At 64.2% G+C, this 57671-nt stretch carries 46 protein-coding genes and 1 pseudogene (1 of these 47 running past the window's edge); 20 read left to right on the plus strand and 27 right to left on the minus strand.

The annotated features are described in order from the left end of the window. Positions 1-187, plus strand: a pseudogene (locus tag I4X03_RS21370) (transcriptional regulator); the annotation flags it as partial. 62 nt (positions 188-249) lie between these two features. Here the strand turns inward: I4X03_RS21370 and I4X03_RS21375 are convergent. From I4X03_RS21375 to I4X03_RS21400, 6 genes are read right to left on the minus strand one after another with little or no spacing between them, the layout of a single operon-like run. Beyond that, positions 250-552, minus strand: a complete 303-nt coding sequence (locus I4X03_RS21375) for a hypothetical protein (protein ID WP_223470545.1) — start codon at positions 550-552, stop codon at positions 250-252. 55 nt (positions 553-607) lie between these two features. Beyond that, positions 608-1258, minus strand: coding sequence for a ligase-associated DNA damage response endonuclease PdeM (gene pdeM, locus I4X03_RS21380; protein ID WP_223470546.1), 651 nt, complete (start codon positions 1256-1258; stop codon positions 608-610). Continuing rightward, positions 1255-3720 (minus strand): ligase-associated DNA damage response DEXH box helicase, encoded by a 2466-nt coding sequence (locus tag I4X03_RS21385; protein WP_223470548.1) that lies wholly within the window; start codon positions 3718-3720, stop codon positions 1255-1257. Before I4X03_RS21385 ends, pdeM begins: the two co-directional genes overlap by 4 nt. Further along, positions 3717-5354: an ATP-dependent DNA ligase gene (locus I4X03_RS21390; RefSeq protein ID WP_223470550.1), complete on the minus strand. Its 1638-nt coding sequence runs from the start codon at positions 5352-5354 to the stop codon at positions 3717-3719. Before I4X03_RS21390 ends, I4X03_RS21385 begins: the two co-directional genes overlap by 4 nt. Then, entirely contained in the window at positions 5347-6375 is a 1029-nt protein-coding gene (locus I4X03_RS21395) for a ligase-associated DNA damage response exonuclease (protein ID WP_223470552.1), read from the minus strand. Before I4X03_RS21395 ends, I4X03_RS21390 begins: the two co-directional genes overlap by 8 nt. A 13-nt stretch (positions 6376-6388) precedes the next feature. Next, positions 6389-8068: a RecQ family ATP-dependent DNA helicase gene (locus I4X03_RS21400; protein WP_223470555.1), complete on the minus strand. Its 1680-nt coding sequence runs from the start codon at positions 8066-8068 to the stop codon at positions 6389-6391. A gap of 230 nt (positions 8069-8298) precedes the next feature. Between I4X03_RS21400 and I4X03_RS23125 the strand changes: the two genes are divergently transcribed. Then, positions 8299-8421 carry a hypothetical protein gene (locus I4X03_RS23125; protein ID WP_267874096.1) on the plus strand — a complete coding sequence of 41 codons (123 nt, stop codon included), beginning with the start codon at positions 8299-8301 and terminating at the stop codon, positions 8419-8421. A 6-nt stretch (positions 8422-8427) separates the two neighbouring features. Here the strand turns inward: I4X03_RS23125 and I4X03_RS21405 are convergent, their stop codons facing one another. The 6 genes from I4X03_RS21405 to I4X03_RS21430 form a co-directional block, all read right to left on the minus strand. Then, positions 8428-9621 carry a hybrid sensor histidine kinase/response regulator gene (locus tag I4X03_RS21405; RefSeq protein ID WP_223470572.1) on the minus strand — a complete coding sequence of 398 codons (1194 nt, stop codon included), beginning with the start codon at positions 9619-9621 and terminating at the stop codon, positions 8428-8430. Beyond that, positions 9618-10220, minus strand: coding sequence for a chemotaxis protein CheB (locus I4X03_RS21410; protein ID WP_223470574.1), 603 nt, complete (start codon positions 10218-10220; stop codon positions 9618-9620). Before I4X03_RS21410 ends, I4X03_RS21405 begins: the two co-directional genes overlap by 4 nt. Further along, positions 10217-11041 carry a CheR family methyltransferase gene (locus I4X03_RS21415; protein WP_223470576.1) on the minus strand — a complete coding sequence of 275 codons (825 nt, stop codon included), beginning with the start codon at positions 11039-11041 and terminating at the stop codon, positions 10217-10219. Before I4X03_RS21415 ends, I4X03_RS21410 begins: the two co-directional genes overlap by 4 nt. Continuing rightward, entirely contained in the window at positions 11041-14499 is a 3459-nt protein-coding gene (locus I4X03_RS21420) for a response regulator (protein WP_223470578.1), read from the minus strand. The genes I4X03_RS21415 and I4X03_RS21420 overlap by 1 nt, the downstream gene beginning before the upstream one ends. Before the next feature lie 84 nt (positions 14500-14583). Continuing rightward, a complete protein-coding gene (uvrA, locus tag I4X03_RS21425) occupies positions 14584-17106 on the minus strand; it encodes an excinuclease ABC subunit UvrA (protein ID WP_223470581.1) in 2523 nt (840 codons plus the stop codon). Between the two features lie 204 nt (positions 17107-17310). Beyond that, on the minus strand, positions 17311-18555 hold the full coding sequence (locus I4X03_RS21430; protein ID WP_307735390.1) for an OmpA family protein: 1245 nt from the start codon (positions 18553-18555) through the stop codon (positions 17311-17313). A 338-nt stretch (positions 18556-18893) separates the two neighbouring features. Between I4X03_RS21430 and I4X03_RS21435 the strand changes: the two genes are divergently transcribed. Further along, positions 18894-19376: an MgtC/SapB family protein gene (locus I4X03_RS21435; RefSeq protein ID WP_223470888.1), complete on the plus strand. Its 483-nt coding sequence runs from the start codon at positions 18894-18896 to the stop codon at positions 19374-19376. A gap of 19 nt (positions 19377-19395) precedes the next feature. On the opposite strand, the gene I4X03_RS21440 is transcribed toward I4X03_RS21435, so the two are convergent. Beyond that, the gene (locus I4X03_RS21440; RefSeq protein WP_223470583.1) at positions 19396-20454 is read right to left on the minus strand and encodes an aldose epimerase family protein; all 1059 of its coding nucleotides are present in this window, start codon (positions 20452-20454) and stop codon (positions 19396-19398) included. 76 nt (positions 20455-20530) lie between these two features. After that, a complete protein-coding gene (locus I4X03_RS21445) occupies positions 20531-22573 on the minus strand; it encodes a TonB-dependent receptor (RefSeq protein ID WP_223470585.1) in 2043 nt (680 codons plus the stop codon). Between the two features lie 347 nt (positions 22574-22920). On the opposite strand from I4X03_RS21445, the gene I4X03_RS21450 reads away from it, so the two are divergent. From I4X03_RS21450 to I4X03_RS21480, 7 genes are all read left to right on the plus strand, one after another. Then, on the plus strand, positions 22921-24420 hold the full coding sequence (locus tag I4X03_RS21450; protein WP_223470593.1) for a DUF4331 domain-containing protein: 1500 nt from the start codon (positions 22921-22923) through the stop codon (positions 24418-24420). 12 nt (positions 24421-24432) lie between these two features. Beyond that, positions 24433-24726: a hypothetical protein gene (locus I4X03_RS21455; RefSeq protein ID WP_223470595.1), complete on the plus strand. Its 294-nt coding sequence runs from the start codon at positions 24433-24435 to the stop codon at positions 24724-24726. A gap of 65 nt (positions 24727-24791) precedes the next feature. Further along, complete coding sequence (locus I4X03_RS21460) at positions 24792-25973, plus strand: tetratricopeptide repeat protein (RefSeq protein ID WP_223470597.1); 1182 nt, start codon at positions 24792-24794, stop codon at positions 25971-25973. Continuing rightward, a complete protein-coding gene (locus tag I4X03_RS21465; RefSeq protein ID WP_307735391.1) occupies positions 25970-27103 on the plus strand; it encodes a HupE/UreJ family protein in 1134 nt (377 codons plus the stop codon). Before I4X03_RS21460 ends, I4X03_RS21465 begins: the two co-directional genes overlap by 4 nt. Positions 27104-27270: 167 nt before the next feature. Further along, positions 27271-28410: a TRAP transporter substrate-binding protein gene (locus I4X03_RS21470; protein ID WP_223470600.1), complete on the plus strand. Its 1140-nt coding sequence runs from the start codon at positions 27271-27273 to the stop codon at positions 28408-28410. A gap of 87 nt (positions 28411-28497) precedes the next feature. Beyond that, positions 28498-29097, plus strand: a complete 600-nt coding sequence (locus I4X03_RS21475) for a TRAP transporter small permease subunit (protein ID WP_223470602.1) — start codon at positions 28498-28500, stop codon at positions 29095-29097. Further along, positions 29094-31064, plus strand: coding sequence for a TRAP transporter large permease (locus tag I4X03_RS21480; protein ID WP_223470604.1), 1971 nt, complete (start codon positions 29094-29096; stop codon positions 31062-31064). The genes I4X03_RS21475 and I4X03_RS21480 overlap by 4 nt, the downstream gene beginning before the upstream one ends. A 42-nt stretch (positions 31065-31106) precedes the next feature. Here the strand turns inward: I4X03_RS21480 and I4X03_RS21485 are convergent, their stop codons facing one another. Together I4X03_RS21485 and I4X03_RS21490 are read right to left on the minus strand one after the other, a co-directional pair. Continuing rightward, positions 31107-32876 carry an ABC transporter ATP-binding protein gene (locus I4X03_RS21485; protein ID WP_223470606.1) on the minus strand — a complete coding sequence of 590 codons (1770 nt, stop codon included), beginning with the start codon at positions 32874-32876 and terminating at the stop codon, positions 31107-31109. Positions 32877-32883: 7 nt separating this feature from the next. Further along, positions 32884-34401, minus strand: coding sequence for a BCCT family transporter (locus tag I4X03_RS21490; RefSeq protein WP_223470608.1), 1518 nt, complete (start codon positions 34399-34401; stop codon positions 32884-32886). Between the two features lie 106 nt (positions 34402-34507). On the opposite strand from I4X03_RS21490, the gene I4X03_RS21495 reads away from it, so the two are divergent. Beyond that, positions 34508-34906, plus strand: a complete 399-nt coding sequence (locus I4X03_RS21495) for a lysozyme inhibitor LprI family protein (RefSeq protein ID WP_223470619.1) — start codon at positions 34508-34510, stop codon at positions 34904-34906. 11 nt (positions 34907-34917) lie between these two features. Here I4X03_RS21495 and I4X03_RS21500 read toward each other — a convergent pair whose 3' ends face one another. Genes I4X03_RS21500 through I4X03_RS21510 form a run of 3 tightly spaced genes read right to left on the minus strand, consistent with a single transcriptional unit; the run spans position 34918 to position 37973 of the window. Continuing rightward, positions 34918-35217 (minus strand): YciI-like protein, encoded by a 300-nt coding sequence (locus tag I4X03_RS21500; RefSeq protein ID WP_223470622.1) that lies wholly within the window; start codon positions 35215-35217, stop codon positions 34918-34920. Positions 35218-35227: 10 nt separating this feature from the next. After that, positions 35228-35689: a cyanophycin metabolism-associated DUF1854 family protein gene (locus I4X03_RS21505; protein ID WP_223470630.1), complete on the minus strand. Its 462-nt coding sequence runs from the start codon at positions 35687-35689 to the stop codon at positions 35228-35230. A gap of 1 nt (position 35690) precedes the next feature. Then, positions 35691-37973 (minus strand): cyanophycin metabolism-associated ABC transporter, encoded by a 2283-nt coding sequence (locus I4X03_RS21510; RefSeq protein ID WP_223470632.1) that lies wholly within the window; start codon positions 37971-37973, stop codon positions 35691-35693. 217 nt (positions 37974-38190) lie between these two features. On the opposite strand from I4X03_RS21510, the gene I4X03_RS21515 reads away from it, so the two are divergent. The 6 genes from I4X03_RS21515 to I4X03_RS21540 all read left to right on the plus strand — a co-directional run bounded on the left by I4X03_RS21515 (position 38191) and on the right by I4X03_RS21540 (position 48775). After that, the gene (locus I4X03_RS21515; RefSeq protein WP_223470634.1) at positions 38191-40362 is read left to right on the plus strand and encodes a cyanophycin synthetase; all 2172 of its coding nucleotides are present in this window, start codon (positions 38191-38193) and stop codon (positions 40360-40362) included. Positions 40363-40453: 91 nt separating this feature from the next. Continuing rightward, positions 40454-43024, plus strand: a complete 2571-nt coding sequence (cphA, locus tag I4X03_RS21520; protein ID WP_223470641.1) for a cyanophycin synthetase — start codon at positions 40454-40456, stop codon at positions 43022-43024. Positions 43025-43109: 85 nt separating this feature from the next. After that, entirely contained in the window at positions 43110-43553 is a 444-nt protein-coding gene (locus I4X03_RS21525; RefSeq protein ID WP_223470643.1) for a DUF29 domain-containing protein, read from the plus strand. Between the two features lie 328 nt (positions 43554-43881). Continuing rightward, positions 43882-44739, plus strand: a complete 858-nt coding sequence (gene pepA / locus I4X03_RS21530) for a flocculation-associated PEP-CTERM protein PepA (protein WP_223470645.1) — start codon at positions 43882-43884, stop codon at positions 44737-44739. Positions 44740-45164: 425 nt separating this feature from the next. Continuing rightward, the gene (mutS, locus tag I4X03_RS21535) at positions 45165-47822 is read left to right on the plus strand and encodes a DNA mismatch repair protein MutS (RefSeq protein WP_223470647.1); all 2658 of its coding nucleotides are present in this window, start codon (positions 45165-45167) and stop codon (positions 47820-47822) included. An 86-nt stretch (positions 47823-47908) separates the two neighbouring features. Continuing rightward, positions 47909-48775: a hypothetical protein gene (locus I4X03_RS21540; RefSeq protein WP_223470649.1), complete on the plus strand. Its 867-nt coding sequence runs from the start codon at positions 47909-47911 to the stop codon at positions 48773-48775. An 86-nt stretch (positions 48776-48861) separates the two neighbouring features. On the opposite strand, the gene I4X03_RS21545 is transcribed toward I4X03_RS21540, so the two are convergent. Next, on the minus strand, positions 48862-49407 hold the full coding sequence (locus I4X03_RS21545; protein ID WP_223470651.1) for an FKBP-type peptidyl-prolyl cis-trans isomerase: 546 nt from the start codon (positions 49405-49407) through the stop codon (positions 48862-48864). Positions 49408-49487: 80 nt separating this feature from the next. Between I4X03_RS21545 and I4X03_RS21550 the strand changes: the two genes are divergently transcribed. From I4X03_RS21550 to I4X03_RS21560, 3 genes are all read left to right on the plus strand, one after another. Next, positions 49488-50609, plus strand: coding sequence for a cupin domain-containing protein (locus I4X03_RS21550; protein WP_223470653.1), 1122 nt, complete (start codon positions 49488-49490; stop codon positions 50607-50609). A 12-nt stretch (positions 50610-50621) separates the two neighbouring features. Beyond that, on the plus strand, positions 50622-51101 hold the full coding sequence (locus I4X03_RS21555) for a DUF7931 domain-containing protein (RefSeq protein WP_223470655.1): 480 nt from the start codon (positions 50622-50624) through the stop codon (positions 51099-51101). Between the two features lie 306 nt (positions 51102-51407). After that, on the plus strand, positions 51408-51695 hold the full coding sequence (locus I4X03_RS21560) for a hypothetical protein (RefSeq protein WP_223470657.1): 288 nt from the start codon (positions 51408-51410) through the stop codon (positions 51693-51695). 628 nt (positions 51696-52323) lie between these two features. Here the strand turns inward: I4X03_RS21560 and bamC are convergent. The 7 genes from bamC to htpX form a co-directional block, all read right to left on the minus strand. After that, the gene (bamC, locus tag I4X03_RS21565; protein ID WP_370660544.1) at positions 52324-53490 is read right to left on the minus strand and encodes an NlpB/DapX family lipoprotein; all 1167 of its coding nucleotides are present in this window, start codon (positions 53488-53490) and stop codon (positions 52324-52326) included. Between the two features lie 51 nt (positions 53491-53541). Next, complete coding sequence (dapA, locus tag I4X03_RS21570; RefSeq protein WP_223470659.1) at positions 53542-54426, minus strand: 4-hydroxy-tetrahydrodipicolinate synthase; 885 nt, start codon at positions 54424-54426, stop codon at positions 53542-53544. A 61-nt stretch (positions 54427-54487) separates the two neighbouring features. Beyond that, positions 54488-55084: a class I SAM-dependent methyltransferase gene (locus I4X03_RS21575; protein ID WP_223470661.1), complete on the minus strand. Its 597-nt coding sequence runs from the start codon at positions 55082-55084 to the stop codon at positions 54488-54490. Then, a complete protein-coding gene (locus I4X03_RS21580; protein ID WP_223470663.1) occupies positions 55084-56286 on the minus strand; it encodes a tryptophan--tRNA ligase in 1203 nt (400 codons plus the stop codon). The genes I4X03_RS21575 and I4X03_RS21580 overlap by 1 nt, the downstream gene beginning before the upstream one ends. A 7-nt stretch (positions 56287-56293) precedes the next feature. Continuing rightward, entirely contained in the window at positions 56294-56947 is a 654-nt protein-coding gene (locus tag I4X03_RS21585; RefSeq protein WP_223470665.1) for a site-2 protease family protein, read from the minus strand. 65 nt (positions 56948-57012) lie between these two features. Then, entirely contained in the window at positions 57013-57636 is a 624-nt protein-coding gene (locus I4X03_RS21590) for an L-threonylcarbamoyladenylate synthase (RefSeq protein ID WP_223470675.1), read from the minus strand. 18 nt (positions 57637-57654) lie between these two features. Beyond that, positions 57655-57671, minus strand: partial view of a protease HtpX gene (htpX, locus tag I4X03_RS21595; protein WP_223470677.1) — the final stretch only. 862 nt of this gene lie beyond the right edge of the window; the window shows 17 of its 879 coding nt (coding positions 863-879); its start codon lies off the right edge, out of view; its stop codon occupies positions 57655-57657.

A 57671-nucleotide genomic window follows, 5' to 3' on the forward strand; every position in this document is an offset into this window, starting at 1 on the left:
GGCATTTAATGAAATCGGCCTGATCACGGTCGACCAGCGCACCATTGGCATCAAGGACGCCGAAGCCCTGAAAACCTTGCGCCGGCTGCCGCCATCGCGCTCGCGCGCCAAGCAAAACCTAGCCGCCAAACAAAAGGCGGAACAGGAACAGGCGGCCGGAGGCACCCCGGTACTGACCGTGGCCTAAGCTGGCATGCGCGCCACGCCACGCCGGCGGCGGCCCGGAATCCGGGTTCGCCCGCCGTGCGGTCAAGGCTTGGCGGGCGCCTCGCGCACCACTACCCCATTGTTGTCCTTCACCTTTTCACCGACCCGCAATCCCGGGTCGTTGTCGTACCTGAAGGTCTTGACCTTGCCGTCGGTGTAGCGCAGCACCATCTCGTAACGGTGCGCGCCGCCACCGGCCGGCACCGGATTGAGCGCTTCCACGGTCGCGCAGTTGGTGCAATAGCGAACCTCGCGCGGCGCATTCTGCTGCGGTTTGTCTTGTGCCGGCGCCAGCGCGGGAAGCAGCGCCGCGGCCAGCACGGCAAAAATTCCTGATCGGTTCATATGGATTGCCTCCTGTGGGGTCAAGGTAAGCGCCCGGCTGGCGCGCGTCGGTGCGTCAGCGAACGAAGTGGACGGCGTCGCCCGATGTCACGAAGATGCGGTCGCCTGCTTCCGGTGCAATGGCAAAACCACCAGTAAACGCGCCGAACGATGGCACGATCATGCGCTTCGTACCGACCACGAAGCATGGCAGGCGCAGCGATTCGAAACGCGTGCTTAGCACGAACACCGGGTGGATATGGCCGGCCAGCGCATAGCCGGGCGTGTCGAGGTCGGGATGGTGGCAGAACGAGAACGGCGCCAGCGTGTACGGTTCATCGACCATCTCGATGCCGAGGCTGGCGGCCGGGTCGCCCGCGTGGCGGTCGTGGTTGCCCCGCACCAGCGTCAGCGCCAGGGCCGGGTGCTGCCTGCGCCACTCCAGCATGCGCTCCAGCGTCGCCGAGGCATGCGCGGCGCGCGCGTGCAGGAAGTCGCCAAGGAAGACAATGCGATTGACCTCGTGCGCGGCGATCAGCTCGTCGAGCGCGAGCAGGTTCTGGGTGGTCGTCCCGCGCGGCACAGGGATGCCCTGGGCACGGAACGACGCTGCTTTGCCGAAGTGGATATCGGCGATGATCAGGGTTTTCTGGCTCGGCCAGTACAGCGCCTTTTGCGCCAGCAGGAGCAGCAGCTCGCCAGCCACCAGCAGTTCGCGCGAGCTCACGGTTCGGCCGCCTTTTCCAGTTCGCGCAGGATGCGCCCGATGCGGTCCGACAGCTTCTCGGTGGTCAGCTTCTCGCGGAAGCGCTCCACCATCAGCGCGAAGCCTAACGGCGTGGCGCGCTTGACCTCGCAGTGCGCCACCGCGCGCGCATGCAGCTCGGTGAGCGTGTCGCGCAGGCGCGTCAGTTCCAGCTCCTGCTCCATCACTTCGCGCTGCGCCTGTGTCAGCAGCAGGTTGCCGCTATCGTGTTTGCGGAACACCTCGAAGAACAGCGACGACGACGCCTGGATCTGGCGCGTGCTTTTCGGCTGGCCCGGGTAGCCCTGGAACACCAGGCCAGCGATGCGCGCCACTTCACGAAACCGCTGCTGCGCCAGCTGGGTCGCGTTCAGGCTCTCGAGCACGTCCTCCAGCAGCATCGTGGTGTCGAACAGGCCGACCTCGCGCCCGGTGGGGCCGCTGAACACCGTTTTCCAGTCCACCGCAACGGGCGAGAGCAGCTCGAAGCCATAGTCGTTGATCGCGATCGAGAAGGTGGCCGGCTGCAGCTTGCCGATCCGGTAGGCGAACAGCGAGGCCAGCCCCATGTGCACGGAGCGGCCGGCGAACGGATACATGAACAGGTGGTAGCCTTCGCGGCTCTTCATGCTTTCGACGACCAGCGTGTCGATCGTCGGCAGGGCCGACCAGCGCTGCTGGATTTCCAGCAGCGGTTTGATGGCCTGCATTTCGGGACCGTTGAACACCCCCGCCTCGGCCTGGCGCAACTGTTCCAGCGCGGCGTGCGCCAGCTCGGACGACATCGGCATCTTGGCGCCCATCCAGCGCGTGACGGTGCCGCGGTTCTTGCCGGTGGCGCGCTTGACGAATGCCGTCATCTCATGGACCCGGACGAATTCGAGGACCCGTCCGCCGAACAGGAAATGGTCACCCGCCTTCAGGCGCGAGATGAACGACTCTTCCACGGTGCCGATGCGCCCGCCCGTCATGTACTTCACCTGCATCGATGAATCGGACACGATGGTGCCGATGCCCATGCGGTGGCGCCGCCCCAGCGCCAGATTCGGCACCCGGTACACGCCATGCTCGTCGGGCACCACGCGCTGGTATTCGGGATACGCGACCAGGCTCTGGCCCCCGCGCGCGACAAAGTCCAGCGCCCACTGCCACTCCTCCTCGGTCAGCGCGCGGTACGACCACGCGCCGCGCACCTCGTCGTACAGCGCCTTCGATTCAAAGCCGCCGCCCAGCGCCACCGTCACTAGGTGCTGCACCAGCACGTCGAGCGGCTTGTTCGGCACCAGTCGCGCTTCGATGCGGCGCGCCGCCACCGCCTGCTTCGCGCCAGCCGCTTCGAGGATTTCAAGGCTGTTGGTCGGCACCAGCGTCACGCGCGAGACCCGCCCCGGCGCGTGGCCGCTGCGCCCGGCGCGCTGCAGCAGGCGCGCGATGCCTTTGGCCGAGCCGATCTGCAGTACCCGCTCGACCGGCAGGAAATCCACCCCCAGGTCAAGGCTGGCGGTGCAGATCACGGCCTTCAACTCGCCCTTCTTCAGCCCCAGCTCGACCCACTCGCGCACTTCGCGGTCGAGCGAGCCGTGATGCAGCGCGATGACGCCGGCCCAGTCGGGCCGCGCCTCCAGGATGTTCTGGTACCACAGTTCGGACTGCGAACGGGTATTGGTAAATACCAGGGTCGCATCGAACTTGTCGATTTCCTCGATCACCGGGTTGAGCATCTGGATGCCGAGGTGGCCGCCCCACGGGAAGCGCGACACGTTCTCGGGAATCAGCGAATCGACCAGCAGCTCCTTGCGCATCTCGCCCTCGACCAGCACGCCCTTGCCCTCGCCCAGCAGCACGGCGCGCGCCTCGGGCAGGTTGCCCATCGTCGCCGACAGGCCCCACACGACCAGCTGCGGATTCCAGCCGCGCAGGCGCGCCAGCGCCAGCTGCACCTGCACCCCGCGCTTGGTCCCCATCAGCTCATGCCACTCGTCGATGATGATCATGTCGAGCGAGGCGAACTGGGTGGCGGCCTGCGCGTGGCTCAGCAGCAGCGACAGGCTTTCGGGCGTGGTGATCAGGGTCGCGGGCAGTCCTTTCGACTGGCGCGCGCGCTCGGCCGAACTGGTGTCGCCGGTGCGTGCCCCAATGGTCCAGCCGGGCGCCAGGCCGGCCGCGCTTTCTTCCAGCGCGCGCTGGGTATCGGCCGCCAGTGCCCGCATCGGCGTAATCCACAGCACCCGCAAGCCGCCCTTCTTGCGGCCGGCCGAACGCATGCCGCGCTGAAGCGCCGCGAACCACACCGCGTAAGTTTTGCCGGAACCGGTATTGGCGTGCAGCAGCCCGGACTCTCCGGCCAGCGCCGCCTTCCACACCGCGCGCTGGAACGGGAACACCTTCCAGCCGCGCGCCGCGAACCAGCCGTCGACGGCCAGCGCCGCCTGGCTCTTGCTCATGGCGCGCCGGCCGCCGCCAGCAGGCCCTTGAGCGTGTCGAGCGTGTCCGCATCCTCGACCGGCTTGTCGTCGCGCTTGCGCAGGATGCGCGGGAAGCGCACCGCGATGCCGGCCTTGTGCCGGGTCGACAAAGCGATGCCCTCGAAGCCGATCTCGAACACCATCGTCGGTTTCACCGAGCGCACCGGGCCGAATTTTTCGACGGTGGTCTTGCGGATGGCGTTGTCGACCACCGCGATCTCGGCGTCGGTCAGTCCCGAATAGGCTTTCGCAAACGGCACCAGCTTGCGCTCGCCGCCCGGGTCAAGGTCCCAGACCGCGAACGTGTAGTCGGTGTACAGCGAAGCACGGCGCCCGTGCCCGGCCTGCGCGTAGATCAGCACCGCGTCGATCGAATACGGCTCGACCTTCCATTTCCACCAGGTGCCGACATCTTTGGTGCGGCCCACGCCATACTGCGCCTGCGCCGCCTTGAGCATCATGCCCTCGACGCCGCGGCTGCGCGATTCGGTGCGCAGCGCCGCCAGCTCGTCCCAGCCGGCCGCCCGCACCAGCGGCGAAATTTTCAGCTGCGGCTGGCCGACCTCCCGCACCAGCGTTTCGAGCAGGGTGCGCCGTTCGCGCTGCGGCAGCGTGCGCAGGTCGATGCCGTTTTCCTCGAGCAGGTCGTAGCACACCAGCACCGCCGGCAACTCCCCCAGCAGCTTGGCTGATAAGGTCTTGCGGCCGATGCGCTTTTGCAGGTCCGCGAAGGGCGCCGGTCCATCGCCGGCGCTCCAGATCAGCACTTCGCCATCGACCACGGTCCCTTCCGGCAGGCGCACCGCGGCCAGTTCCGGAAAGCGCTCGGTGATCAGGTCTTCACCGCGCGACCACAGGTAGTTCTGGCCGCCGCGCCGCACCAGCTGCGCGCGGATGCCGTCGTACTTCCACTCTGCCTGCCATTCGGCCAGGTCGCCCAGCGCGGCCGGCTCGCCCTGCAGCTGGTGCGCCAGGAAAAACGGGTATGGCTGGCCGCCGCGCAGCTTGTGCTCGTCATCTGATTGCTCGGCGATGAGTTGCAGGAAGCCTGCCGCCGTCGGCCTGACCGAACCGTCGGTCCAGCCCATCAGGCGCTGGGCAATCAGCTTGCTGTCGACGGCGGCGATGGCCGCCAGGGCGCGCGTGACCAGCAGCTTCGACACGCCGACCCGGAAACCGCCGCCGATCAGCTTGACCAGCAAAAAGCGCTCGCGCCAGTCAAGTTCGTCCCAGAAGCCATACAGCGCTTCGCGGATCGCGGCCGGGTCGGCGCCGCGCAGGGGACCGATCCGCTCCTGCATCCATTCGGCCAGCCCGACATCACTGTGCTTCGATGGCGGCGGCAGGATGTGGGCGATGGTCTCGGCCATGTCGCCGACAGCGTTGTACGATTCGTCGAACAGCCACTCGTCGAGCCCCGCGTATTCGATCGCGTACTGGCGCAGCAGCTTGCTCGGCACCGCCTGGCGCGGCTTGCCGCCGGCGAGGAAGTAGACCGCCCATGCGGCGTTCTCGGGCGCGGCCGTGCTGAAGTAGTTCTGCAAAGCGTCGAGCTTGCGGTTGGTGGCGGTGGTTTCATCCAGCTCGGCGTAGAGGCGCGCGAATTCACGCATTCGCGGCCCCTGCGACGGCGGTGCTGGCGCTTTCCTCGGCGTCGTCGTCGCCGTATTCGGTATCGAAGCCGGCGGCGTCCAGGCCCTGCTGGCACAGCCAGCGCACCATCACGCCGATCGAGCCATGCGTGACGATGACCCGTTCGGCTTCGGTGGCGCGCACGGCGGTCATCAAGCCAGGCCAGTCGGCGTGATCCGACAGGATGAAGCCGCGGTCCACCCCGCGCCGGCGGCGCGCGCCGCGCAGCTGCATCCAGCCACTGGCAAAGGCGTCGCTGTAGTCGCCGAAGCGTTTCATCCACGACGAGCCGGCTGCCGAGGGCGGCGCGATCACGATGGCGCGCTTGAGCGCCTGCTTGTCGACATCGGTCACCATCACCGTGGGCGGCAGGTCGACGCCGCTGGCGCGGTACACCTTGTTCAGCGGTTCGGCCGCACCGTGGCAGACGATCGGCCCGATGCTCGGGTCGAGGCCCGACAAGATGCGCTGCGCCTTGCCGAACGCATAGGCAAACACCACGCTGCAGCGGCCCGCCTCGGCGTTGTTGCGCCACCACTGGTTGATGTCGTCGAAAATATCCTGCTGCGGTTGCCAGCGGTAGATCGGCAGCCCGAACGTCGATTCGGTGATGAAGGTATCGCAGCGCACCGGCTCGAACGGTACGCAGGTGCGGTCCGGCTCGACCTTGTAGTCGCCCGAGGCCACCCACACTTCGCCCTTGTGCTCCATCCGCACCTGCGCCGAACCGAGGACGTGCCCCGCCGGATGCAGCGACACCGTGACGCCGTTATGCACCACGGTGGCGCCGTACTCGATGCCGTCGATGTGGATATCGCCGAGGCGCGACTTGAGGATGTCCACCCCGCTGACGCTCGACAGGTAGTGGCCGTGACCGACCCGCGCATGGTCGCCATGGGCGTGCGTGATCACGGCCCGGTCCACCGGCCGCCACGGGTCGATGTAGAAATCGCCCGGCACGCAGTACAAGCCCTCCTTGCGGACGACGACCATGTCACCCATATGCCTCCCCACCCTACGCCGGCATCACGAAGCCGGCCATGAAGGTGCGCCTCTCGCCATCGGGGAAGGCGATGGTGATCTCGTCGCCGGCGCTCGACTCCACCGTGCCGACATCGTACTTCGGCACCCGCACCTGCGCGCCTGGCTCGAATACCGGGCCGGCAGGTTGTTCCTCGGGCTCCTTGTCGAACTCGTCGTCGCGGATCTCGATGGCGTCCAGCAGGACCGGCGGATTGAGGCAGTTATCGCAGCGGCAGCACTTCTGGAACCCTTCGACCTCGTCGCCGAAATAATCGAGCAGCACCTTCCAGCGGCAAAAACCGCTGACCGCGTAAGCCACCATCTGTTCGAGCGCCTCGCGGTCGCGCTCCTGCTTGAGCGAATACACGTCGGCCAGCTTGTCGAAGGTTTCCTGTGTCGGCCTGGCCGTCGTCGGCGCGTAGTCGAGCGCGCGGTTCTGGCGCAGCAGCTTGCCTTCCTTGAGCAGTTTCAGGCAAACCTTGACCTTGCTGGCAGCGACGTCCTCGTCGACCTCGCAGATGCGCCCGAACGGCACCGGCCCCGATGCGGCCAGCTCCTTTACCGCTTCGTACAGCGCGCGCAGCTCGGCCGCGTGCGGATAGTGCTTGGCCAGGAAGAATTGCTGCACCCGTTTATCGTCCTGCAAGTACAGCAGGATGCACTCGGCGTCCTGGCCGTCGCGGCCCGCGCGGCCCGACTCCTGGTAATAGGCTTCGAGGTTGGCCGGCACCTGCAGGTGGATCACGAAGCGCGTGTCGCTCTTGTCGATGCCCATGCCGAAGGCGTTGGTGGCGACCATGACGCGCCGTTCGCCATCCATGAACATGTCCTGGTGGTCCTTGCGTTCGGCGGCCGGCAGCTTGCCATGGTAGATGGTGACGCTCTCGCCGGCCTCCTCGAGGATGGCATACATCTCTTCGGCCACCTTGACGGTCGCCGCATAGACGATGCCCACGCCCCCGGTTTGCTGCACCAGCGCCAGCGCCTTCTGGTACTTCTCGTCGTGGTTGGTCGCCTGCACTACCCGGTAGTGCAGGTTGGGCCGGTAGATGCCGGTATTGATGACGTTGATCTTCGGCCGCCCCAGCTGCTTGCCGATGTCCTTCACCACGTCGTCGGTGGCGGTGGCGGTGAGCGCCAGCACCGGCGGATGGCCAAGCGCGTCGATCGATGCGGACAGGTCGAGGTAGGCCGGGCGGAAGTCGTGGCCCCATTTGGAAATGCAGTGCGCCTCGTCGATCACCACCAGCGACACCTCGACCGGCTTGAACGTGGCCACGAATTCAGGGGTTGCCAGCCGTTCCGGCGTGCAGAACACGATCCGGTAGCGTCCGCTGCTGATGCCTTCGAGCGCGTCGTTCTCTTCCTCGCGGGTCAGGCTGCTGTTAACCTGGGTCGCGCCGATGCCGAGCTCGATCAGTCGTTCGAGCTGGTCTTTCATGAGGGAGATCAGCGGCGAAACCACTACGGTGGTCCCTGGGAAGATTCGTGCGGGAATCTGATAACACAGCGATTTTCCGCTGCCGGTTGGCATGATCGCCAGCGTGTCGAGGCCGTCGAGCACGCCATCGATGACGCGGCGCTGGCCATCGCGCAGGCGCTCGATCCCGAACACATTTTTCAGGAGCGTCGAAATGGCGTTGCGGCGTACTGCCTTCGCCCCGTTATGCATCAGTTGTCGGTTATATGTCGTCATAAACCCAACTGTAATTCGCACGCGATGCGTTCGCCATAGGACGCAACCTACACCCGGCGTAGGAGCGGCCCTAGACGGGCACCCGGTCAATCATACAGCGTCGTTAGCCAAGCTCCTACAGACCCTCGGACGGTTGACCGATGGTTGCCACACGGTACAAGTCATAAGATAGCGTCATACAAACGACAAAGCAACCGGAGGACAGCATGAACCGATTCTTACCAATGACCTGGGCAGCCCTTCACGTTGCACTGGCAACCGCAGCAACCTTGCTGGTGTGCTCGACCGACCTGCTGCACGGCCCCCACGCTGCCTTGCTGATCCATTAAACGTCCCTAGCCGGACGTGCTGAGCGGCAGCGTCAAGCTGAACACCGAGCCGCACTCCGCGCCCGGGACCACCGACAGCTGGCCGCCATGCGATTCGGCCAGTTGGCGCGAGATATACAAGCCCAGCCCCAGGCCCTTGACGTCGCGGTTGCCGCTGCCGCGCTCGAATGGCTCGAAGATGCGCTGCTGTTCAGTTTCCGCAATCCCCTTGCCCTGGTCGCTGACATCGATCCGCACGGCATCGCCTTCCAGGATGACGCTGACTTCGACCGGCATGCTGCAGCCATAGCGCAGCGCATTGGTCAACAGGTTGACGATCACCTGCTCGACCCTGAACTCGTCCCACTGCCCGTGTACCGGGTCGTGCGGCACCAGGGTCAGCGAACTGCCCGACCCGGCCACCTGCAGCGACAGGTCGCTGACGATCCGTTCAATCAAACCCATCAATTCAACCGGCGCCGGCCGGATCGACAAGGTGCCGCTGCGCATCCGCGACACGTCGAGCATGTCATCAATCAGGCGGATCATCGCCTGGATCTGGCGCTCGTCGCGCGCGATCATCTTGTGCATCTGCTCGGGGCCGAAGGCGGCAAGATTGCCGCGCTTGAGCTGCAGCGTGCGCATCTGGGTTTCCAGGAACAGCGTATTGAGCGGCGTGCGCAGTTCATGCGCGACCAGCGACATGAAATCGTCGCGCATCCGCAGCGAACGCTCAAGCTCCATCTGGGTGGCCGACAACTCGGCCAGCAAGATTTCCTGCTCCTTGCGGCTTTGTTCCAGCGCCGCCACCTGGCGCCGTGTTTCGTTGCGCTGCTGATATAGCGCGACGAACACGTTGACCTTGCTGCGCACCGCCTCCGGGTCGAGCGGCTTGTACATGAAGTCGACCGCGCCGGACTCGTAGCCCTTGAAGGCGTAGTTCAGCTCGCGCCCGGCGGCACTGACAAACACAATCGGAATATTCCGCGTGCGGTCTGTTCCGCGCATCAACTCGGCCAGTTCGAAACCATTCATGCCCGGCATCTGGACGTCGAGAATCGCCAGCGCGAATTCGTGTTCAAGCAGCAAGTCCAACGCCTCGTCGCCGGATCGCGCGTGCAGCACGATCCGGTGCTCGTCGCGCAACAACGCGTCGAGGGCTTGCAGGTTTTCCGCCAGATCGTCGACGATCAGGACTTTGGTGGGGTCGTTTACCCTCATTTTCTCTCCAACTGCAACAGCAGGTCGCCGATTTCCGACAAGTTCAGTATCAGGTCCGGGGCCTGCTTTTTAATCGCCTGCTCCGGCATGGTCGCCACTTGCGCCTCGGCTGGATCTTGCACGACGGTCAAGCCGCCGCACGCTTTAATGATGCGCATGCCATCTGCGCCATCCTGGTTCGCGCCGGTCAGCAACACTGCGGCCAGGTGCGGACCGTAGGCTTCCGCCGCCGACACCATCAGTACATCGATCGCCGGCCGGGCGAAATGGACGGGAGGCTCGTTGCTCAGCGAAAAACGGTGATCGTTCTCAATCGATAAATGGTAACCAGAACCGGCGAAGTAGACGGTTCCCGCTGCAATGTCCTCCTTGTCGGCCGCTTCGCGTGCCGGCACCGAGATGCGCGACGAAAACAGCTCGGCCAGCCGACTGTCGCGGTGCTCCGGAACGTGCAGCATCACAATGACCGGCAAACTATAGCCAGATGGCAGCAATGGCAGGAGTTTCAAGAGCGCATCGACGCCGCCCGCCGAACCGGCGATCACCAGCGCGCGGATATCGCGGCCGGCCAGCGCGTCGGTCAGCTGGGCCGCCTTCATTGGCCCAGCTTCCGATACAGGCGCTCGCGCTTGACCAAGGGCTCGAAGCGTCCGGCATAGGAGGAAAACTCCAGGCTTTCCTTGCTGCCGAGCGCCAGGAAGCCGCGGTGGCACAGCGATTCATGGAACAGGCCGAGCACGCGGTCCTGGAGTTTCTTGTTGAAATAGATCATCACGTTGCGGCACGAGATCAGCTGGGTTTCGGAGAACACGCTGTCGGTGGCCAGGCTATGGTCGGCGAACGTCACGTTCTCGACCAGCGAGCGGTCGAACAGGGCGCCGTCGTAAGCGGCCGTGTAATAGTCGGAGAACGCCGCCTTGCCGCCGGCGCGCTGGTAGTTTTCGGTAAACTTGCGCATGTCGCGCAGCGCAAACACGCCGCGCCGCGCCGCCTCCAGCGACTGCGGATTGATATCGGTGGCGTAGATGATGGTGCGTTCCAGCAACCCCTCTTCCTTGAGCAGGATCGCCATCGAGTACACCTCTTCGCCGGTGCTGCAGCCGGCGACCCACACCTTCAGCGACGGATAGGTCTGCAGGAACGGCACCACCTGCTCGCGCAGCGCGGCGTAGAAGGACGGGTCGCGGAACATCTCGCTGACCGGAATCGTCAGGTACTGCAGCAGCTGCGAGAACGCCGACGGGTCGTGCATCACGCGTTCCTGCAGGCCGGAGACGGTGTCGCAGCCCATCTCGTGCAGCGCGTGCAGCACGCGGCGCTTCTGCGACGCCCCGGTGTAGTCGCGGAAATCGTAGTTATATTTGAGGTACACCGCTTCCATCAGCAGCCGCACCTCGATGTCGATGTCCTTCGAGGGCATCAGGTGCGCTCCAGGCTCGGCATCCAGACCCGCAGCAGCGAATACAGGCGCGTCAGGTCGATCGGCTTGGCCAGGTAATCGTTGGCGCCGGCGGCGATGCACTGCTCCTGGTCGTCCTTCATCGCCTTGGCGGTGACGGCGATGATCGGCAGGCGGTCGAAGCGGCCGTCGGCGCGGATGCGGCGGGTCGCTTCGAGCCCGTCCATCCCCGGCATCATGATGTCCATCAGGACCAGGTCGATACCCGGCACTTCATCGAGCTTGGACAAGGCCTCGAACCCATTGCGGCCGATTTCGACAATCGCGCCGCGCTGCTCCAGCGCGCTGGTGAGCGCGAACACGTTGCGCACATCGTCGTCCACCAGCAGGATGGTGCGGCCCTCGAACACGCGGTCGCGGCTGCGCACCGTGCGCAGCATGCTCTGGCGCTCGCTCGACAGCTGCGACTCGACGCGGTGCAGGAACAAGGTCACTTCATCGAGCAGGCGTTCGGGCGAGCGGGCGCCCTTGATGATGATCGAGCGCGAATACTTCATCAGGTCCGCTTCTTCGGCGCGCGTCAGGTTGCGGCCGGTGTAGACAATCACCGGCGGGAACGAGCAGATGTCTTCCTTCGACATCTGTTCGAGCAGCTCGTTGCCCTGCATGTCGGGCAGCTTCAGGTCGATGATCATGCAGTCGAAAATCTCCTCGCGCAGCAGCGCCATCGCCTCCTGGCCCGAGCCGACCGCATCGATGCGCACGTCATCGTCGGCGATCAGCGAGACCACGCTGTCGCGCTGGCGCTCGTCGTCCTCGACCAGCAGCACGCGCTTGATCTTCTGGGTGAATTTTTCTTCCAGCTTGTGGAACACCTGCTCGAGCTGCTCGCGCGTGGTCGGCTTGAGCGCGTAGCCGATCGCGCCAAGGTGCAGCGCCTCGCCGCCGTTGTCCTGGCTTGATACCACGTGGACCGGAATGTGGCGCGTTTCCGGGAGCTCCTTCAAGGTCTGCAGGACCGACAGGCCGGAACGGTCCGGCAGGCGCATGTCGAGCAGGATCGCATGGGGCGCTTGCTGGGTCGCCAGGCGCAGGCCCTGGTCCGCGGTCAGCGCCACCAGGCAGCGGTAATCCATGTCGCGCGCCAGCTGGTACAAAATGCGCGCGAACTCGGGATCGTCCTCGATCACCAGCACGGTGCGTCCGCCCGGCGCCTGCGGCTGGTCGCGGTCGTCGGAGAAGGTCGGCTCGGCGACCGGCGCTTCCGCCTGGGCCGCCGCCGGTGCCACCGGCGCCATGCTGGCGGCGCTCTGCTGCGCCAGCGGCGCAGGCTCCGGCGCCACCATCAGGTGCCGCGGCAGGCACAGGGTGAACGTGCTGCCCACGCCCGGCTTGCTGTCCACGGTCAGGGTGCCGCCCAACAAGCCGGTCAGGTCGCGCGAGATCGACAACCCGAGGCCGGTGCCGCCGAAGCGGCGGCTGGTGGTGCCGTCGGCCTGGTGGAACGCGTCGAAAATACGGTCATGCTGGTCTTGCGCGATGCCGATCCCCGAATCGGCGACGATGAAGCGCACCGTGCCGTCGGCACCGCCCGTCACCTTCAGCGACACTTCGCCGCTGTCGGTAAACTTCACCGCGTTCGACAGCAGATTTTTCAGGATCTGCGCGAGGCGCTGGCGGTCGGTATGCAGGGAGCCAGGCACCGACTGGTCGATATCGACGCGGAACGCCAGCTTCTTCTGCAGCGCCAGCGGTTCGAATACCATCGCCAGCGCCTCCACCGTGCGCCGCAGCGGCACCTCTTCGGGCACCAGGTCAAGCTTGCCCGCTTCGACTTTCGAAATATCGAGGATGTCGTTAATCAGCTGAAGCAGGTCGTTACCGGCGGAATAGATCGTTTTGGCGAAGCGTACCTGTTCATCGTTCAGGTTGCCCTGGGTGTTATCGGACAGCAGCTTGGCCAGGATCAGCGAGCTATTGAGCGGCGTGCGCAGCTCGTGCGACATATTGGCCAGGAACTCGGACTTGTAGCGGCTGGCGCGTTCCAGCTCCAGCGCGCGTGCGCGCAGCTCTTCCTGCGCCAGCGTCAGCGCCGAATTTTTCTGGTCGAGGTTGAGCGCCTGCTCGGCCAGCTGGTCGTTGGTCTGTTCGAGTTCGGCCTGCTGGTTTTCCAGGTTGGTCTGCGACTCTTCCAGCACGCGCGACTGCTCTTCCAGCTCCTCGTTGGCGGTGCGCAGTTCTTCCTGCTGGACCTGGAGCTCTTCATTGAGCTGCTGGGTCTCGGCCAGCGCATCCTGCAGGCGCTGGCGGTACAGCGCGGCCGCCACTGCCGCGCCGACACCCTCGCCAGCGAGTTCCAGGAACTCACTGTCGCGGCGGCGCGCCTTGTGCAGGAAGCCGATTTCGATGACGCCGTTGACCACGCCCTCGTTGGCAAACGGCGCCACTATCAGGTAGCGCGGCGCGCCTGAGCCGAGGCCCGAAGCAATCTTGACGTAGTCGCCCGGAACATTGTCGAGGGTGAGCATGCGGTTTTCGCTGGCGGCCTGGCCAACCAGTGTTTCGTGCTTGCCGAAGACCTGCGCGCGCTGCTCGCTTTCGCGGTCGAAGCCATAGGTAGCCACGCGGCGCAGGGCGCCGCCTTCATCGCGCACATACATCGCCGCCACCGCGCCATCGAGGTAGCGCGTGATATAGGCCAGCACCGCGCGCGCCAGCTGGCCGAGCGATTCCTGCCCGGCCGCCTGCACCGCCAGTTCGGTCTGGCCGGTGCGCAACCAGGCCTGGCGCTGCATCGATTCGTTGTGTTCGGTCTGTTGTTCGAGCGCCTTGCTGTAGGTCGTCGACAGGCGCATCAGCGCGCGGCGGCCATATACCGCCAGCCCCGCTGCGACCAGTGCGCTGAACACCAGGTAGCAGATGACCGACCAGGTGATCACGCTGCGCGCGCTGTCGTTGCGCTGCTGGCGCAGGGTCTCTTCGGCTTCGATGAAGTTGGCAAATTCGCGCCGCACGTCGTCGGTCAGCATCTTGCCGCGGCCGCTGCGTACCGGCGCGACGACATCGCCATTCGCGCGCCGCAAGTCGATCATTTCGTTGGCGAACGCCTCCCACTGCTTTTGCGCGGTGGTGATGCGGCGCAGGCGGTCGACCTGCATGCCGTTGTCGGCGACCAGTTCCGACAGGGCGGCGATTTCGGCGGCGATCTTCGGCCTGGCGGTGAGGTAAGGCGCCAGGAAGGTCTCGTCGCCCGAGATCAGGAAACCGCGCATGCCGGTCTCCATGTCGACCGACAGCTTGCTGGTTTCGTTGGCATTGCCGATGACGCGCTCGGAATGCTCCACCAGGCCCATCACGGTAACAAGGTACACGATAATGCCGACAAAAACGGCCGCGCTGAGAGCGCCGACTGCCAATGGAAGAGCAATGTTACGTGAAAGAATTCGCCGGAATTGCGTCGAGTCGATGGTGCCTGGCATGGGAAACCCAATGATGAGAATGCGGGAAGTGTATCTTATTGTCAACGAAACCGGCGCACAGCTCAGCCGCCAGTAAAAAATACCTTAAGGCAATAACTTCGCCAGGTAGGGCGCGGTCCGGCTACTCTTGTGGCTTGCCACCTCGCGCGGCGGGCCGGCGGCCACCACCTTGCCGCCCGCGTCCCCGGCGCCCGGGCCGATGTCGATGACCCAGTCGCTGGCGGCGGCCACGCGCATGTTGTGTTCTACCAGGATCACCGTATTGCCTGCTTCGACCAGCGCGTCGAGCTGGGTGATCAGGCGCTCGACGTCGGCCGGGTGCAGGCCCGTGGTCGGCTCGTCCAGGATATACAAGGTGTTGCCGCGCCCGGCGCGCTGCAGTTCGGTGGCCAGCTTGATGCGCTGGGCCTCGCCGCCGGACAGTTCGGTGGCCGGCTGGCCGAGCCGCAGGTAGCCCAGGCCAACTTCGCGCAGCACCTCGAGCGAGCGCTTGACCGCCGCATCGCCGGCGAAGAATTCGGCGGCGGCGTCGACGGTCAGCGCCAGCACCTCGGCGATGTTCTTGCCGTTGTAGGCGATCTCCAGGGTCTTGGCGTTGTAGCGCGCCCCCGAACAGGTCGGGCATGGCGCATACACGCTCGGCAAAAACAGCAGCTCGACCATCACGAAGCCCTCGCCGGCGCAGTGGTCGCAGCGGCCCTTGGCGACGTTGAACGAAAAGCGCCCGGCATCATAGCGGCGCGCGCGGGCTTGCCTGGTTGCGGCGAACAGCTTGCGCACATGGTCGAACAGGCCGGTGTAGGTGGCCAGGTTGGAGCGCGGCGTGCGCCCGATCGGCTTCTGGTCGACACGCACCATGCGCTTGATGCCGGCCATGCCATGCACGATGCGGCCTTCCAGCGGCATCTCGGCCGCCGCTTCCAGCTCGCTACCCTCCTCCACCTCGGCCGGAACATCGTGCCCGAGTTCGGCCGCGGCCAGTTCGACCAGCACCTGGCTGACCAAGCTCGATTTGCCCGAGCCCGACACGCCGGTCACGCTGGTCATCACGCCAAGCGGGAATTCGGCGCTGAGCCGGTCCAGGTTGTTGCGGGTGACGCCTTCGAGCTTCAGCCAGCCCTGCGGGGTGCGCGGGGTGCGGACCGCTGGCGCCTGGGTGGGGAACAGGTAGCGGCGGGTCTGCGAATCCTCGACCGCCTGCAAGCCCGGGGGCGGTCCGCTGTACAGCACCTGGCCGCCCTGCTCGCCTGCGAACGGGCCGACGTCGACGATCCAGTCGGCGTGGCGGATCACGTCCAGCGCATGCTCGACCACGAACAGCGAATTGCCCGATGCCTTCAACTGGCCCAGCGCGCTCAGCAAAGCCTCGGTGTCGGCCGGATGCAGCCCGGCCGACGGCTCATCGAGTACGTACACGACGCCAAACAGGTTCGAGCGCACCTGGGTCGCAAGGCGCAGGCGCTGCAGCTCGCCCGGCGACAGGGTCGGCGTACCGCGCTCCAGCGCGAGGTAGCCAAGCCCCAGGTCGAGCAGGACATCGAGCCGGGCCGACAGGTCGGCGGCGATGCGCTGCATGACGATCAGCTTTTCAGGATGCTCGGCGGCGGTCTTCGCATTCTTCTTCGCGCTGCCATCGGCGTGCGGCCGCAGCAGGGCCGCCAGCCGTTCCAGCGGCAAGCGCGAGATGTCGGCGATGTCATGGCCCTCGAAGGTGACCGACAGCGACTCGGGCCGCAGCCGCTTGCCCTCGCACAGCGGACAAGCGCTGCTGACCATGTAGCGCGCCGCGCGCTTCTTCATCGACGCGCTCTCGGTGTTGGCGAAGGTCTGCAGCACGTAGCGGCGCGCGCCGGTAAAGGTGCCCTGGTAGCTCGGGGTCTCCTTGCGCTTGAGCGCGCGCCGGGTTTCCTCGGGCGTGAAGCCGGCGTAGACCGGAACGGTGGGCTGCTCGTCGGTAAACAGGATCCAGTTGCGCACCTTTTTCGGCAGCTCGCGCCAGGGCGTATCGACGTCGTAGCCCAGCGTGACCAGGATGTCGCGCAGGTTCTGGCCGTGCCAGGCGGTCGGCCACGCGGCCACTGCCCGTTCGCGGATGGTCAGCGTATCGTCGGGCACCATCGACTGCTCGGTCACCTCATATACCCGCCCAAGGCCATGGCACTGCGGACAGGCGCCCTCCGGCGTATTGGGCGAAAACGACTCGGCGTACAACAGCTCCTGCCCGCGCGGATAGTCGCCGGCGCGAGAATAGAGCATGCGCAAGGAATTGGACAAGGTGCTGACGCTGCCGACCGACGAGCGCGCGGTGGGCGAGCCGCGCTGCTGCTGCAGCGCCACCGCCGGCGGCAAGCCGTCGATGTGGTCCACCTCGGGCACCGGCATCTGGTGGAACAGGCGGCGCGCATACGGCGACACCGACTCCAGGTAGCGCCGCTGCGCCTCCGCGTACAGGGTGCCGAAGGCGAGCGATGACTTGCCCGAGCCCGACACGCCGGTAAACACCACCAGCGCATCGCGCGGAATCTCGAGGCTGACGTTCTTCAGATTGTGTTCGCGCGCCCCGCGCACCCGCACGAAGCCGGCGCGCGGCTGATTATTCCTGTCCATTGATCTTGATCCGCCAAAAATTGACCTGCCCCTATTAGACCCAGAGCCGGGCTGGGCCACTGTACGGTGTCACACGCTGGGTGCAACAGGCGGGACTGCCCGCTGCCGCTGCGCACGGACCGCCGACGTAAAAAAAAAGCCGCCGGGCTTGCGCCGGGCGGCTTTTCAGGATTTGGCGCGCACCAGGCGCGCCGCAGTCCTTAATTACTTGGTGACGGTACGGGTACCGACAACTTCAACGGTCACGCGACGGTTCTTTGCGCGGCCTTCCGAGGTGCTGTTGTCAGCAACTGGCTGGGTCTCGCCCTTGCCTTCGGTGTACACACGGCTCTGCTCAACACCTTTCGACACGATGTAAGCCTTGACAGCTTCAGCGCGGCGCAGCGACAGCTTCTGGTTGTAAGCATCGGTGCCGATCGAATCGGTGTGACCAACGGTAACCATGACTTCGGTGTTCATGCCTTGCAGCTTGTTCAGCAGGTCGTCCAGAGCAGCCTTGCCTTCTGGCTTGACGATTGCTTTGTCGAAGTCGAACAGCGCTTCAGCAGCGAACGATACTTTTTCCGAGGTAGGAACTGGTGCTGCCTCAACAACTGGTGCTGGTGCTGGCGCAGCTTCTACAGGTGCTGGTGCAGCTGGAGCGACGTAGACAGGTGCCGGTGCTGGGTTGCCGAGCTTGTATACCAGGGCCAGCGAGTACAGGTCAGCTTTGCCGTTGGTCGACAGGAAGTCGCGGGTGCGGACGCGCTCTGCTTCCAGACGCAGCGACAGCTTCTGGCTCAGGCTCATCTCAGCGCCAACGCCGAAGTGCGGCTTCCACTTGCCTTCGTTGTGTTCTGCAGGTGCTGCTTCATTGACGCGCGAACCCGAGAAATCGGTGTCAGCCTTGACGTATGCCATACCGGCACGTGCGAACAGCATGAAGCGCTGCGATACTGGCAGTTTGCCGATCAGGTCAGCGTTCACGCCGCGGATGCGCAGGTTGCCGGTCAGGTTGCCGCCTTGAACGGTGCGGGTGGTGTACGAGAAATCGCCCAGGTCGAAGTAACCGCCTTCAACTGCCAGGTAACGGTTGATGTGCTTACCAGCGAACAGCTTGAAACCGACATCGCGCTCGTCGCTCGACCATGCATTGACGGTCTGGGATGGGGTGGTCAGCATGCGGGCAGCTGCCTTGTCGTCGATGTCAACGCGCGAACGGCCGATTGCTGCACCGATGTAGGCGGCGCTGTTGTTCCACGCTTCCAGGTTGCTTTCGGTGGTGATCATCGCGTCTGGCGCGGCTGGCGCCATCGAGCCGTCCTGCATCGTCGTGGTCTGAACCGAGGTGTTACCCGTGCCCATGTCCGTCGTCGTCGTCGTCGTGGTGCTCTGTGCCATGACTACCTGGCTTGCCAGGATTGCAGCGGCGATCGCGGTCAGTTTGAACATGTTTTTAGCTGATTTCATATTTTTCTTTCGTGTTAGGGGATAGTGATATCCACGGTTGCTTAATTTGGTGCAGGCTCGCGCAGTTGCGCTGCTGTGACTGAACTATTACCCATCACCAACTGCCGCTCCGTACGGTAGCGAACATTAGAGTTGAAGGTATAACAAAAGTCGCAAAAATACAACGGTTTCACCTGCGCCGACGTAAACATTCGATGCAAGGCAACGCGCTTTGTTGCTGTTTTGCCCATCCGCTTTCCAGCCTTGCCTGCCGTGTCCGCTGTGCCCCTTGCCAACTTGGCGCTCTGATAATACCCATCCGTGTATCCTGCGCGGATTAAATCGAATCAAGTGGAGAAATCAACGTGTGGTGGCATGAAATTTGGGTAACGATTCAGCAGGAATTTTCCGATCTCGGCGATGTGTCGGATATCACCCGGGTCGTGTTGCGGCTGCTCGTTGCAGTCGCTCTGGGCGCGCTGCTGGGCTACGAGCGTGAGTCGATCGGCGCCTCCGCCGGCCTGCGCACGCACATGCTGGTGTCGCTCGGTTCGGCGCTGTTTGTGCTGATTCCGCTGCAGGCTGGCATGGTCATCGCCGACGTGTCGCGCGTGCTGCAGGGGGTCACCGCAGGGGTGGGCTTCCTCGGCGCCGGGGCCATCCTGAAGTCCCAGAAGGAAGGCGAAATCCACGGCCTGACCACGGCGGCGAGCGTGTGGCTGACCGCCGCGGTCGGCATCGCGGCCGGCATGGGCCGCGAGGCGACGGCAGTGCTGAGCGCGATGCTGGCGCTGATCATTCTGTCGCTGCTGCGCCGCAGTGAGCGCAAGCGCAGGGATTAAACCCTCGCGCACGACCGTTCTATTGTTCCACCAAAAAGACGAACTTCGACTGGGTGCGGTATTCCTGACCCGGCCGCAGTAGCGTACTCGGGAACGTTGGCTGGTTGGGCGCATCGGGGAAATGCTGGGGTTCCAGGCAAAAGCCGCCGCGATGGCGGTAATTCCAGCCTTTTCCTGTCAGGCTGCCATCGAGGAAGTTACCGCTGTAAAACTGGACACCGGGTTCCTCGGTGTGCATTTCCAGTACCCGCCCCGACACCGGCTCGACGACGCGCGCGGCCAGCTGGCAGCCGCTGCCGGTCTTGTTGAGCACAAAGTTATGGTCGTAGCCGCCGCCGTAGGCCAGTTGCTGGTCCTGCGCCAGAATGCGCGAACCGATGGCGTGCGGCGCGCGGAAGTCGAACGGCGTGCCTTCCACGGGCTGCAGGCGCCCGGTCGGAATCAGCGTGCTGTCCACCGGTGTGAACGCATCGGCGTCGATCATCAGGCGATGCCCGAGAATGTCGCCTTTCCCCGCCAGGTTGAAATAAGCGTGCTGGGTCAGGTTGACCGGCGTGACCTTGTCGGTCACGGCATGGAAGCGCACCCATAATTCGTTGGCCGGGGTCAGTTCGTAGACCACGGTGACGTCGAGGTTTCCGGGATAGCCCTGCTCGCCATCGGCACTGCGGTAGCTCAGCGTGAGGCCGACGCTGTCGCCGCGCTCGAACGGCTCCACCTGCCAGAACACGCGGTGGAAGCCGCCCGGCCCGCCGTGCAGGTGATGTTCGCCATTGTTGACCGGCAGCTGGACCAGCTGGCCGTTGAGCACCAGCCGTCCTTTCGCGATGCGGTTGCCGTGGCGACCGATCAGCGCGCCGAAATAAGGCGAATCTTCCAGATAGGGCAAGACATGGTCGAAGCCCAGGTTGATATCGGAAAATTTGCCGTGGCGGTCAGGCGTGTGGATTTCCGTGATGACGCCGCCGAAGTCGCTGATCTTGACGATCAGGCCGTTCGGGTTGACCAAGGTGTATAAGGAGGCGCGCCTGCCATCTGGCAGGGTGCCGAAGTCGCTCCGCGTAATGTTCGCTTGCACCAAATTCCTCGCATGAAGTAGCTCGGCGAATGGTACACCAGCATGCGCTTTTTCACGCCCACGGCACGTGCGCCACTCAGAAATTGTGGGCCAGCGTCAGGCGTACGCTGCGCGGTTCAACCGGATGGAAATGGATGTCTTCCACACCCGCCGCTTCCCCCCGCAAGCGCGACTCATACAGGTAGTCGACGTCGCTGGCCTTGCGGTCCAGCAGGTTGAACACGTCGAGCGAGAGCCGCGTCTTGCTCGACAGCGCGTAGCCGATTCGCCCGTACAGCAGCGCCGTCGAGCGCGACGTCATCGAGCCGTCCTCGATCAATGGCCGCGGGCCGAAGTACCTGGCCTGCACGCCGCCCGACCAGCGCCCAAGTCCGGTGACGGTCGCCCCGAACGAGGCCACCTTGCCCAGCGATCCGGGAATCCGATCCCCTGCCGGGTCCGGTTCGGCGAAGCGCGCGCGCGACACCGCCAGGTCGACATCGAACAGCAGCCATGGCGTGGCGATCAGATGGTTGTTCCATTCGATGCCGCGGCGGCGGCTGGCGCGGCTCGCCTCGGTATCGCCGGCGTCGCCGATGAACAGCAGTTCGGAATCGATATCCAGCCGCCATAGCGCGAGCGAGCTTTGCAGGCCGGGCACGATCTCGGTGCGCGCGCCCAGCTCCATGCCGCGCGTGGCCACCAGCGGGGTTACCGGGCTGGCCGCGCCGCCGTCGACCAGGCGCGTCTGCGTGGTGCCGCGCGCGTCGTTGCTGTGGAAGCCCTTGCCGTAATTGATGAACAGCTCGGATTTGCGCCACGGCCCGAACACCAGCGACAGCTTGGGCGAGGCGATGGCGTCGGATGCCTTGCCGGAATTGCCTTCGATGTTGCTGTCGACACGGAAGCGGTAGGCATCGTAGCGCACCCCGGCGATGCTGCGAAACGCCGGCAGCCACGCAATGGTGTTTTCGAGGTACACGCCCGCGCTTGACTCGGTCAGGCGGTCTTCGCGTACCGTCTCGTCCGTTTCGCGCCGCACGCTGCGGTACAGGCCCACCGGAGCGAGCCGGTCAACGCGCGCCTGCACGCCGACCTTGTTGCGCATCGCTAATCCGTTGACGGTGCCGGTCCAGCTATGCGCCGCGTTCAGGCCGCCCATGCGGCGCCGCTCGCTTTGGCGGAACTGGTCGCCCGTGTCCGGATTGTCAAGGAAGTAGGTGAAGTTGCTGTACAAGTCCAGCGCCGAGGCCACGGCGTAGGCATCCACTTCGGTCAGCCTGTCCTGGCCGCGCTTTTTCATCGCCCAGGACAGGCTGTAGCGCGAGCTGACACCGCCATCGCTGGCGTCGATGCTGCCAAACCGGTCGAGCGTGCCGCCCTCGACGGCGCGCAGCGGAACCTGGTCGGTGGCGTTCCAGGTATTCCGGTACGCCATGGCGGTGACGGAATAGCCGTCGTTGCCGGCGCCCTGCACATAGCGCACGGTGGCGCTGTATTTGCGCAGGTCTTCCGGGGTTTCCCAAGGGCCGTTGTTGCGATGGACCTCGAGCCCGGCCACCAGATTGCCGCCGGCGGTCGCGACAGAGTCGGTCACGACCATGCGGCGATACCCGTTTTCGCCCACCGACAGCGTGGCGGTGCCATTGGGCAGGCTGTCGGCCAGGCGCATGCGCGCCGAACCGGCCGACGAGAAATCGCCCTCGCTGGCGAAGTAAGGTCCCTTCTTGTAGTCGATGCGCTGCACCAGCTCGGGGATCAGGAAGCCCAGATCCGTATAGCCCTGACCGTGGGCGTGCGAGCGCATGTTCACCGGCATGCCGTCCACATGGGTGGCGAAGTCGGTGCCGTGATCGAGATTGAAGCCGCGCAGGAAGTATTGATTGGCCTTGCCGTCGCCGCTGTGCTGGGTGACGATCATTCCAGGGACAAATTCCAGCAGTTCGCCCGTGCGCAGCGCTGGCCGGTTGCGGATCAGCTCGGCATTCACCGTGCCCTCGCTGGCGGCGTCCGAACTGCCGATCGCGTTGTTATAGTGGCCCGCCACGGTCACCACGGTGACCGCCGCCGCTACCGGCTCCTCTGCTGCGACTCCGCCCGCACACACGAGGGCTGCGAGATATGGCCATTTTCTTGTCATGTTCATTTTTCCGTTTTATCCGCGTCGATGACGATTGCTGTTCTTCCCCAGGCATATACGGCGGCGCAAACGAATTGGATTGCCCGCGCACAGCATGACCAAAAGATATTGCAAAGAGTATAAGATTGTTAACTTGCGTGCCGCACTACAGGTAACTGGATAAACAAATATGCCCGACGTTTCATACGGGAATGAAACGGATGAAACAAGTTGTTACAACTGTAGTCTTTGCTTACATGTGTTCGGTATTTCACATTCAAACGACCTCAACCACCGTATAAGTGTCGTAGAAACACTGACAATGATTCCCGCAACGGCGGGCTAATACATCTGAGGAGAAGTCGATCATGCAAGCAAAGCAGCGAAAGAATATGTGGATTGCCGCCATCATCACCGGCACGGCGTTAGCGGGCGCCATCGCCCCGGCCAGCGCATCGAGCCACCGCGAAGCGCCGTTCCTGACAAATGCCCCGAAGGTCGATGGCACCGACTTTTACATGTTCCGCAGCTACGCCGCTGGCCGCCAGGACTATGTGACGATGATCGCCAACTTCATTCCATTCCAGGATCCGCAGGGCGGCCCGAACTTCTACCAGTTCGACCAGAACGCCATGTACGAAATCCACATCGATAACAACGGCGACGCCAAGGAAGACATCACCTTCCAGCTGCGCTTCAAGAACACCTCCAAGCGCACCGCCCTCAACATCGGCGGCAAGCAAGTGCTGATTCCGTTGATCAACTCCTCGACCATCAGCGGCGTCAATCCAGCCTCGCTGAATGTGCGCGAAACCTACACCATCGACATGGTCAAGGGCGACCGCCGCGGCGGCACCCGCACGCGCCTGGCGGCAGCGAGCGGCGGCGCGACGGAATTCGACAAGCCAGTCGACAATATCGGCGACAAGGTCTTCGGCGGCACCACCGGCTACGAAACCTACGCCAACCTGCACATGTACGACATCGCCATTCCTGGCTGCGGAACGGGACGGGTGTTCGTCGGCCAGCGCAAGGAGCCGTTCTACATCGCGGTCGGCAAGATCTTCGACTTGTTTAACCTGAACCCGCTCGGCGCCGAAACCAACGGCAACAAGAACGATCTGGAAAACAAGAACGTCAGCTCGATCGCGATGGAAATTCCGATCTCCTGCCTGACCGTCGCCGGCGAGCCAGTCATCGGCGCCTACGCCACCGCCAGCATGCGCCAGGGCCGCCTGCTGAACCCGGCGCCAGCGTCGGGCATCAACACCGCCGTCAAGGAAGGCGGCGCCTGGAGCCAGGTGTCGCGCATCGGCATGCCTCTGGTGAACGAAGTGATCATCGGCATGGACGACAAGGACCGCTTCAACACCTCCAAGCCGAAGGATGACGCGCAATTCATCAACTACGTCACCAATCCGGTGCTGCCAGCCGTGGTCGAGACCCTGTTCCCGATCGCCAAGGCGCCAACCAACTTCCCGCGTAACGACCTGGTCACCGTGTTCCTGAAGGGCATCAACGGCGTCAACCAGCCTAAGAATGTCGTCGCTTCGGAAATGATGCGCCTCAATACCAGCATCGCCGCGACGCCGCTGGCATCGCAAAACGTGCTGGGCGTGGCAGGCGGCGACAATGCCGGCTTCCCGAACGGCCGCCGTCCCGCCGATGACATCGTCGACGTGTCGATGCGCGTGGCGATGGGCGCACTGTGCGTGCTGACCGGCACTGCCGATACGCTGCAGGTAGGCTGCAAGCCTTCCGATGCGCCAGCGGGCGCTGCGCCATTGACCGACGGCGTGCGCAAGACGGCCGCCTCGTTCAAGCCAGCCTTCCCTTACCTGAACACGCCGCTGCCAGGCAACCAATAAGGGAGACGGACTATGCGCACACAACCATCAGGCGCGCGCAAGCGCCTCGGCTTCGCCACCGCGGCACTGGCGGCGGCCTTGCTGCTGACCGCCTGCGGCAGCGACAACGACGACCACGAGCCGGCGCCAGGCCCTGCGCCGGCGCCGGCCCCGACGCCAGTGCCGCCTCCGGTGGCCGCGGTCGATGCCTTCTTCGCCTTCGTATCGGCGCAGGTAGCCTCGCTGCTCGACACCACGGAGCCGATCGCCATCGATACTGTGGCGGTCACCACGCCGGAAACCACCGAGCCTGAACCGGTGCAGTAAGCATCAAGCGGGAGGAGCGGCATACGCTGTTCCTCCCTTTCCCATAAAAAAAATAACGAACTCCCATGACGACCGTACAACGTCTTCTTGCGCTGATCCTGTTGGCGCACGCGCTGTCTATCAGCGCCTATGCAGCACCCTACATTCCATCGGACGGCAGCAAGGTCGTCGAACGCCTGCCTTCGCGTAGCGATCCCAAGCAGCGCGAGCTTGCCAGCCTGCGCGCGGCACTGAACAAGAACCCGTCCGACCTGGCGCTGGCGGCGTCGCTGGCGCGCCGCTATATCGAACTGGCGCGCGGCGATGGCGATCCGCGCTACCTGGGCTACGCACAAGCAGCACTGGCGCCCTGGTGGAAGCAGCAGCAGCCACCGGCCGAGGTGCTGGTGCTGCGCGCCACGCTGCGCCAGAGCACCCACCAGTTTGACGCGGCCCTCGCCGACCTCGCGGCGGTGCTGCGCCAGGACCCCGAGAATCCGCAAGCCTGGCTGACCCAGGCGACCGTGCAATCGATCACCGGCGACTTTGCCGCCGCCAGGGCCAGCTGCATGCGCCTTCATTCGCGCGCGCCGGCGCTGGTGGTCCAGACCTGCCTGTCAAGCGTGGGCAGCGTCAGCGGCGCCGCCCAGGCCAGCTACGCCGAGCTGCAGCAAGCGCTCGCGCACGCCCCAGGCGCGGCGCCCGAGATCCGCATCTGGGTCGTGACGCTGCTGGCCGAAATGGCAGCCCGCCTTGGCAAGGACGCGGCGGCCGAAGCGTATTTTCGCGAGGCGCTGACCTATGACGGCAGCGACAGCTACCTGCTCGGCGCGTACGCCGACTTCCTGCTCGACCACCAGCGCGCTCCCGAGGTGGTCACCCTGCTCAAGGACAAAACCCGCGCCGACGCCCTGCTGCTGCGCTACGCGCTGGCGCTCCGGAGCACCGGTTCGCCCGACGCCGCACGCCACATCAATGTGCTGCGCAGCCGCTTTGAAGCGGCCATGCTGCGCGCCGACACCGTGCACCAGCGCGAGCAGTCGCGCTTTGAACTCGGCCTGCGCGACGACCCGGCGGCGGCGGTGCGCCTGGCAAAGCTGAACTGGGCGGTACAGAAGGAACCGGCCGACCTGCGCATCCTCGCCGAAGCGGCCGCCGCCAGCGGCGACGCCGAGGCCACGCGGCTGGTGCGCGACTGGCTCACGTCGTCGAAGATCGAAGACCGCACGCTCCAGGCGGCGCTCGCCAAACTGAAAGCCGCGGCATGATGCGGCGCCTGTGGTTGGCGTGCCTGGGCGCATGCGCCTTCCTGACGGCCCTGCCGGCGTCGGCCCACAAGCCGAGCGACAGCTACCTGAGCCTGAGCGTGGCCGGCGCCCGCGTCGACGGCCAGTGGGACATCGCGCTGCGCGACCTGGACATGGCCATCGGCCTGGACGCCGACGGCAACGGCGAGCTGACCTGGGACGAGGTACGCCTGCGCCACGACGCCATCGCCGCCTATGCCCTATCGCGCCTGAAGCTGGCCAGCGGCGGCGCGGCTTGCCCGCTGCAGGTGACGCACCACCTGCTCGACGACCATACCGACGGCACCTACGCCGTCATGCGCCTGCGCGCCGACTGCCCTGCCGACGTCGCGACCCTCGATGTCGACTACGGCCTGCTGTTCGATATCGACCCGCAGCACAAGGGCCTGCTCAAGCTCGCCCATGGCGCGAATACCAGCACCGCGATCTTCACCCCGGATGCGCCGCGCCAGCAGCTGCAGCTCGCCGGCGCGTCCAAATGGCGCCAGTTCGCCGATTATGTGCGCCACGGCGTCTGGCATATCTGGATCGGCTTCGACCATATCCTGTTCCTGCTGGCGCTGATGCTGCCGGCCGTGCTGGTGTACAGCAACCGCGCATGGTCCGGCGCCCCCACCTTCCGCATTGCAGCAATCGACGTCGTCAAGATCGTTACCGCCTTCACGCTGGCCCATTCGATCACGCTGTCGCTGGCCACCCTGGGCATGCTGTCGTTGCCGTCGCGGCTGGTTGAAGCAACGATCGCCGCCTCGGTTGTTCTTGCTGCACTGAACAATATCTGGCCGATGTTCCAGCGCCAGCGCGCGCTGGTCGCCTTTGGATTCGGCCTGCTCCACGGGTTTGGCTTTGCCGGCGTGCTGATCGACCTCGGCCTGCCCAAGGGGTCGCTGATGCTGTCGCTGGTGGGGTTCAACGTCGGTGTCGAACTGGGCCAGATCGCCATCGTCGCCGCATTCCTGCCGCTGGCCTTCCTGGCGCGCCATACCGCGTTCTACCGGAAGGCGATCCTGGCGGGCGGCTCGGCGCTGATTGCTGTGGTCGCGCTCGTCTGGTTTGCCGAACGGGCACTTGATATCGCGCTAATCTCCTGACTGATCTTCGCTTTGTAAGCTCGACGTAAGCAAACTGTAAGCATCCTAGAACATTCTTAGCGGGCGATTTGCCATGCATACAAGATAAAACAGGAGGGTGCCCCAGTCGCAAGCGTCGAGATTTATCGGTTCAGATCCATGTAAAACTAAAACACAGGAGACACACGATGAAGAAGAGCGATACCAAGTTGCAGCAAGCCGTTTCTAACCGCCGTACGTTCATTGGCGCCGCCGCGGGCACTGCCCTCGCCGTCCCAATGATCGCCACCGCCCAGACCCCGACCCAGCTGCGCTTCCAGAGCACCTGGCCGAGCAAGGACATCTTCCACGAGTACGCGCTCGATTTCGCCAAGAAGGTCAATGACATGACCGGCGGCGACCTGAAAATCGAGGTGCTGCCGGCCGGCGCGGTGGTTCCCGCCTTCGGCCTGCTCGATGCGGTTTCCAAGGGCACGCTCGACGGCGGCCACGGCGTCATGGGCTACAACTATGGCAAGCAAAGCGCGATCGCACTGTGGACCTCGGGTCCGGTGTTCGGCATGGACGCGAACATGGTGCTGGCATGGCACAAATACGGCGGCGGCAAGGAGCTGCTGGCCAAGCTGTACAACTCGATCGGCGCCAACGTGGTGTCTTACCTGACCGGCCCGATGCCGACCCAGCCCCTGGGCTGGTTCAAGAAGCCGATCACCAAGGTCGCCGACCTGAAGGGCATGAAGTTCCGCACCAACGGCCTGGCGATCGACTTGTTCACCTCGATGGGCGCCGCCGTCAACGCGCTGCCTGGCGGCGAGATCGTGCCGGCGATGGACCGCGGCCTGCTCGATGGCGCTGAATTCAACAACGCCACCTCCGACCGCATCCTCGGCTTCCCGGACGTCTCCAAGGTCTGCATGCTGCAAAGCTTCCACCAGATGTCGGAGCAGTTCGAGATCTCCTTCAACAAGACCAAGTTCAACGCCCTGCCGGCCAAGATGCGCGCGATTATCGACAACGCCGTCGAAGCCTCGTCGGCCGACATGTCGTGGAAGGCGATCGACCGCTACTCCAAGGACTACCGCGACATGCAGGCCAAGGACGGCGTCAAGTTCTACAAGACTCCCGATGCGGTGCTGCAAGCGCAGCTGGCGGTGTGGGATGAAGTGGTGAAGAAAAAGGGCGCGGACAATCCGCTGTTCCGCGAAGTCGAGGCGTCGCAGCGCGCGTTCGCCGACCGCGCCATGAAGTGGGACATGGATACCAATGCCCCGCGCCGCATGGCCTACAACCACTACTTCGCCCGCAGGGCGGCGCCGAAGAAGGGCTAACCCGGCCAGGACCTGTCCTGCACACCATCCAGAATATCGGATGGTGTTTTTTTTCCCTAGCCCGCCGCCCGGCTTTTGGAGTACCGCATGCAGAACGTTTTATTTTTCGTCGACCGGATTAGCAGCTGGGTCGGCCAGGCCTTTTCGTGGCTGATTGTCGCACTGACTTTTTTAATCACCTGGGAGGTATTCGCGCGCTACGTGCTGAACAGCCCCAACCCGTGGGCCTTCGACCTGATGATCATGGCTTACGGCAGCGCCTTCATGATGGCCGGCGCCTACACCCTGGCCAAAAGCGGCCACGTGCGCGGCGACGTCCTGTACGGCTTCTTCCCGCCGCGCCTCCAGGCCGGGCTGGACCTGGTGCTGTACATCGTCTTCTTCATCCCCGGCGTGGTTGCGCTGGTATGGGCCGGGTACACCTACGCGGCCGAATCACTGGCCATCAATGAACACTCGACGCTGACCGCCAACGGCCCGCCGCTGTATCCGTTCAAGATGGTGATCCCGATTTCCGGCGCGCTGCTGCTGTTGCAGGGCTTTGCCGAAATCATCCGCTGCATCGCCTGCCTGCGCGACGGCGCCTGGCCGCCGCGCGAGCGCGACGTCGAAGAGGTCGATGTCGACCAGCTGCGTGAAATGGTCCAGGTCAGGGCCGACGACAAGCATCCGGAGGGCCAGCGATGAAAAAGGAAATCTGGTTCGGGCTATCCATCCTGGTCGCCCTCGTCATCACGCTGTTCGCCTTCATGCCGGCGCCTGCCGACATGACCAACGGCCACGTCGGCCTGCTGATGCTGGCCCTGGTCGTGATCGCCATCATGCTCGGCTTCCCGACCGCGTTTACCCTGATGGGCATGGGCGTGATGTTCGCGTTTTACGCGTTCTACACGCGCGACCCCGGGCAGGCGTGGCAGCAGACGCTTGACCTGATGGTGCAGCGCGCCTATTCGGTGATGGCCAACGACGTGCTCATTTCGATCCCGCTGTTCATCTTCATGGGCTATCTGGTCGAACGCGCCAACCTGATCGAACGGCTGTTCAAAAGCCTGCACATCGCCATGGCGCGCGTGCCCGGGTCGCTGGCGGTGGCCACCATCCTCACCTGCGCGGTCTTCGCCACCGCCACCGGCATCGTCGGTGCGGTCGTCACCTTGATGGGACTGCTGGCATTGCCGGCCATGCTCAAGGCAGGCTACAGCACGCAACTGTCGGCCGGCGCGATCACCGCAGGCGGCTGCCTCGGCATCCTGATTCCGCCGTCGGTGCTGCTGATCGTCTACGGCGCCACGGCCGGTGTCTCGGTGGTCAAGCTGTACGCCGGCGCGCTGCTCCCCGGGATCATGCTGGCGGTGCTGTATGTCGGCTACGTGATGATACTGGCCAAGCTCAAGCCGAGCGTGGCCCCGCCACTGTCCGAGGAAGACCGCCGCGTCGCCCTCCCGGAGCATGCCACCCTGATCCTCGCAGGGGGCCCGACCGGCGCACTGCCCGGCCTGTTCGGCGCGCTGAAAGGCTCGCGCGGCGCCGGCGTACCGAAACGCACCGTGGTGACGCAGCTGTTCGTCGCGCTGCTGCCAGCGCTCGCGCTGGCGCTGTTCCTGGGCCTTGGCTACCGCGCATTCACGGCGCCGGCCGAAGCGCCGACCGAGATGGTTGAAATGGGCGCGGCGCAAAACGTGCAACCCGAGACCGCCTATAGCGGCGGGCTGCAGGAGCCGCCGCTCGAAGGCGGGCTGGAAGAGCCCCCGGTCGAAGGCGGACTCGAAGAGCCACCCGCGGAAGAAGGCCTGGCCGAGCCGACCAGTGCCGAGGCGCCTGCGGCGGCGATGCCTCCCGCCGCCACCATGCCCATGCCGGCGACGGAAGCCAACAGCACGGCGGCGCAGCCGCAATCGCAGGATGCGCCGCGTACCTACTGGATCGCGATGGCGGTCTGCCTGGCGCTGGCAGCGATCTTCTACGCCTACTTCAGCTTTGCGCGGCTGGAGATCTTCAAGATGCTGCTTGGCTCGCTGTTCCCGCTGGCCTTCATGATCCTTGCGGTCCTTGGCAGTATCGTGTTCGGCCTGGCAACGCCAACCGAGGCCGCTGCGATGGGCGCCTTCGGCGGCATCCTGCTGGCGATCGCCTACCGGCGCTTCAACTTCCCCATGCTGAAGGAATCGGCCCACCTGGCGACCAAGACCAGCGCGATGGTGTGCTGGCTGTTCGTCGGTTCGAGCATCTTCTCGGCCGCGTTCGCGCTGCTGGGCGGGCAAGAGATCATCAACGAGTGGGTGCTGTCGATGGACCTGACGCCGGTGCAGTTCATGCTGCTGGCGCAGGTGATCATCTTCCTGCTTGGCTGGCCGCTGGAGTGGACCGAGATCATCGTGATCTTCATGCCGATCTTCGTCCCGCTGCTGGGGCACTTCAACATCGACCCGCTGTTCTTCGGGCTGCTCGTTGCGATGAACCTGCAAACCGCCTTCCTGTCGCCGCCGGTTGCGATGTCGGCCTTCTACCTGAAGGGCGTGGCGCCGCCGCATGTCACGCTGAACCAGATCTTCATGGGCATGCTGCCGTTCATGGCAATCCAGGTGGTGGGCATCATCATGCTGTACACCTTCCCGGCGATTGGTTTGTGGCTGCCGGAGCTGCTGTACAAGTAATCTGGCAAGGCCGGGGCGCGGAGCGATCCGCGCCCCGGCGTTTTACAGCACGCCCTGGTGCGGCGCCAGCGAAGGCCGCTCCCCCACCTGCTGCCGCCACATCGCGTAATACAGGCCGCGCCGTTCGAGCAAGTCGGCATGCGTACCCTGCTCCACGATACTCCCCTTCTCCAGTACCACGATCGTATCGGCGTGCATGATCGTCGAGAGCCGGTGCGCGATCAGCATCGTGATCTGGGTGCGCTGCGCCGAGATGCTGCGCACCGTGTTGCTGACCTGTTCTTCGGTCAGCGAATCGAGGGCGGAGGTCGCCTCGTCGAAAATCAGCAGCGGCGGCTTGCGGATCAGCGCCCGCGCAATCGCCAGGCGCTGCCTTTCCCCGCCGGACAGCTTCACGCCCATTTCGCCAATGACCGTGTCCAGGCCCTGCGCCGATTTGTCGATCAGGTAAGTGCATGCGGCCTGCTCCATCGCCGTCACGATCTCGGCGTCGGTCGCATCCGCCTTCACGTAGCGGATGTTGTCGCGGATCGAGCCGGCGAACAGGTGGGTCTCCTGGGTCACCAGGCCGATCTGGCGGCGCACCATGTTGTAGCGAAAATCATTGGTCGAGATGTCGTTGTAGAACACACCGCCGCTGGTGGGCGCGTACAGGCCGACCAGCAGCTTGACCAGCGTCGACTTGCCGGAGCCCGACGGGCCGACGAACGCCACCGTGTCGCCCAGCGCCGCCTCGAACGACACGCCGCTGACCGCATCGTCGAGCGCATCCTTGTGGCGGAACGAGACGTTGGAGAACCGCACATGCGTGACCGGCCCGATATCGACCGGCGATTCGGGCCGGCGCTCGACCGGCTTTTGCATCAGCGCGGCGAAGTTCAGCAGCGAGGCATCGGCCTCGCGCCAGGCGACGATGATGTTCCCCAGTTCCTGCAGCGGCGCGAAGATCGCCACCGAGATGAACTGCATCGCAATCAGCTCGCCGGTGGTGAGCACGTCGCGGAAGATCAGCCACAGCAGCGCGAACAGGATCGACAGCTTCAGCACGCTCAAGGTCGTCCCCTGGAGGAACGACAGCAGGCGGATGCGCTTCACCTTGGTCATCTCGAGCGCGAAGATCGCTTCGGTCTGCGCGTGCAGGCGGCGGATTTCAGGGAAGGTCAGGCCCAGGCTCTTGATCAATTCGATATTGCGCAGCGACTCGGTGATGAAGCCCGAGTTGCGGTTGGTCTCGCGCGTGATCGAGCGCTGCTGGCTCTTGATTTCACGGCTCAGCAGGCCGGTGAGCCCGCCCATCACCAGCACGCCGATCAGGAACACCGGCACCAGCAGCCAATGCCTGGCAACCGAATACCACACCAGGAAGCTGACCCCGACCAGTGACGCGAACAGGGTATTGATGAAGGCGTTGATGAAGCGCTCGCTGTCGGCGCGCACCTTCTGCAGCAGCGACAGCGATTCGCCGCTGCGCATGTCTTCGAATTCCTGGAATTTCAGGCGCAGCAGCTGTTTGAGGCCGTCGTTGAACATGCGCGTACCGAGCTTTTGCACGACCAGGCGCGTGACGTATTCCTGCAGCGCCTTGGCGGCCCGCGACAGCACCGCGACCAGCACGGCCAAAGCCAGCAGCCGCGAAACGCCGGAGATCAAGGCCTGTTCGGTCTTGCCGGAGCGGTTGATCGCGTATTCGTCGACTATTTTGCCGAAGATGATGGGGTCGACCAGCGCCAGCACCTGACTGACCGTCGCCAGCAGCAGCGCCAGGCCGGCCAGGCGCCAGTGCGGACGCAGGTAGCTCCACAGTATGGGCATCGCCGGGCTAGCGCTGCGTCATCTGGCGGATGCGGCGGCGCAGCTCGCGCTCGCGCTGGTCCTCCTCCTTGCGGTCGTGCCGGAGCCCGCGCCACAGCGCCACCACCATCAGCACGATCACCAGCGAAAACGGCAGCGCGAAGACGATGGTGGCTGTCTGCACCGCCTTCAGCCCGCCGGCCAGCAACAGGCTGATGGCAATGCCGGCCACCAGTGTCCCCCAGATCAGCTTGATGCGGGCGCGCGGATTCGGATCCCCGCCCGTGCTCATCATGCCAAGCACCAATACCGCCGAATCCCCCGAGGTCACGAAGAACACCAGCACCACGAGCGTGGCCGCGAACGACATCAGCCCGCCCAGCGGCATGGCGTCGAACATCGCGAACAGCGCGGTCGAGACATCGGCCTTGACCGCTTCGGCAATCGGCACGTTCTGCCAGATTTCCATGTACAGCGCGCTGCCGCCGAAGACCGAGAACCAGATGAACGCAGCCATCGTCGGCGCCAGCATGGTGCCGAAAATGAATTCCCGTATCGTCCGCCCGCGCGACACCCGGGCAATGAACAGGCCCACGAAAGGCGACCAGGAAATCCACCACGCCCAATAGAAAATGGTCCAGCCGCCAACCCATTGGCTGTCGCGGAATGGCGTGGCGCGCAGGCTCATCCGCACCAATTCGCTCAGATAGCTGCCCAGGGTATTGGTAAAGGTATCGATGATCGCGACTGTGGGGCCGAGGATGAACACGGCCGCGGTCAGCACGACGGCCAGGCCCATGTTAAAGGTGGACAGGTACTTGATGCCGCGTTCGACACCGGTTACCGCGGAGACCATGAACAGGACCGCCGTGACGGTGATGATCACCACCTGCATGCGCTCGCTGACTTCGAGGCCGAACAGCGAGCCGAGGCCGCTGTTGATCTGCAGGGCGCCCATGCCCAGCGACGCCGCCACCCCGAACGCGGTGGCGATGACGGCCAGGCCGTTGAACAAGCCCGACATGCGCTGCACCGGTTTCCATGGCAGCGCACTGGTGACGGTGCTGATCAGGGCGACGCCCTCGCGGCGGTACTGGAAGAAGGCGATCGACAGCGCCACCACGCTGTACACGGCCCATGGATGCAGGCCCCAATGGAAAAACGCATAGCGCATGCCGGCGTTGGCCGCTTCGGGCGTGCCGGGGACGACGCCAGGGGGCGCGTCGACGAAATGCGAGATCGGCTCGGCGACGCCCCAGAACACCAGGCCGATACCCATGCCGGCCGCGAACAGCATCGCAAACCAGCTGCCGACCGAAAAGTCCGGTTCGTCGTCTTCCCCGCCCAGCTTCAGGTCGCCGTACCGGGTCACCGCGACGAAGAAGGCGAAAATCACCAGCCCGAGGACGATCCACAGGTACAGCCAGCCGAAGTTGCGCGTAATGCTGGCCAATGCGGTGTCGAACACCGAGGCCATCGTCACCGGCGAGACGATACCCCACACAACAATGAGAAAAATGAATCCGGCTGTTAGTATGAGTTGCATGTTGCCCCCTTGTGGCTGCCGGCGTCGGCGGGATCCGGGGGCCAGCTACGCAATCTTAGCAATGATTGGGAAAAAGCTACGCACCGGTCTGACAAATGGGAAAACCATGGCTGCAAAACTGAGAACGCTTGCATTTGCCATCATTGGCGCGGCAATCATGTCGTCCGCGCTTGCGCGCGATGACGGCGCGTGCGCGGCGGCGGCGACCCAGCTCGCGCTGAACCGGTGTGCGCTGGCCGCACTGGCCAAGGCCGATGCTGAGATGAACCGGCTGTACCGGGAACAGATGGCCTATCTGGATGCGCAGCGCAGGCAGCGCCTGCAGGCGTCGCAGCGGGCCTGGCTGAAGTACCGCGACAGCACCTGCCTGTACGAAAACGGCCCGCGCGCCGAATCCGGATCGATCTGGCCGATGCAGGCGGCATTGTGCCAGGCGAAGCTGACGCGGCAGCGCAACGAACTACTGCGGTCGTACGTGGCCTGCCGGCAAGATGGATGTGCCTAGCACCAGCGGCTTCAGATTCGCACCGGAGTCGAGGCGGCCTCGCCGACGACCGTGTTCCACTGGCGGATACGGTATCCGGTGACCAGCCCGTGAATCACGTACGGGTCGGCCTTGGCGAAACGCTCGACCACGTCCGGCGACTCGGCCTGGAACATCAGCACCGCCATGTCGGCCGGGTCGGACAGCGCGCCGGCAACGACGATCTCGCCGCGCTCTTGCGCGTCCCACGCCATTTGCAGGTGCTCGGTGCGGTATTCGCCGCGGCGTTCGAGGTAGTCGGCGGCCAGTTCGTACATCAGCAGGTAGTGCATGGTTTTCCCTTTAGAGGAAGCGGTCGAGGATTCGGCGGCTGTTCCTGTCGATCGTGAACATATCACGGATCAGGAAGTGGATGCCGTGGTTGTCCGCCACCAGCAGCGAGGTGGCGCCGATGCGGCGGATGTCTTCTTCGCCCTTGAGCAAAAATTCGGTGTCGCCGCGGTCGGTCGCCACGGTCCAGGTGCACGGCGTGGCGAAACTGGTGACGTCGATGATGCGCAGGATCTCGGGCATGAACTCGCGCCCTTCCAGCTCGTCATGCACCAGCTGGCGCACCTCGCCCGGCAGGTCGGCCAGCGCGTCGATCCACGCCACTTCCTTGCCGTCGGTGAGCACCATCGAGATGCCTTCGTCGGGGGCCTGGATCGGGAACGCGCGCACCGGCAGCACGCCTTCGTGCACCTGGCCGTCTTCGGCGGTCAGCACCAGCTTGCCGAAGCTGTTGCGGGTCAGTTGAAACGCCATCTTATTGCCCGTCCTTGTCGTCCATGTCCGTGTCGACGTTGCGCGCCTGCGCTTCGTAGAGGCGGAAGTAAGCGCCGCCGCGCGCCATCAGTTCGTCGTGGCTGCCCTGCTCCACCACCACGCCGCGGTCCATGACCACCAGGCGGTCGGCCCGGTGCAAGGTCGACAGGCGGTGCGCGATTGCGATCGTGGTGCGGCCTTGCACCAGGTTGTCGAGCGCTTTCTGGATTTCCTTCTCGGTTTCCGAGTCGACCGACGACGTTGCTTCGTCCATGATCAGGATGCGCGGGTCGATCAGCAGCGCGCGCGCGATCGAGATGCGCTGGCGTTCGCCCCCCGACAGGCCCTGGCCGCGTTCGCCCACCATCGAATCGTAGCCTTGCGGCAGGCGCAGGATGAATTCGTGCGCGTGGGCGGCACGCGCGGCGGCGATGATCTGCTGGCGCGTGGCGTTCGGCTTGCCGTAGGCGATGTTCTCGGCGATGGTGCCGAAGAACAGGAACGGCTCCTGCAGCACCAGGCCGATATGGCTGCGGTATTCGGCGACCGGGAACGAGCGGATGTCGACGCCGTCGAGCAGGATCGCGCCTTCCGAGACGTCATAGAAGCGGCAGATCAGGTTGACCAGGGTGCTCTTGCCCGAACCGCTGTGCCCTACCAGGCCGACGAATTCACCGGCCTTGATATTGAGCGTGACGCCGCGGTTGACGGCGCGGTTACCGTAGCGGAAGCCCACTTCGCGCAGGTCGATGCGGCCTTCCACCTTGTCCAGCTTGACCGGGTTGGCCGGCTCGGCCACGCTGGAGACGTGGTCGAGAATGTCGAAGATGCGCTTGGCGGCGGACGCCGACTTCTGCGTGACCGAGACGATGCGGCTCATCGAATCGAGCCTGCCGTAAAAGCGCGAGCTGTAGGCGATGAAGGCCGTCAGCACGCCGACCGTGATATCGCCTTTGGAGACCTGCCAGATACCGAACACCCAGATCACCAGCAGGCCAAGCTCGGTCAGGAACGACACGGTCGGCGAGAACAGCGACCAGACCCGATTAAGCTTGTCGTTGACGGCGAGGTTATGTTTATTCGCCTCGCGGAAGCGCGCCGCTTCGCGCTTTTCCTGGGCAAACGCCTTGACCACGCGGATGCCGGGAATCGTATCGGCCAGCACGTTGGTCACTTCGCCCCACACGCGGTCGATTTTTTCGAAGCCGGTGCGCAGGCGGTCGCGCACCACGTGGATCATCCAGGCGATGAACGGCAGCGGCACCAGCGTGATGATCGCCAGCCACGGGTTAATCGAGAACAGGATCACGCCGGTCATCGTGATCATCAGGACGTCGGAGACGAAATCGAGCAGGTGCAGCGACAGGAACACGGAAATCCGGTCGCTGCCGCTGCCGATGCGCGACATCAGGTCGCCGGTGCGTTTGCCGCCGAAGAATTCAAGCGACAGCTTGAGCAGGTGTTCGTAGGTGGTCGAGCGCAGGTCGGCGGCAACCCGTTCGGACACCAGCGCCAGCACGTAGGTCTTGCCCCATCCGAGCGCCCATGCCAGCACCGCCGACGCCAGCAGGCCGCTCATGTACAGGATCACCAGGTCGTTATCGATCTTTTCGCCGTTCTGGTACGGGATCAGCACGTTGTCCATCAGCGGCATGGTCAGGTACGGCGGGATCATGTGCGCCGCGGTACTTGCCAGCATCAGGAAGAAGCCAAGCCCCAGTTGCCACTGGTAAGGCCGGGCGAAACGCCACAGGCGGAACAGGGTCCAGGTCGAGGGCGGCGTGTGCAGGACCTTGGTGCAGATCGGGCACTCTTCTTCATCCGGCTCCAAAGGCGCTTTGCAGCTTGGGCAGATGTTCTGTTCGGCGACCTTGACCGGCTGGCCGCTCAGGTGGCTTTCGAGCTGCTCGCGGAACTGGTCGACCACGCGGATCGCCTGCAGGTTCTGGCCCAGCGTAAAACGCCAGGCCGCCAGCCGCCCTTGCCGATCGACTAATTCAAGATGGCCGACACCGGCGTGATCGTGGTGCAGCAGCGACAGACCGTCGCGGAATTGCCACTCGTTCCAGCTGGTTTCGCCGGCCGCGCGCGCCAGCAGGCGCCGGTTGGTGACGACCACCAGCCCCCTCCCAAAACGCAATCGCGTGTCGAGGTCAACCTCCAGGGCACTCAGTGCGTTTTCCCCAGATGAAAGTTTTTTCTCGACTTCACTTTGCCAGGCGTCAGGAATGAAAATCGGCGCCGGCACCAGGAAGGCGGGGGGAATTTGTTGTTCAGTTGTCATCGTATTGCGTATTCCGGCTTCAAGGCCACGCCTGACCAGCAGGGTTTGGAAAATCGGGGAGGGCTAGACTGTTGGCTCGGTAAACCACACTGGCAGAAAATGATTCAGCGCGGTAAGCTTCGTCTCTGGCAAGTATACAACATGATGCGTATCAAGAAGCTTCACTACAGGCTGTTCGGCGACAAGAACAACAGCCTGTTATTAAGAAACAAACTACATGACTAAGAAGAAAGAAATCGAATTTCTCCGTGTGACGCATCTGCGCGGGCCGAATATCTGGACTTATCGCCCGGTGATCGAAACCTGGCTTGATATCGGCGCGCTTGAGGACTTCCCATCGAACCTGCTGCCAGGCCTGTACGAGCGCCTGGTGGCCCTGCTCCCTGGCCTGGTCGAGCACCGCTGCGGCGTTGGTGAACGCGGCGGCTTCCTGGAACGCCTGCGCGAAGGCACCTGGTCCGGCCACATCCTCGAACACGTGGTACTGGAACTGCAAAACCTGGCCGGCATGCGTACCGGCTTCGGCAAAACGCGTTCGACCAGCAGCGTCGGCATTTACAAGATGGCCTTCCGCACGCGCCAGGAAAAGGTCGGCCGCGCCGCCCTGGTGGCCGGCCGCGACCTGCTGATGGCCGCGATTGAAGACCAGCCCTTCGACCTCGCCACGGTGGTGGGCAAGCTGCAGGAAATGGTCGACGACTACTGCCTCGGCCCGAGCACCGGCCACATTGTCGAAGCGGCCACCGAGCGCCGCATTCCGTCGATCCGCCTCACCGACGGCAACCTGGTGCAGCTTGGCCATGGCGCCGCGCAGCGGCGCATCTGGACCGCCGAAACCGACCGCACCAGCGCCATCGCCGAAGGCATCTCCAGCGACAAGGACCTGACCAAGACCCTGCTCAAGGCCTGCGGCCTGCCGGTACCGGAAGGCAGCCTGGTTCGCAGCGCCGAAGAAGCATGGGAAGAAGCCCAGGACATCGGCCTGCCGGTCGTGGTCAAACCGTACGACGGCAACCACGGGCGCGGCGTGTCGCTGAACCTGATGACGCAGGCCGCCGTTGAAGCGGCCTACGCGCTGGCCGCCCGCAAGGGCGGCAGCAAGAGCGTGATCGTCGAGCGCTTCGTCACCGGCGACGAGCACCGCCTGCTGGTGGTTGGCAAGCAGCTGGTCGCGGCGGCGAAGGGCGAGTCGCTGTGGGTCACCGGCGACGGAAAACTGAATCTGATCGCGCTATGCGACCGTGACATCAACACCGATCCGCGCCGCGGCGACACCGAAGACCATCCGCTCGGCCTGATCCGTCCTGACGTCAGCGCCGAAATCATCCTTGAACTGGCGCGCCAGGGCATGGACGCGCAGTCGGTGCCGCTGGCCGGCCAGAAGGTGCTGATCCAGCCGAACGGCAACGTCGCCATCGACGTCACCGACGACGTGCATCCATCGGTGGCCGCTGCCGCCACGCTGGCTGCGCGCGTGGTGGGCCTGGATATCGCCGGCATCGACATCGTTATGGAAGACATCTCGCGGCCGCTGGAAGAACAAGGTGGCGCGATCATCGAAGTCAACGCCAGCCCCGGCTTGCTGGCGCACCTGAAACCGGCGATCGGCAAGCCGCGCGCGATTGGCTCGGCGATCGTCGGCAATCTGTTCGGGCCTGACGAAAGCGGCCGCATCCCGATCATTGGCGTGACCGGGACGCGCGGCACCAGCCTGATCGCGCGCATGGTCGGCTGCATGCTGCGCCTGACCGGCGTGCACACCGGCGTGGTCAACGCCAACGGCTTGTACCTCGACGAGCGCAAGGTCAGCAGCGCCAACAGCATGACCTTCGACGCCGGCGAGCGCCTGCTGATCAACCGCACCGTGCAGGCTGCGGTGTTTGAAAGCGATGCGCGCATGATCCTGTCCGAAGGCCTGGCCTACGACCGCTGCAAGGTCGGCATCGTCACCGACATGGACGGCCACGAAGCGCTGGGCGAGTTCTACATCGACGACATGGACGCGATGGCCAACATCATTCGCGCGCAGGTCGACGTCGTCATGTCGGACGGTGCGGCGGTGCTCAACGCCGCCGTGCAGGAAGTCGCCGACCTGGCCCCGCTGTGCGACGGCGAGGTGATCTTCTACGCCGAAGACCACGCGCTGCCGTGCATCTCCGAGCACCGCGCCGGCGGCCACCGCGCGGTATTCGCGCGCGACGGCGCCATCGTGCTGGCCGAAGGCGGCGACGAAACGGTGCTGCTCGCGCTGTCCGCGCTCAAGCCGGCGACGGCGACCTACCCAGGCGCCGTGCTGGCTGCGGTTGCCGCCAGCTGGGCGGTGGGCATGGAACCCGAGCTGATCGCAGCGGGCCTCCGCAATTTCGACGCCAGCCCGGCGGGCCACTAAATAGAATGGGCATGGCGGCTTGCCGCCGGCCCTGGGCCCGCCGACGCGTCTGACGCGCACGGGCAAATCGACGACATTAGGATGACGGTTTATGGAAGTATCTCGCGTACGGGCCCTGCGTGGCCCTAACCTCTGGAGCCACCACACATCGGTGGAAGCGATCGTCGCATGCGACAGCAGCGAGCAATCGCTGGCCAGCCTGCCCGGCTTCGAAGCGCGCCTGCGCGCACGCTTCCCGGCGATTACGCCGCTGCAGCCGAGCGGCCACCATGACGTGATCCCGATGGCGCACGTGCTTGAAGTGGCAGCGCTCGACCTGCAGGCGCAAGCCGGCTGCCCGGTCACCTTCAGCCGCACCACGGCGACGCTGGAGCCGGGCATCTACCAGGTGGTCGTCGAGTATTCCGAGGAAGACGTTGGCCGCCGCGCGCTGGAACTGGCGCAGCAGCTGTGCAGCGCCGCCCAGAACGACACCCCGTTCGACCTGGACGCCGCACTGACCGAACTGCGCGACCTCGACGAGGACGTGCGTCTCGGCCCGTCGACCGGCTCGATCGTCGACGCCGCGGTCGCGCGCAACATTCCGTTCCGCCGCCTGACCGAAGGCAGCCTGGTGATGTTCGGCTGGGGCAGCCGCCAGCGCCGCATCCAGGCCGCCGAAATCGACACCACCGGCGCGATCGCCGAGACCATCGCGCAGGACAAGGAGCTGACCAAGAAGCTGCTGCATGCGGCCGGCGTGCCGGTGCCAATGGGCCGCGTCGTCAGCGATGCCGACGACGCATGGGCGGCCGCGCTGGAAATCGGCCTGCCGGTCGTGATCAAGCCGAAGGATGGCAACCAGGGCAAAGGCGTCACCGTCAACGTGACCACGCGCGAACAGCTGGCCGGAGGCTTTGCCGCCGCCGCCGAGTTCCGCGACGACGTCATGGTCGAGCGCTACCTGCCGGGTAACGACTTCCGCCTGCTGGTCATCGGCGACAAGCTGATCGCCGCCGCGCGCCGCGACCCGCCGCAAGTGGTGGGCGATGGCGTGCACACCGTGCGCGAGCTGGTCGACCAGGTCAACCTCGACCCGCGCCGCGGCAACGGCCACTCGACCTCGCTGACCAAGATCCGCTTCGACGACATCGCGCTGGCCAGCCTGGCCAAGCAAGGCCTCCAGGCCGACTCGGTTCCGACCAACGGCCAGCGCGTCATCCTGCGCAATAACGCCAACCTGTCGACCGGCGGCGCCGCCACCGACGTTACCGACGACGTGCATCCCGAAGTCGCCGAGCGCGCCATTGCCGCTGCCCACATGGTGGGCCTCGACATCTGCGGCGTCGACCTGGTATGCGACAGCGTGCTTAAACCGATCGAAGAGCAGAACGGCGGCATCGTCGAAGTGAACGCGGCCCCTGGCCTGCGCATGCACCTGTCACCATCGTTCGGCAAAGGCCGCGCGGTGGGCGAAGCGATTGTATCGACCATGTTCGCCGCCGGCGACGACGGCCGCATTCCGGTGGTGGCCGTTACCGGCACCAACGGCAAGACCACCACGGTACGCCTGATCGCCCACCTGCTGACCGCAGGCGGCCTGCGCACCGGCATGACCAACACCGACGGTGTCTACATCGAAGGCCGCCGCATCGACAGCGGCGACTGCAGCGGACCGCGCAGCGCGCGCAATGTGCTGATGCATCCGGACGTCGACGCCGCGGTATTCGAAACTGCGCGCGGCGGCTTGCTGCGCGAAGGCCTCGCCTTCGACCGCTGCAAGGTGGCGGTGGTGACCAACATCGGTTCGGGCGACCACCTCGGCCTGAACTACATCACCACGCTGGAAGACCTGGCGGTCCTCAAGCGCGTGATCGTGCAGAACGTGGCCGACGACGGCGTCGCCGTACTCAACGCCGCCGATCCGATCGTCGCTGCGATGGCGCACAACTGCCGCGGCAGCGTGACCTTCTTTGCGGCCGATGTGAACCACCCGGTGATGTCGGCCCACCGCGCGCAAGGCAACAGCGTGGTGTATGTCGAGGGCGGCGTGCTGGTCGCGGCGCAGGGCAAGATGGTGCAACAGGTCGCGCTGTCTGAAGTGCCGATCACCCGCAATGGCACGGTCGGTTTCCAGGTCGAGAACGTGATGGCGTCGGTAGCCGCGGCATGGGCGGCGGGCGTGGAATGGGACCGCATCTGCGCGGGCCTGAAGTCGTTCGCCAACGAGAGCGACAACGCGCCTGGCCGCTTCAATGTATTCGGCTACCGCGGCGCCACCGTCATCGCCGACTACGGCCACAACCCGGATGCGATCCTCGCACTGGTGCGCGCGGTCGATGGCATGCCGGCCAAGCGCCGTTCGGTGGTGATCAGCGGCGCCGGTGACCGGCGCGATGAAGACATCCGCCAGCAGACCGAAATTCTTGGCGGCGCGTTCGACGACGTGTTGCTGTACCAGGACCAGTGCCAACGCGGACGCGGCGACGGCGAGGTCGTGGCGCTGCTGCGCCAGGGTCTGGTCGGCGCCAGCCGCACCACGCACGTTGACGAAATCAATGGCGAATTCGTCGCCATTGACAAGGCGCTTGCGCGGCTGACCGAAGGCGACCTCTGCCTGATCCTGATCGACCAGGTCGACGAAGCCCTGGCCCACATCGCAGGCCGCGTCGCGGCAGGCTGACCCGCTCCACGCAGTGCGCAAAGCACTGCGTGCGTCGCTTTACCTGTCCTTCGTTGAATGCTAACTTGGCAGAACGGAGGATCGCATGGACCACCTCACACCTGATTGCGCCGTCCCGGATTTCGTCCTCTGGGTCGAGCGCCAGTGCGCCTTTCTCCAAAACAAGCAGTTTGATCAACTCGACCTCGACAGGCTGGTCAAGGAGCTCGACGCGATGGGTGGCAATGAACGGCGTGAACTGAAATCACGGCTGGAAACGCTGATGATGAACTTGCTCAAATGCCAGTTCCAGCCGGAACCGAAGTCGCGCGCCTGGCTGGGCGCGGTACGCGAGCAACGCTCTGAAATTCACCGCATCCTGGAGCAGAGTCCCAGCCTCGACGCGGTCGTGGCCGAGTATGCGGACCATGTCTACAAGGCGGCATTTGAACGCGCAGGTGCCGAGACCGGCATTCCGCGCGCTGCCTTTCCCCAGACCAATCCGTATTCGAAGGAACAGCTGCTCGACACGGAGTTCGTCCTGTCTTGAACGGGATCGAACCGCACACGCACTAGCGCGCCGACAACACCTCCCTCGCCTGTAGCATTGCTGGCTAGCCCAGAACAACGCTCGACGCCGGTGATTCGGCGCGGAAATGATCCGCTGACTATGGCCCTAGCATTTCCTCGGCGAGCTGACCCCGGCAAGGCTTGTCGCGAGTTTTCCTGTCGGCAAACCTTACACATTGTCATTCAATTAAGTTCCTTGATCTGCTGAGAATGCGCTAAGCCCTTGGAAACAAACGGAATTTTGTTAGCTGGCATGGAACGTGCTTATACTTGCTTATAGGAAGTACTAATTAACATCGGAGCTACAAATGATTGAATTTAGCAAGATTGGCAAGCTGGTCGCTGGCGCAGTACTCGCAATGGCAAGCTCGGTAGCACTAGCTGACCACGTTCCAGGCATCGGCTTCACCGAAAAGACCTTCACCATCAATCCAGGCGCGATTGGCGAAGCCGGATGCGGCGGCGGCACCTGCAAGGCCAGCTTCCTGGATTTCAGCTACAAAGCGGAAGTTGACCAGGTTCGGACCGGCGCAACCACCGCGTCGTTCGACGAAACCGGCGGCGGCTACTTCGGCACCTTCCGCACCTCGCTGGGCGGTCCGGTTGTCGGCGGCACGGGCCTGAACAACAACTACAGTATGTACTTCGTGTTCACCGCAACGGGCACCACCGCATTGAGTGGGACCACGATCGACGGTACGTTTAACACCTTCAACTACACCATGTATGTTGACCGCAACATGAACACCACCCTGAGCAACGCGCAAGCGGGCGGTGCAGACCAGTCGATCGGCGTAAGCGGCGGCTTTGCAGATGACGTGGCCGTGTTGACCGGGACTCTGGTCCAGGGCGGATTCCACATTGCCCAAGGCCTGGCTAACGGCGACTTCAACGCAATCGCCACCGCGATCGCGCTGAACGGCTTCTTCGGCGGCGACGCATTCGCCAGCGGCGAAGCGTTCACCGACATCAACGGCGTGAACTCGATCATCAAAGGCATCCCTAAGACTAACCCGTTCGCGAACACAACCGACATCACCATCGACGGTTCGGGCAACACCTCGTTCGAGCCGACCCCGGTTCCAGTACCTGAGCCAACCAGCCTGGCCCTGTTCGGCCTGGCACTGGCCGGTCTGGCATTCGCCCGTAGCAAGAAAAAAGCGTAAGACAGTGCGCTGCCTTCGCAGCGCAGCCAGTTCAATCGCTCGATGCCGCTCAGTCTGACTGAGCGGCATTTTTTATTGGGCGAATTATGAACCTGACGTAGCGGGCACAGGGTCAGTGCCGACATTAGCCCCCCCCTACCTGGGCTGCCTGATTATCGGAACGCCACGGCGCTTTGCTACGATCCGAATCGAGCAACCCAACCACTGCCGAAATAGTCGAACGTCGAGTCCGTCACGAGCCCAGGGCAGTGTTTGCCAACCTCGAACATCCCCTCTCGTCTCGGACCAGGAAAACCTTTACGTGCAGCAGCTTCAATCGAAAACTTCTTCGCATAGTCCCTTTTCGGGAATTCGATCCCTCGAAAGCGGTAAAATGGTGGCCTTGACATTGCGCCGCGCCTTGTCCGCCTCACAACGAAGAAGAAATGACGACTGTACCCTCGGAAATCAACGCTGCCGCCGCCAAGAACGGCCCGACTGAAAAAATCACCCCAATGATGCAGCAGTACCTGCGCATCAAGGCCGATTACCCGACCATGCTGGTGTTTTACCGCATGGGGGACTTCTACGAGCTGTTCCACGAAGACGCGGAAAAAGCGGCGCGCATCCTCGGCATCACCCTGACCGCGCGCGGCGCATCGAACGGCAATCCGATCAAGATGTGCGGCGTGCCTTTCCACTCGCTCGACGGCTACCTGGCCAAGCTGGTCAAGCTGGGCGAATCGTGCGCGATCTGCGAGCAGATCGGCGACCCGGCCACCAGCAAGGGCCCGGTCGAACGCAAGGTGCTGCGCGTCGTCACGCCGGGCACCCTGACCGATTCCGACCTGCTGCCTGAAAAATCGGAGCGCCCGCTGCTCGCGCTGTGCATGATCAGCCAGCGCAAGGTCGTCACCACCGGCCTTGCGTGGATGTCGCTGGCCAGCGGCGCCGTCAAGCTAATGGAGTTTTCGGGCGACGCCCGCACGGTCGGCGCGCGCCTGCAGCAGGAACTGGAGCGCATCGCGCCTGCAGAAATCCTGTGCGGCGACGGCGCCGAACTGTCGCCTGAACACGAGATCGCGCATACCCAGCGCGTGCCGGACTGGCACTTCGACGTCGTCGGCGGCCACAAGGCGCTGCTCGACCAGCTGGCCGTCGCCACCCTCACCGGCTTCGGCGCGGACGGCCTGGGTGCCGCATTCGGCGCCGCCGGCGCGCTGCTGCGCTACGCACAGGCGACGCAGGGGCGCGGCCTGCAGCACGTGCGCAGCTTGTCGACCGAAACCGAAACTGAATTCATCGGCCTCGACGCCGCCACCCGCCGCAACCTCGAACTGACCGAGACGATCCGCGGCCAGGAGTCGCCAACGCTGTTTTCGCTGCTCGACCACTGCCGTACGGCGATGGGTTCGCGCATGCTGCGCCATTGGCTGCACCACGCGCGGCGCGACCAGAACGTCGCGCGCGCGCGCCATGCCGCCATCGGCGCGCTGGCCGAGACCGACGCCAGCGGCTCGCTGTCGCAGACGCTGGCGCAAGTGCCGGACATCGAACGCATCACCACGCGCATCGCGCTGCTGACCGCGCGCCCGCGCGACCTGGCCAGCCTGCGCGATGGCCTGAAACAGCTGCCGGCCTTGCGCCATGCGATGCAGCGCAGCTTCACGGCGGGCGAAGACAGCCTGCTGGCGGCAATCCACAGCGCCATCGCGACGCCCGGCGTCTGCCTCGATCTGCTTACCCGGGCGGTCGCCGAAGAGCCGGCGGCAATGGTGCGCGACGGCGGCGTGTTCGCGCGCGGCTTCGATGCGGAGCTCGACGAGCTGCGCGGCCTTTCCGAGAACGCCGGCCAGTTCCTGGTCGACCTTGAAACGCGCGAGCGCGCTCGTACCGGCATCGCCAACCTGCGCGTCGAGTACAACAAGGTTCACGGCTTCTACATCGAGGTCACCCACGGCCAGACCGACAAGGTGCCGGAAGATTACCGCCGCCGCCAGACGCTGAAGAACGCCGAGCGCTACATCACGCCGGAGCTGAAAGTATTCGAGGACAAGGCCCTGTCGGCGCAGGACAAGGCGCTGGTGCGCGAGAAGCTGCTGTACGACCAGCTGCTGGGCGACCTGGCGCCGCACATCGGCGTGCTGCAGACCGTCGCGCAGGGCCTGGCCCAGCTCGACACGCTGACCGCGCTGGCGGTGCACGCGCTGCAGCACAACTGGGTCGCGCCGATGCTGGTGGCGTCACCCTGCCTCGACATCCGCGAAGGCCGCCACCCGGTCGTCGAAAACCAGATCGAGCGCTTCATCGCCAACGACTGCCAGCTGCAGGACGAACGCAGGCTGCTGTTGATCACCGGCCCGAACATGGGCGGTAAATCGACCTTCATGCGCCAGGTGGCCTTGATCACGCTGCTGGCCTACATCGGCAGCTATGTGCCGGCCGCCAGCGCCACCATCGGCCCGATCGACCGCATCTTCACGCGCATCGGCGCCACCGACGACCTGGCCGGCGGGCGCTCCACCTTCATGGTCGAGATGACCGAATCGGCGGCGATCCTTAACGGCGCCACGGAGCATTCGCTGGTGCTGATGGATGAAGTGGGCCGCGGTACCTCGACCTTCGACGGCCTTGCGCTGGCGTGGGCGATCGCGCGCCACCTGATCGATACCAGCCGCAGCTTCACGCTGTTCGCCACCCATTACTTCGAGCTGACCCAGCTTCCCGATTCGCATCCAACTGCGGCCAACGTGCATTTGTCGGCCGTCGAGCACAAGGACAGCATCGTGTTCCTGCACGCGGTGCAAGCCGGTCCCGCGTCGCAGAGCTACGGCTTGCAGGTGGCGCAGCTGGCCGGCGTGCCGCAGCCCGTCATCAAGGCCGCCCGCAAGCACCTGGCGCGCCTTGAATCGCAGGCGCTTGAGCGCACCACCCAGCTTGACCTGTTCGCCCTGCCCTGCGTCGAACCGGACGACGAGCCGGAAGCGGCAGCGCCGGAAGGCGGCGGCGTGCTGACCGCGTTGGCCGGCATCGACCCCGATGCCCTGAGCCCGCGCGAGGCGCTCGAACAGCTGTACCTGCTCAAAAGGTTGTCCGCACAATGATGCGGCGCGCGTCACTCGCCGGGTTGTTCAGCGCCGTCCTGCTTGCGGCCTCAGCCGCCATGGCAGGACCACCGGCAGAGCGGCACATGCACTCCTTCGGCGTGATCGGGCATAGCTTTACCAACGGCGGCGATGAGGAACAGCTGAAGCAGTCGATCATCGATTCGAGCGAGTCTGCGCTGGCCTTCGTGGTCCTAACCGGGATCAAGGCGCAGAAGGAGCCGTGCAGCGACAAGGTGTACCTCGCGCGCCGCAAGCTGATCGAGAACGCGCGCCGGCCGATGATCGTGATGCCGTCGGCGACCGACTGGAGCGGCTGCCGCAACTCGGCTGGACGTACCGCCGCCATTGAGCGCCTGAACCGCTTGCGCGAGCTGTATTACCCCGTGCCGGAGTCGCTGGGCCGGCGCAAAATCGAGGTCACGCGGCAATCGGCGAATAAAAAATTCCGCGCCTATTCCGAGAACATGTATTGGGTCGAAGGGAACGTGCTGTACGCAACCATCGATATCCCGGCGAACAACAACCACTATCTGCCGGAGGCGGGGCGCAACAGCGAGTTCGAAGACCGGCTGGTCGCCAACCGCTACTGGCTCAACCGCGTGTTTGCGCTGGCGCGGGCCAAAAAGCATGACGCCGTGGTGCTGTTTTCGGAAGGCGAGATCAGGCCGCTGGTACAGGAGAAGGGTTTCCGGGCGCTGCTGGCGCGTAGCCGGCAGCCGCAAGATGGCTTCGATGCCCCGCGCAGGCAGGTGGCGCAACTGGCGCGCAAGTTCGCGGGGAAGGTGCTGCTGGTCGATACCGTCGCGGCGCCAGGCAGCAAGGCCGAGCCGGCGATCGAGTGGCAGCGCAACATCGGCCATGTCAGCGCCGGGTCGCGCGCGCTGGAAGTGCATGTATCCAAGGACGAGGACGTCCAGTTCACCTTGAAGAACGCCGATAACGGCGAGTGAACCCGCCCAATCATTCACGCGGCACATCGCCAGGACCGGGGCTTGCCCCGGCCGTGTCCTGGCGAACCGCGCGTTGTTGCTAAGGCTTAGTGAATTGGACGCGAGCGGAACTCGTCGCCTTCATCGCCTTCGTCATCCTCATCGCCGTGGTGGTGGCCATGGGCGCCGTGCACGTGCTCGTGCTGGATCTCTTCTTCGCTGGCCGCGCGCACTTCGGTGACCGACAGTTCAAAACGCAGCGCCATGCCGGCAAGCGGGTGGTTGCCGTCGAGGACGACCTTGTCGTCGGCGATTTCGGTGACCGTGAAGATCATCGGCTCTTCGGCGCTTTCCGGATTGTCCGGCATGCCTTCGAACTGCATGCCGACTTCAAGTGGCTCAGGCAGGCGCTTGCGGTCTTCGATCTTGACCAGCTCCGGGTCGTAGTCGCCAAATGCGTCTTCCGGCTCGATCTGGATGGTCGATGAGTAGCCGGCTTCCTTGCCTTCGAGCTCTTCTTCGATCTTCGGCAGCGTGTTCTCGTAACCGCCGTGCAGGTACACCATCGGCTGGCGGCCATCTTCGATCAGGTTGTTCTGTGCATCCGACAGTTTGTAGTTAACCGTCACGACCGTATTCTTTGCAATCTTCATCGTACTTCCTTTCAGTGTTATCAGTCAGATTATACCTCTGGTGCTGGCTGTACCTGTTTCGTTGATGGTTATAATGGCGCATGAAAAAAATACAGCTCCTCGGCGACATCACGCCGGCCCAGTTCTTACGCGACTACTGGCACAAAAAACCGCTCCTGATCCGCAATGCGATCCCGGGCTTCAAGCCGCTCGTCAAACTTGAGGCCCTGGTCGAACTGGCCAAGCTCAACCACGTCGAGTCGCGCCTGATCTCCAAGGTCGACGGCAACTGGGACATGCAGCATGGCCCGATCGAAGAATTGCCGCCGCACGACAGCGGCGAGTGGACCATGCTGGTCCAGGGCGTGAACCTGTACAACGCCGATGCCGACGCGCTGCTGCGCCAGTTCCGCTTCATTCCGGATGCCCGCCTCGACGATCTGATGATCAGCTTCGCCACCGACGGCGGCGGCGTCGGCCCGCACTTCGATTCGTACGATGTATTCCTGCTGCAGGCGCAGGGCAAGCGCCGCTGGCGCATCGGCCCGCAAAAGGACCTGTCGCTGGTCGACGGGTTGCCGCTCAAGATCCTGGCCAATTTCAAGCCGCAGGAAGAGTTCGTGCTCGAACCGGGCGACATGCTGTACCTGCCGCCGCACTACGCCCACGACGGCATTGCCGAGGGCGATTGCATGACATACTCGATCGGCTTCCGTTCGCCGTCGTACCAGGAGCTGGGCGAGGCGTTCCTGCAGTTCATGGCAGATTCGATCGACCTGCCCGGCCGTTACGCCGATCCGGACCTCGACGTCGGCAAGCATCCGGCCGAGATTCCGAAGCACATGCTCTCGACCATCGCCGATGAATTGAACAAGGTCCGTTTCACCGAGGACGACGTGACGATCTTCCTGGGCGAACACTTGTCGGAGCCGAAGCACAATGTGTTCTTCAAGGGACCGGCCAAGCCGCTGACCTTCGGCCGCTTCGCCGAAGCGATCGCCAAGCGCGGCGTGGCGCTGTCGCTCAAGACGCAGATGCTGTATCGCGGCAAGAACGTGTTCATCAACGGCGAATCGTTCTCGGTCAGCCGCGCCGACAAGGCCGTGCTTGACGTGCTGGCCAACGAGCGCAGATGCGATGGCGCGTCGCTGGCCGGTGCATCGGACGATGTGATGGAAGCGCTGTACACCTGGTATCAGGACGGCTGGATCGAACTGGGCTGACAAGGAGTGGGCATGGAACAGGCAGGCGTAGTCCCGTTCGCGAGCCGCCAGGAGTTTGGCGCGCACCTGCGAGCATGCGTGGAACGGTCGGTGGCGACCCTGCGCATGTTCGACCCTGACTTTTCCGTGTTTCCGCTCGGCGCGAGCGACTTCGACGCCTTGCTGCGCGCCTTCCTCCGTAAGGGAGGCCACCTGTACCTCGCGGCGCACCGGACCGATCATATCGAACGCAACTGCCCGCGCTTCATGCGCCTGCTGAAAGACTACAGCCACCGCATCGAGTGCCGCGTCACCGGCCGCAACCTGCACCAGCTGACCGATTCGTTCTGTATCGGCGACGAGGTTTCGATCGTTCGCCGCTTCCACAGCGACCATATGCGCGGAGAAGCGGCGTTCGATACGCCACAGTCGTCGGAAATCAGTGCCGAAAGATTCAGGGCAATCTGGGCCGAGTCGCTTCCGGGACTGCACGCAACGACGACAGGCTTGTAAGTCAAATCTCGCGATGTGGCGAATATTATTCGGCATCTGCCAAACAGTTTGACAACTTTGTTGTAATTGTGTCGTTTGCCACAAAATGAAGCTTGATTTTTTGCTCAATCTTTCACTGCGGCATCATCGCGCTATTGCGAAATATGATATTTAGCTATAATATCCGGCTAGGAAGTTTCCGTTGTCTGTCAGGCACCATCACAGGTAATGAAAGCTGACGAGAATTTTCTAACGAGCGATAATTACCGGTAATTATTCATCGCAATACGAGTTGTTTTACACTTTGAATTAATCTAAGGAAAACCCATGAAAAAATCTTTGCTGATCGTCTCCCTGATGGCTGTTGCTCTGGCTGCTTGCTCGAAAAAAGAAGAGACCGTCGTTACTCCAGCTGCTGAAGTAACCGTACCAGCTGACGCAACCGCTGTTCCTGCTGACACCACCGTTGTTGCTCCTGCTGACGCACCTGCTGCTGACGCTGCTGCTGCTGCTGCAATGGCTGCTTCGGCTGCTTCGACCGCTGCTGATGCTGCTGCTGCTGCATCGACCGCTGCTTCGGAAGCCGCTTCGGTTGCTGCTGACGCTGCTAAGTAATCAGCCAGATTTAAAAGAAACCGGCCTTCGGGCCGGTTTTTTTTCGCCTGCACCTTTGTAACTCAGCCGTATTGACGGCTGCCGCCGGGATTAACTGGTCCGATAAGTTTCGCTATCGATTCTGGACGGACGGCGATAAGCGCCCGTCTGCCGCCGATTAAATGCTTGGCGCCAAGTTTTTACCAAATGTTACGAATTTCTTCAGGGCCAGAGCAGTTATTTAACATCGTTGCATCAAGTTGATGAGCTCGCTTGCGGCGATGCCTTCGCGGTGCGCTGCCGGTCCCGCCCGGCCTATACCCTGTAACGGCCCCCGAACTGCAAGTTGCATTGAAGAATCCTAAACCGGAGAATGTTCGGGCGTAAAAAAGTCGAGGTCACCGTTGAGTCCGTCCTTCCCGCGCAGGCGGGAATCCATACTGAAGCCGGGTAGCGGACCGGAGCCTCGCGGTTACGGCATCATTGGTATGGGTGCCCGCGTGCGCGGGCACGACGTGATTGCGTGCCTGGGCACGACGTGATTGCGTGCGCGGGCACGACGTGACGCCACGCCGCTTTCCACATGTAACGGTGACATATCGAAAAAAAACCGGCCAACTGGCCGGTTTTTTAATGACGCTGCAAACGCTTACTTGAGTTCTTCGCTCAGCAGCTTCAGGATCTTGGCAGCCGTTGGCGAGGTGTCGGCCTGGCCGTCGTTGTTCTGCACCGTCACCATGCTGACGCTGGCGCCCTGCTCGCTCTTGACCAGGATGCGGTAGCGCTGGGCTTCCTTGGCCTTGTCGTCGGAGGAGCCAAAGCTCAGCAGCTTGCTGAGGAAGCCGCGTTTGACTTCCAGGTCTGGATCGACGTAGCGCACGAAGTAGACACCCTGCACGCGGTCGCGGTCTTCTACCGTGAAGCCGACGCGGTCGAGCGCCAGGCCGACACGGCGCCAGGCGCGGTCGAAGCCTTCGTCCACTTCCACCGCATCGCCCACCAGCTTGGCGTGCTGCGGCGCGACTACGGCGTTCTGCACTGCCGTCTCGGCCTGCTTGGCGTCAGGGGTGCCCGACAGCGTGGCCATCAGCTTGCCGAGGAACTGGGCTTCCAGGCCCGGGTCGTTCGGACGGCCGGTCCAGGTCGTGGTTTCCTTCTGCGAACCGACAAACACTTCTTCCATGCCGCGGTGGCTGATGTAGATCTCGGTCGAGCCGTCGGCGGCGCGCTCGAGGCGGGTGCGGAACTTGTCGCGCTCGCCGGTCGAGTAGAGCGACTTGAAGACGCGGCCCAAGGTGTCGCGGATGATGCCTTGCGGGATCTTGGCGTTGTTCTCGACCCAGTCCGTTTCCATGGTGCCGCCGGCAGCCGATTCGCTGACCACGGTAAAGCCGTTGTCGGCCCAGAACTGCTTGAGCTGTGGCCACAATTGTTCAGGCGTCTGCTTGACCACCAGCCAGCGCTGGCTGCCGATGCGTTCAACCCGCATGTCGCTGGTATTGAGCGGGCCGACCTGCTCGCCGCTGGCCACCGGCATGGCCGCGCCTGGAACGCCGCGCTGCTGCTGGAAACCGGAGGCGGTGGCTACGCCACGGCCGTCAGGGATGGCGTAGCGGTTGTCCTTCTGCAGCTGGGTCAGGTCCGGCGGTACGTCGAGCGGCTGGGCTTTCTTGGCGCCGCGGTAGTCGACCTTGTCGGGTTCGATCACCGAGCTGATCATGCCGCAGCCGGTCAGGCTGGCCATCAGCGCGGTAAGTACCAGGCCGCGGGTCGCGGATGTCGTCAAGGCGGAGCGAGTTGTCTTGCGAATAGTCATGTCGTAACTGGTTGAAAAGCTGGTGTCAGGGATGATTCCGGCCCTTGCGGGTCAGGGCTGGGGAAGGACGCCCGCTTCGCGCATGGCAGCGCGGACGGTGTCGTGGCAATTGTCGGCGAGCGGGACCAGCGGCAGGCGTATGCCCGCTGGCATCATGCCCATTTCCGCCAGGGCCCATTTGACCGGAACCGGGTTCGGCTCAACGAAGAGCTTATGGTGCAGCGGCATGATTTTATTGTTGATCTCGACAGCACGGGCGATATCGCCGCTCATGGCGGCAACGCACAAGTCGTGCATGGCGCGCGGCGCGACGTTGGCGGTCACGGAGATGTTGCCAGCGCCGCCGCACAGCATCAGCGCGATCGCGGTCGGGTCGTCGCCGGAATACACGGCGAACGACGACGGCACCATGCGCAGCAGCTCAAGGCCGCGGCCGATGTTGCCGGTGGCGTCTTTCACGCCAACGATGTTCGGGATCGATGCCAGCCGTGCAATGGTCTCGTTCGACATGTCGGCAACTGTACGGCCCGGAACGTTGTAGAGGATCACCGGCAGGTCGACCGCTTCGGCGATCGCCTTGAAGTGGCGGTACATGCCTTCCTGGGTAGGACGGTTGTAGTAAGGGACCACCTGCAGGGTAGCGTCGGCGCCGGCCTGCTTGGCCGCTTCGGTCAGCTTGATGGCTTCGGCGGTTGAATTGCCGCCCGCGCCGGCGATCACCGGAATGCGCTTGGCCGCGTGCTCGACCGCTACGCGGATCAGTTCGCAGTGCTCTTCGACGCTCACGGTGGCCGATTCGCCGGTGGTGCCGACGATGACGATGCTGTCGGTTCCTTCCGCGATATGCCAGTCGATCAGCTTGCGCAGGCCGGGAATATCCAGGCTACCGTCGTCGTGCATCGGGGTAACGATTGCTACTATGCTGCCCTTGATCATATAAATGAGAATATGCTGGTCAATAAAAACCTGATTGTAGCGGATAGCCCGCACAATTGGTTCAATCTTGTCTAGATTTGCCGCTCCAACCGGCCCCTTCGCCCTGGTCCAGCCGGGCGCTGGTCCAGGCAAAACCTTGCTTCACCGCGCACAGCCGCTGCACCATCGCCGCTTTCGGCCGCTCCACCACACCGTCTTCGAAGGCCACCGGCGCGAGCCCGTGGGCGGCGGCATGTACCAGCAACTCGCCGTGCGCCAGCAAAAAGGCCGGATTCGTCGGTTTGCCGAATGCTTCGTTTCCTAGCGCAAAGGTTTCGTAGATCAGCAAGCCATCGTCGCGCAGGCTGGCGGCCAGCTGCGCGAACAGCGGGCGGTGCAGGTAATTGGTGACCACGATGGCGGCAAACCGCCCTGCTTCGAATGGCCATGCCAGCGCCGGGTCTTCGAGGTCCCAGGCCATCGTCGCGACGCCTTCGGCTGCGGCCTCGGCCAGCGCGGCGGCATCGCGGTCAAGCGCCAGCACCGGATGCCCGAGGGCGGCGAAATGGCGCGCGTGGCGGCCGCTGCCGCAGGCAAGGTCGAGCACCTCGCCTGGCGGCGCCAGCGGCGCAAAGCGGGCAACCCAGGCCGAAACAGGAGCGGCGGCGTGGCTGTTCATCAGCTGTAGGACAGGCCCATGGCTTCGCGCACGTCGCGCATGGTCTCCTGGGCCAGCTTGCGCGCGACGTCGCAGCCGTCGGCCACAATGGCGCGTACCAGCGACGGATCATCCAGGTATTGCTGGGCGCGCTCGTGCATCGGTTCCTGCTCCTTGATGATGGCGTCGATCACCGGCTGCTTGCATTCCAGGCAGCCAATGCCAGCCGTGGTGCAACCCTTGACCACCCAGTCGCGCGTCGCCTCGTCGGAATAGACTTCATGCAATTGCCACACCGGGCATTTGCGTGGGTCGCCTGGGTCGGCGCGGCGGATGCGCGCCGGATCGGTCGGCATCGTGCGGACCTTTTTGGTGACCGAGTCCTTGTCTTCGCGCAGCGCGATGGCATTGCCGTAGCTCTTGGACATCTTGCGGCCGTCCAGGCCGGGCAGGCGCGAGGCGACCGTCAGCTTGGCCTGCGGTTCCACCAGGATCAGCTTGCGGCTGCCTTCGAGGTAGCCGAACAGGCGCTCGCGGTCGATCATCGACAGGCTCTGGGCATCGTCAAGCATCGCTTGCGCCTGCGCCAGCGCCTCATCCTTGCCTTCTTGCTGGTATTCGGTGCGCAGCTGCAGGTACAGGCGCGCGCGCTTGGTGCCGAGCTTCTTGACGGCGTCCATCGCCTTTTCTTCGAAGCCGCGCTCCTTGCCGTACAGGTGGTTAAAGCGGCGTGCGATTTCGCGCATCATTTCAATGTGCGGCACCTGGTCGTCGCCGACCGGCACTTCGCTGGCGCGGTAGATCAGCACGTCGGCCGCCTGCAACAGCGGGTAGCCGAGGAAACCGTAGGTGGCCAGGTCCTTGCTCGACAGGTTGTCGATCTGGTCCTTGTAGGTCGGCACCCGTTCGAGCCAGCCGAGCGGGGTCGCCATCGACAGCAGCAAGTGCAGCTCGGCATGCTCGGGCACGCGCGACTGGATGAACAAGGTCGCCTGCGACGGGTCGACGCCAGCCGCCAGCCAGTCGACCAGCATGTCCCAGGTACTGCGCTCGATGATGCTCGGGTCGTCGTAATGGGTGGTCAGCGCGTGCCAGTCGGCGACAAAGAACAGGCAAGGCTGTTCCGACTGCATGTTGACCCAGTTCTTCAGCGCACCGTGAAAGTGGCCAAGGTGCATCGTCCCAGTGGGACGCATGCCGGAGACAACGCGGTCGGGATACATGGCGGGATTAACCTAAAAGAAATCTGAATGGGGCCACAAACAGGTTCAGCACGATGCCGGTCAGCTTGCCCATCGGCCCGAACCAATAGTCCATCAGCCTGAACACCAGCAGTCCAATCACGATGAAGAAGCCATACGGCTCGATGCGCGAGTACGTGTAGGCAAGCTTGTGCGGCAGCACGCTGGTCATGATGCGGCCGCCATCGAGCGGTGGAATTGGCAGCATGTTAAACACAAACATCAGGATGTTGACGAACACGCCGGCCTGGGCCACCTTGTACGGAAACGCCTCGGCCACCCCGAAGGCCGCCATCAGCAACGCGAACACCGACCAGCCAAAGGCCATGATGAAGTTCGCCAGCGGCCCGGCGAACGCCACCCATGCCATCTGTTTCTTTGGATTGCGCAGCTTGCCGAAATCGATCGGCACCGGCTTGGCGTAGCCGAACACGAATGGGGTAAAGATGTACATCAGCACCGGCAGCGCGATGGTGCCGATCGGGTCGATGTGGCGCAGTGGATTGACACTCATGCGGCCGGCGGCGTAGGCGGTGTTGTCGCCAAAATATTTTGCCGCGTAGGCGTGGGCCGCTTCGTGCAGGGTAATCGCGAAGATCACCGGTAGTGCGTAGACGGCGATCGCCTGGATAATTTCATTCATGGGTAGATTCTAACAGAGCACGCCGGGGCGGCCGGCAGGCGGTGGATGGAGGTGGGACGAGCCCGTCAGATGCCAAACAGGGCCGGATTGCCGCGTCCCTGACGCATCAGCACCGGTTCGGCGCCGGTCAGGTCGATCACCGTGGTCGGTTCCAGCGAGCAAGCGCCGCCGTCGATGATCAGGTCGAGCTGCTTTTCCATCCGGTCGCGGATGGTGTCGGCGTCATTCATGACTTCGCCGTCGTCGCGGCAGATCAAGGTGGCGCTGATCAAAGGCTGGCCCAGCTCTTCCAGCAGCGCGCTGGCGATTGGATGCTCCGGCACCCGCAGGCCGATGGTCTTGCGCGACGGGTGCGACAGCCGGCGCGGCACTGCGCGCGTGGCCTCCAGAATCACCGTGAACGGACCCGGCGTGGTCGCCTTCAGCAGCCGGAACTGCTTGTTGTCCACGCGGGCATACTCGGCAATCTCCGACAGGTCGCGGCACAGCAGGGTCAGGTGGTGCTTCTCGTCGATGCCGCGGATGCGGCGCAACTTTTCCACCGCCGCCTTGTCATCCAGATGGCACACCAGCGCATAGCTGGAGTCGGTCGGGAGCGCAACCACGCCCCCGCCGTGGATGATCTGCGCCGCCTGCTTGATCAGGCGTAGCTGCGGATTGTCCGGGTGGATCTGGAAAAATTGACTCATAAGGCCGCGGCGGCTTGCTTAGCGCAATTGCGACA

The organism is Massilia soli (assembly GCF_016809835.1).
Lineage (GTDB): Bacteria > Pseudomonadota > Gammaproteobacteria > Burkholderiales > Burkholderiaceae_D > Telluria_A > Telluria_A soli.

Coding starts and splice junctions, on each gene's coding strand:
- I4X03_RS21430 (WP_307735390.1), bottom strand. CDS start 18,555: ATGAAATCAGCTAAAAACATGTTCAAACTGACCGCGATCGCCGCTGCA.
- I4X03_RS23125 (WP_267874096.1), top strand. CDS start 8,299: ATGAACCGATTCTTACCAATGACCTGGGCAGCCCTTCACGTTGCACTG.
- I4X03_RS21550 (WP_223470653.1), top strand. CDS start 49,488: ATGAAAAAAATACAGCTCCTCGGCGACATCACGCCGGCCCAGTTCTTA.
- I4X03_RS21505 (WP_223470630.1), bottom strand. CDS start 35,689: ATGGCGTTTCAACTGACCCGCAACAGCTTCGGCAAGCTGGTGCTGACC.
- I4X03_RS21510 (WP_223470632.1), bottom strand. CDS start 37,973: ATGACAACTGAACAACAAATTCCCCCCGCCTTCCTGGTGCCGGCGCCG.
- I4X03_RS21495 (WP_223470619.1), top strand. CDS start 34,508: ATGGCTGCAAAACTGAGAACGCTTGCATTTGCCATCATTGGCGCGGCA.
- I4X03_RS21390 (WP_223470550.1), bottom strand. CDS start 5,354: ATGCGTGAATTCGCGCGCCTCTACGCCGAGCTGGATGAAACCACCGCC.
- I4X03_RS21395 (WP_223470552.1), bottom strand. CDS start 6,375: ATGGGTGACATGGTCGTCGTCCGCAAGGAGGGCTTGTACTGCGTGCCG.
- I4X03_RS21485 (WP_223470606.1), bottom strand. CDS start 32,876: ATGCCCATACTGTGGAGCTACCTGCGTCCGCACTGGCGCCTGGCCGGC.
- mutS (WP_223470647.1), top strand. CDS start 45,165: ATGACGACTGTACCCTCGGAAATCAACGCTGCCGCCGCCAAGAACGGC.
- I4X03_RS21515 (WP_223470634.1), top strand. CDS start 38,191: ATGACTAAGAAGAAAGAAATCGAATTTCTCCGTGTGACGCATCTGCGC.
- I4X03_RS21580 (WP_223470663.1), bottom strand. CDS start 56,286: ATGTATCCCGACCGCGTTGTCTCCGGCATGCGTCCCACTGGGACGATG.
- dapA (WP_223470659.1), bottom strand. CDS start 54,426: ATGATCAAGGGCAGCATAGTAGCAATCGTTACCCCGATGCACGACGAC.
- cphA (WP_223470641.1), top strand. CDS start 40,454: ATGGAAGTATCTCGCGTACGGGCCCTGCGTGGCCCTAACCTCTGGAGC.
- I4X03_RS21415 (WP_223470576.1), bottom strand. CDS start 11,041: ATGCCCTCGAAGGACATCGACATCGAGGTGCGGCTGCTGATGGAAGCG.
- I4X03_RS21560 (WP_223470657.1), top strand. CDS start 51,408: ATGAAAAAATCTTTGCTGATCGTCTCCCTGATGGCTGTTGCTCTGGCT.
- I4X03_RS21500 (WP_223470622.1), bottom strand. CDS start 35,217: ATGCACTACCTGCTGATGTACGAACTGGCCGCCGACTACCTCGAACGC.
- I4X03_RS21410 (WP_223470574.1), bottom strand. CDS start 10,220: ATGAAGGCGGCCCAGCTGACCGACGCGCTGGCCGGCCGCGATATCCGC.
- I4X03_RS21590 (WP_223470675.1), bottom strand. CDS start 57,636: ATGAGTCAATTTTTCCAGATCCACCCGGACAATCCGCAGCTACGCCTG.
- I4X03_RS21470 (WP_223470600.1), top strand. CDS start 27,271: ATGAAGAAGAGCGATACCAAGTTGCAGCAAGCCGTTTCTAACCGCCGT.
- uvrA (WP_223470581.1), bottom strand. CDS start 17,106: ATGGACAGGAATAATCAGCCGCGCGCCGGCTTCGTGCGGGTGCGCGGG.
- I4X03_RS21465 (WP_307735391.1), top strand. CDS start 25,970: ATGATGCGGCGCCTGTGGTTGGCGTGCCTGGGCGCATGCGCCTTCCTG.
- I4X03_RS21455 (WP_223470595.1), top strand. CDS start 24,433: ATGCGCACACAACCATCAGGCGCGCGCAAGCGCCTCGGCTTCGCCACC.
- bamC (WP_370660544.1), bottom strand. CDS start 53,490: ATGACTATTCGCAAGACAACTCGCTCCGCCTTGACGACATCCGCGACC.
- I4X03_RS21450 (WP_223470593.1), top strand. CDS start 22,921: ATGCAAGCAAAGCAGCGAAAGAATATGTGGATTGCCGCCATCATCACC.
- I4X03_RS21445 (WP_223470585.1), bottom strand. CDS start 22,573: ATGACAAGAAAATGGCCATATCTCGCAGCCCTCGTGTGTGCGGGCGGA.
- I4X03_RS21585 (WP_223470665.1), bottom strand. CDS start 56,947: ATGAATGAAATTATCCAGGCGATCGCCGTCTACGCACTACCGGTGATC.
- I4X03_RS21545 (WP_223470651.1), bottom strand. CDS start 49,407: ATGAAGATTGCAAAGAATACGGTCGTGACGGTTAACTACAAACTGTCG.
- pepA (WP_223470645.1), top strand. CDS start 43,882: ATGATTGAATTTAGCAAGATTGGCAAGCTGGTCGCTGGCGCAGTACTC.
- I4X03_RS21400 (WP_223470555.1), bottom strand. CDS start 8,068: ATGCATAACGGGGCGAAGGCAGTACGCCGCAACGCCATTTCGACGCTC.
- I4X03_RS21525 (WP_223470643.1), top strand. CDS start 43,110: ATGGACCACCTCACACCTGATTGCGCCGTCCCGGATTTCGTCCTCTGG.
- I4X03_RS21555 (WP_223470655.1), top strand. CDS start 50,622: ATGGAACAGGCAGGCGTAGTCCCGTTCGCGAGCCGCCAGGAGTTTGGC.
- I4X03_RS21575 (WP_223470661.1), bottom strand. CDS start 55,084: ATGAACAGCCACGCCGCCGCTCCTGTTTCGGCCTGGGTTGCCCGCTTT.
- I4X03_RS21405 (WP_223470572.1), bottom strand. CDS start 9,621: ATGAGGGTAAACGACCCCACCAAAGTCCTGATCGTCGACGATCTGGCG.
- I4X03_RS21540 (WP_223470649.1), top strand. CDS start 47,909: ATGCACTCCTTCGGCGTGATCGGGCATAGCTTTACCAACGGCGGCGAT.
- I4X03_RS21375 (WP_223470545.1), bottom strand. CDS start 552: ATGAACCGATCAGGAATTTTTGCCGTGCTGGCCGCGGCGCTGCTTCCC.
- I4X03_RS21460 (WP_223470597.1), top strand. CDS start 24,792: ATGACGACCGTACAACGTCTTCTTGCGCTGATCCTGTTGGCGCACGCG.
- I4X03_RS21420 (WP_223470578.1), bottom strand. CDS start 14,499: ATGCCAGGCACCATCGACTCGACGCAATTCCGGCGAATTCTTTCACGT.
- I4X03_RS21480 (WP_223470604.1), top strand. CDS start 29,094: ATGAAAAAGGAAATCTGGTTCGGGCTATCCATCCTGGTCGCCCTCGTC.
- I4X03_RS21475 (WP_223470602.1), top strand. CDS start 28,498: ATGCAGAACGTTTTATTTTTCGTCGACCGGATTAGCAGCTGGGTCGGC.
- I4X03_RS21490 (WP_223470608.1), bottom strand. CDS start 34,401: ATGCAACTCATACTAACAGCCGGATTCATTTTTCTCATTGTTGTGTGG.
- I4X03_RS21385 (WP_223470548.1), bottom strand. CDS start 3,720: ATGAGCAAGAGCCAGGCGGCGCTGGCCGTCGACGGCTGGTTCGCGGCG.